Annotated in this window: 44 protein-coding genes, 2 tRNA genes, 1 other RNA gene and 2 pseudogenes; 17 read left to right on the top strand and 32 right to left on the bottom strand. The window is 41.0% G+C overall.

Annotated features, from left to right (window positions below; all coding sequences use genetic code 11):
* Positions 1-212 precede the first annotated feature (212 nt).
* Positions 213-683, top strand: a complete 471-nt coding sequence (locus V7K42_RS11400; RefSeq protein ID WP_334916207.1) for a GAF domain-containing protein — start codon at positions 213-215, stop codon at positions 681-683.
* A gap of 721 nt (positions 684-1,404) precedes the next feature.
* Here V7K42_RS11400 and V7K42_RS11405 read toward each other — a convergent pair.
* Complete coding sequence (locus V7K42_RS11405) at positions 1,405-1,653, bottom strand: hypothetical protein (protein WP_334916209.1); 249 nt, start codon at positions 1,651-1,653, stop codon at positions 1,405-1,407.
* A 13-nt stretch (positions 1,654-1,666) separates the two neighbouring features.
* On the opposite strand from V7K42_RS11405, the gene topA reads away from it, so the two are divergent.
* Positions 1,667-3,838, top strand: a complete 2,172-nt coding sequence (gene topA, locus V7K42_RS11410) for a type I DNA topoisomerase (protein WP_334916211.1) — start codon at positions 1,667-1,669, stop codon at positions 3,836-3,838.
* A 197-nt stretch (positions 3,839-4,035) separates the two neighbouring features.
* On the opposite strand, the gene V7K42_RS11415 is transcribed toward topA, so the two are convergent.
* Together V7K42_RS11415 and V7K42_RS11420 are read right to left on the bottom strand one after the other, a co-directional pair.
* The gene (locus tag V7K42_RS11415; RefSeq protein ID WP_334916213.1) at positions 4,036-5,157 is read right to left on the bottom strand and encodes a hypothetical protein; all 1,122 of its coding nucleotides are present in this window, start codon (positions 5,155-5,157) and stop codon (positions 4,036-4,038) included.
* Positions 5,158-5,291: 134 nt separating this feature from the next.
* Complete coding sequence (locus V7K42_RS11420) at positions 5,292-5,807, bottom strand: phosphoribosyltransferase (RefSeq protein WP_334916215.1); 516 nt, start codon at positions 5,805-5,807, stop codon at positions 5,292-5,294.
* 75 nt (positions 5,808-5,882) lie between these two features.
* Here V7K42_RS11420 and V7K42_RS11425 point away from each other — a divergent pair, with 75 nt between their 5' ends.
* A complete protein-coding gene (locus V7K42_RS11425) occupies positions 5,883-7,340 on the top strand; it encodes an MFS transporter (RefSeq protein WP_334916216.1) in 1,458 nt (485 codons plus the stop codon).
* 498 nt (positions 7,341-7,838) lie between these two features.
* Here the strand turns inward: V7K42_RS11425 and V7K42_RS11430 are convergent, their stop codons facing one another.
* Both V7K42_RS11430 and V7K42_RS11435 read right to left on the bottom strand, forming a co-directional pair.
* Positions 7,839-8,546: an actin-binding WH2 domain-containing protein gene (locus V7K42_RS11430; RefSeq protein ID WP_334916218.1), complete on the bottom strand. Its 708-nt coding sequence runs from the start codon at positions 8,544-8,546 to the stop codon at positions 7,839-7,841.
* Between the two features lie 22 nt (positions 8,547-8,568).
* Positions 8,569-10,116 carry an FAD-binding oxidoreductase gene (locus tag V7K42_RS11435; RefSeq protein ID WP_334916220.1) on the bottom strand — a complete coding sequence of 516 codons (1,548 nt, stop codon included), beginning with the start codon at positions 10,114-10,116 and terminating at the stop codon, positions 8,569-8,571.
* On the opposite strand from V7K42_RS11435, the gene V7K42_RS11440 reads away from it, so the two are divergent.
* Positions 10,080-10,487: a hypothetical protein gene (locus V7K42_RS11440; protein WP_334916222.1), complete on the top strand. Its 408-nt coding sequence runs from the start codon at positions 10,080-10,082 to the stop codon at positions 10,485-10,487. The two genes, V7K42_RS11435 and V7K42_RS11440, sit on opposite strands and share 37 nt — an antisense overlap.
* A 116-nt stretch (positions 10,488-10,603) precedes the next feature.
* Here V7K42_RS11440 and V7K42_RS11445 read toward each other — a convergent pair whose 3' ends face one another.
* Positions 10,604-12,115, bottom strand: a complete 1,512-nt coding sequence (locus V7K42_RS11445; protein ID WP_334916224.1) for a hypothetical protein — start codon at positions 12,113-12,115, stop codon at positions 10,604-10,606.
* A gap of 523 nt (positions 12,116-12,638) precedes the next feature.
* Between V7K42_RS11445 and V7K42_RS11450 the strand changes: the two genes are divergently transcribed.
* Positions 12,639-12,824 carry a hypothetical protein gene (locus tag V7K42_RS11450; protein ID WP_334916225.1) on the top strand — a complete coding sequence of 62 codons (186 nt, stop codon included), beginning with the start codon at positions 12,639-12,641 and terminating at the stop codon, positions 12,822-12,824.
* Positions 12,825-13,523: 699 nt separating this feature from the next.
* Here V7K42_RS11450 and cbiE read toward each other — a convergent pair.
* The 5 genes from cbiE to V7K42_RS11475 form a co-directional block, all read right to left on the bottom strand.
* Positions 13,524-14,732 carry a precorrin-6y C5,15-methyltransferase (decarboxylating) subunit CbiE gene (gene cbiE / locus V7K42_RS11455; protein WP_334916227.1) on the bottom strand — a complete coding sequence of 403 codons (1,209 nt, stop codon included), beginning with the start codon at positions 14,730-14,732 and terminating at the stop codon, positions 13,524-13,526.
* Positions 14,729-14,884: a hypothetical protein gene (locus V7K42_RS11460; protein ID WP_334916229.1), complete on the bottom strand. Its 156-nt coding sequence runs from the start codon at positions 14,882-14,884 to the stop codon at positions 14,729-14,731. The genes cbiE and V7K42_RS11460 overlap by 4 nt, the downstream gene beginning before the upstream one ends.
* Before the next feature lie 35 nt (positions 14,885-14,919).
* A complete protein-coding gene (locus V7K42_RS11465) occupies positions 14,920-15,519 on the bottom strand; it encodes a class I SAM-dependent methyltransferase (protein ID WP_334916231.1) in 600 nt (199 codons plus the stop codon).
* 113 nt (positions 15,520-15,632) lie between these two features.
* Positions 15,633-16,841 carry a 4-hydroxy-3-methylbut-2-enyl diphosphate reductase gene (locus V7K42_RS11470; RefSeq protein WP_334916233.1) on the bottom strand — a complete coding sequence of 403 codons (1,209 nt, stop codon included), beginning with the start codon at positions 16,839-16,841 and terminating at the stop codon, positions 15,633-15,635.
* A 95-nt stretch (positions 16,842-16,936) separates the two neighbouring features.
* Positions 16,937-17,794, bottom strand: coding sequence for an SGNH/GDSL hydrolase family protein (locus tag V7K42_RS11475; RefSeq protein WP_334916235.1), 858 nt, complete (start codon positions 17,792-17,794; stop codon positions 16,937-16,939).
* On the opposite strand from V7K42_RS11475, the gene V7K42_RS11480 reads away from it, so the two are divergent.
* Positions 17,715-17,909, top strand: coding sequence for a hypothetical protein (locus tag V7K42_RS11480; protein ID WP_334916283.1), 195 nt, complete (start codon positions 17,715-17,717; stop codon positions 17,907-17,909). The genes V7K42_RS11475 and V7K42_RS11480 overlap by 80 nt on opposite strands.
* A 239-nt stretch (positions 17,910-18,148) precedes the next feature.
* Here V7K42_RS11480 and V7K42_RS11485 read toward each other — a convergent pair whose 3' ends face one another.
* Entirely contained in the window at positions 18,149-19,591 is a 1,443-nt protein-coding gene (locus V7K42_RS11485) for an ammonium transporter (protein ID WP_334916237.1), read from the bottom strand.
* Positions 19,592-20,188: 597 nt separating this feature from the next.
* Positions 20,189-20,512, bottom strand: coding sequence for a YnfA family protein (locus tag V7K42_RS11490; RefSeq protein WP_334916239.1), 324 nt, complete (start codon positions 20,510-20,512; stop codon positions 20,189-20,191).
* Between the two features lie 261 nt (positions 20,513-20,773).
* Between V7K42_RS11490 and V7K42_RS11495 the strand changes: the two genes are divergently transcribed.
* The 4 genes from V7K42_RS11495 to V7K42_RS11510 all read left to right on the top strand — a co-directional run bounded on the left by V7K42_RS11495 (position 20,774) and on the right by V7K42_RS11510 (position 28,265).
* Positions 20,774-25,453 (top strand): GAF domain-containing protein, encoded by a 4,680-nt coding sequence (locus V7K42_RS11495; protein ID WP_334916241.1) that lies wholly within the window; start codon positions 20,774-20,776, stop codon positions 25,451-25,453.
* Positions 25,454-25,836: 383 nt separating this feature from the next.
* Positions 25,837-26,259, top strand: coding sequence for a DUF4363 domain-containing protein (locus V7K42_RS11500; protein ID WP_334916243.1), 423 nt, complete (start codon positions 25,837-25,839; stop codon positions 26,257-26,259).
* 175 nt (positions 26,260-26,434) lie between these two features.
* On the top strand, positions 26,435-26,716 hold the full coding sequence (locus V7K42_RS11505; protein ID WP_094332569.1) for a peptidase: 282 nt from the start codon (positions 26,435-26,437) through the stop codon (positions 26,714-26,716).
* Between the two features lie 568 nt (positions 26,717-27,284).
* Positions 27,285-28,265, top strand: coding sequence for an RpoD/SigA family RNA polymerase sigma factor (locus tag V7K42_RS11510; RefSeq protein WP_334916245.1), 981 nt, complete (start codon positions 27,285-27,287; stop codon positions 28,263-28,265).
* A gap of 402 nt (positions 28,266-28,667) precedes the next feature.
* Here the strand turns inward: V7K42_RS11510 and V7K42_RS11515 are convergent, their stop codons facing one another.
* From V7K42_RS11515 to V7K42_RS11565, 11 genes and pseudogenes are all read right to left on the bottom strand, one after another.
* Positions 28,668-29,306: a ThiF family adenylyltransferase gene (locus V7K42_RS11515; RefSeq protein WP_334916246.1), complete on the bottom strand. Its 639-nt coding sequence runs from the start codon at positions 29,304-29,306 to the stop codon at positions 28,668-28,670.
* A 23-nt stretch (positions 29,307-29,329) separates the two neighbouring features.
* Positions 29,330-29,962 (bottom strand): annotated as a pseudogene (locus V7K42_RS11520) (hypothetical protein); the annotation flags it as partial.
* An 889-nt stretch (positions 29,963-30,851) separates the two neighbouring features.
* Entirely contained in the window at positions 30,852-32,285 is a 1,434-nt protein-coding gene (locus tag V7K42_RS11525) for a vWA domain-containing protein (RefSeq protein WP_334916248.1), read from the bottom strand.
* A gap of 225 nt (positions 32,286-32,510) precedes the next feature.
* A complete protein-coding gene (locus V7K42_RS11530; RefSeq protein ID WP_334916250.1) occupies positions 32,511-32,690 on the bottom strand; it encodes a hypothetical protein in 180 nt (59 codons plus the stop codon).
* 146 nt (positions 32,691-32,836) lie between these two features.
* Positions 32,837-32,907 (bottom strand) — tRNA-OTHER (locus tag V7K42_RS11535).
* A 32-nt stretch (positions 32,908-32,939) separates the two neighbouring features.
* A complete protein-coding gene (locus V7K42_RS11540) occupies positions 32,940-33,665 on the bottom strand; it encodes a hypothetical protein (RefSeq protein ID WP_334916252.1) in 726 nt (241 codons plus the stop codon).
* A gap of 469 nt (positions 33,666-34,134) precedes the next feature.
* Positions 34,135-34,335, bottom strand: a complete 201-nt coding sequence (locus tag V7K42_RS11545; RefSeq protein WP_012407952.1) for a hypothetical protein — start codon at positions 34,333-34,335, stop codon at positions 34,135-34,137.
* Between the two features lie 112 nt (positions 34,336-34,447).
* Positions 34,448-34,517, bottom strand: a tRNA-OTHER gene (locus V7K42_RS11550).
* 133 nt (positions 34,518-34,650) lie between these two features.
* Positions 34,651-34,734, bottom strand: a transfer-messenger RNA (tmRNA) gene (ssrA, locus tag V7K42_RS11555).
* Positions 34,735-35,344: 610 nt separating this feature from the next.
* The gene (locus V7K42_RS11560; protein ID WP_334916254.1) at positions 35,345-36,013 is read right to left on the bottom strand and encodes a prolyl oligopeptidase family serine peptidase; all 669 of its coding nucleotides are present in this window, start codon (positions 36,011-36,013) and stop codon (positions 35,345-35,347) included.
* A gap of 417 nt (positions 36,014-36,430) precedes the next feature.
* Complete coding sequence (locus V7K42_RS11565) at positions 36,431-36,766, bottom strand: hypothetical protein (protein ID WP_334916255.1); 336 nt, start codon at positions 36,764-36,766, stop codon at positions 36,431-36,433.
* 650 nt (positions 36,767-37,416) lie between these two features.
* Between V7K42_RS11565 and V7K42_RS11570 the strand changes: the two genes are divergently transcribed.
* The 4 genes from V7K42_RS11570 (at position 37,417) to V7K42_RS11585 (ending at position 40,712) form a co-directional block, all read left to right on the top strand.
* On the top strand, positions 37,417-37,986 hold the full coding sequence (locus tag V7K42_RS11570; RefSeq protein ID WP_334916257.1) for a Rieske 2Fe-2S domain-containing protein: 570 nt from the start codon (positions 37,417-37,419) through the stop codon (positions 37,984-37,986).
* A gap of 610 nt (positions 37,987-38,596) precedes the next feature.
* Complete coding sequence (locus V7K42_RS11575) at positions 38,597-39,250, top strand: DUF2301 domain-containing membrane protein (protein WP_334916259.1); 654 nt, start codon at positions 38,597-38,599, stop codon at positions 39,248-39,250.
* Positions 39,250-39,939, top strand: a complete 690-nt coding sequence (locus V7K42_RS11580; RefSeq protein WP_334888967.1) for an ElyC/SanA/YdcF family protein — start codon at positions 39,250-39,252, stop codon at positions 39,937-39,939. Before V7K42_RS11575 ends, V7K42_RS11580 begins: the two co-directional genes overlap by 1 nt.
* Before the next feature lie 215 nt (positions 39,940-40,154).
* Positions 40,155-40,712: a metallophosphoesterase family protein gene (locus V7K42_RS11585; protein ID WP_334916261.1), complete on the top strand. Its 558-nt coding sequence runs from the start codon at positions 40,155-40,157 to the stop codon at positions 40,710-40,712.
* A gap of 197 nt (positions 40,713-40,909) precedes the next feature.
* On the opposite strand, the gene V7K42_RS11590 is transcribed toward V7K42_RS11585, so the two are convergent.
* The gene (locus V7K42_RS11590; RefSeq protein ID WP_334916263.1) at positions 40,910-42,019 is read right to left on the bottom strand and encodes an alpha/beta hydrolase; all 1,110 of its coding nucleotides are present in this window, start codon (positions 42,017-42,019) and stop codon (positions 40,910-40,912) included.
* Between the two features lie 178 nt (positions 42,020-42,197).
* On the opposite strand from V7K42_RS11590, the gene dprA reads away from it, so the two are divergent.
* A complete protein-coding gene (dprA, locus tag V7K42_RS11595; protein ID WP_334916281.1) occupies positions 42,198-43,340 on the top strand; it encodes a DNA-processing protein DprA in 1,143 nt (380 codons plus the stop codon).
* Between the two features lie 194 nt (positions 43,341-43,534).
* Here the strand turns inward: dprA and V7K42_RS11600 are convergent, their stop codons facing one another.
* A complete protein-coding gene (locus tag V7K42_RS11600; protein WP_334916265.1) occupies positions 43,535-45,097 on the bottom strand; it encodes a serine hydrolase in 1,563 nt (520 codons plus the stop codon).
* A 174-nt stretch (positions 45,098-45,271) separates the two neighbouring features.
* Positions 45,272-46,012, bottom strand: a complete 741-nt coding sequence (locus V7K42_RS11605; protein ID WP_334916267.1) for an RNA methyltransferase — start codon at positions 46,010-46,012, stop codon at positions 45,272-45,274.
* A gap of 341 nt (positions 46,013-46,353) precedes the next feature.
* On the opposite strand from V7K42_RS11605, the gene V7K42_RS11610 reads away from it, so the two are divergent.
* Both V7K42_RS11610 and V7K42_RS11615 read left to right on the top strand, forming a co-directional pair.
* Complete coding sequence (locus V7K42_RS11610) at positions 46,354-48,906, top strand: penicillin acylase family protein (protein ID WP_334916269.1); 2,553 nt, start codon at positions 46,354-46,356, stop codon at positions 48,904-48,906.
* Positions 48,907-49,098: 192 nt separating this feature from the next.
* Positions 49,099-49,542 (top strand): hypothetical protein, encoded by a 444-nt coding sequence (locus V7K42_RS11615; RefSeq protein WP_334916271.1) that lies wholly within the window; start codon positions 49,099-49,101, stop codon positions 49,540-49,542.
* A 37-nt stretch (positions 49,543-49,579) separates the two neighbouring features.
* Here V7K42_RS11615 and V7K42_RS11620 read toward each other — a convergent pair.
* From V7K42_RS11620 to V7K42_RS11640, 5 genes and pseudogenes are all read right to left on the bottom strand, one after another.
* Positions 49,580-50,041: pseudogene (locus V7K42_RS11620) on the bottom strand (class I SAM-dependent methyltransferase); the annotation flags it as partial.
* Between the two features lie 5 nt (positions 50,042-50,046).
* Positions 50,047-50,262 (bottom strand): hypothetical protein, encoded by a 216-nt coding sequence (locus tag V7K42_RS11625; protein ID WP_334916273.1) that lies wholly within the window; start codon positions 50,260-50,262, stop codon positions 50,047-50,049.
* Complete coding sequence (locus tag V7K42_RS11630) at positions 50,259-50,591, bottom strand: low molecular weight protein tyrosine phosphatase family protein (protein ID WP_334916275.1); 333 nt, start codon at positions 50,589-50,591, stop codon at positions 50,259-50,261. Before V7K42_RS11630 ends, V7K42_RS11625 begins: the two co-directional genes overlap by 4 nt.
* Before the next feature lie 62 nt (positions 50,592-50,653).
* Positions 50,654-50,965, bottom strand: coding sequence for a type II toxin-antitoxin system PemK/MazF family toxin (locus V7K42_RS11635; protein WP_334916277.1), 312 nt, complete (start codon positions 50,963-50,965; stop codon positions 50,654-50,656).
* 8 nt (positions 50,966-50,973) lie between these two features.
* Complete coding sequence (locus V7K42_RS11640) at positions 50,974-51,165, bottom strand: hypothetical protein (protein ID WP_114084779.1); 192 nt, start codon at positions 51,163-51,165, stop codon at positions 50,974-50,976.
* Between the last annotated feature and the right edge of the window lie 332 nt (positions 51,166-51,497).

A 51,497-nucleotide genomic window follows, 5' to 3' on the forward strand; every position in this document is an offset into this window, starting at 1 on the left:
GGGGAGGCAGGGGGCGCAGGGGAAGCAGGGGAGGAAGAATCTAATTGATCATCTTCGCTCCAAAATTGAATAATTTAATTTCTGGAAGTCCCTAATTTGAAGTAGGGTGTGTTATGCCGGAGGCTAACGCACCCTGAGTTGTCAAAAGGCAAAGTAAAGAAAAATGTTCTCAAGCCCCTAAATTTATTTATGGGGATTATTTTTTTACCACTATGACTTCAGATACCCAACCCATTTTTGATACCCTGGCTGACAAAGGATCTGCCATTGACTGGAATCGTTTACTGGTCGAAATCTTAACTGCTTTCGACTGCTCTACAGGTACTATTCATACCCTAGATCGAGAAAGTCAGTTATTGCACCTAAAGGCTTACCAAGGCATTCCAGAATTCCTGTTGCCTAAAATGACGGTAATTCCCATCGGCAAAGGGATGGCCGGTGTCGCCGCCGAACGTAAGCGACCCGTACAAATTTGCAACCTGCAAACTGATGAACAAGGAGTAGTCAGACCCTCAGCAAAAGAAACCGAGGTAAAAGGCTCTATCACAGTGCCGCTTATGTTGAATGACCAATTGCATGGAACCTTGGGTATTGCCAAGTTGCTTCCCTACGAATTTACTCCCAAAGAAGAAGAGACGCTGATGAAAATTGGAGAAGCAATTAGCCGGAAAATCATCAGCTAACAGGAGTAGCTATAGCGTTTGAAGCGCACTTTTCCATAATGTACTATTACCTACCACTATTCTTTCCTTCAAAGCTATACCTATAAATTCTTTCGGTCTAAGTTTAAATATTTTTTCTGTTTGTTAAGAAAGATCCGGGCAATGAATAGTCTTAGCAAAGGGAGGGGAGTGTTTGCCTTACCCAAATATGGGGTCAGGTTCAGACTGGATTGTATGGAAGTGAGAACCGCTATAGTTGCCAAAATTGAAGCGTTTGCAACAATTGCTCATTCATGTATAAGAAACGTTTAAGTATTTCCAAGAAATGTATAAACAGTTGCTGCAAATACTTCATGCTTTGCAACAATTACTTATTCATGTATAAGAAACGTTTAAGTATTTCCAAGAAATGTATAAGCAGTTGCTGCAAATACTTCATGCTTTGCAACAATTGCTCATTCATGTATAAGAAACGTTTAAGTATTTCCAAGAAATGTATAAGCAGTTGCTGCAAATGCTTCATGCTTTGCAACAATTACTTATTCATGTATAAGAAACGTTTAAATCATTGCAGCAATCGGACGCGATCGCAGCTTGTCTTCAAATTTGAGCAGAACTTGGTTTACCGCTCACTGTAAAGACTTATCAAGTAGAGGTTACAGCATAATCATGGCATCTGCCCTTCCCGTTCTTAGGGACTTCCAGAAATTAAATTATTCAATTTTGGAGCGAAGATGATCAATTAGATTCTTCCTCCCCTGCTTCCCCTGCGCCCCCTGCCTCCCCTGCTCGCCAAAGCGATGGGATATTTTTTTAGTTGGAAGTCCCTTAGTCGAGCGTTGGGATGATTTACCTCTAAACTGAGTTGAGCAATTTTCAAAGCTTTTTGGTACAGTATTCTAGAAAATCCAGATGACGAAGATAGGCGATCGCCTTTGGCGTTGGCTGTGCCATCGCTAATTGCAACTGCCAGTTTATTGCTCAGAACCAAGAATGCACTTGCTATGATCAAACGCCTGCTTGTGGTCGAGTCTCCCGGAAAAGTCAAAAAACTCAGTCAAATTCTGGGTTCAGATTGGAAAGTTCTCGCTAGTTGTGGTCACATCCGAGAACTCAGCAATGAAGGGGACGATTCCTTGGGCTTCGTCATGGATGGCAATAATGTCCGGTGCAACTACGTCCCGCGCGACCAACGCGCGAAAGAAACAATCCAGAAACTCAAGTCTGCGGTGAGGCAAGTTGATGAAGTTGTTTTAGCAACTGACCCAGATCGGGAAGGCGAAACAATCGCTTGGCATCTGAAAGAAACGCTGGGTTTAAGGGAACCGAAACGAGTAATTTATACTGAGATTACAGCATCGGCGGTACAGAGTGCGATCGCTAATCCCAGAAAGCTAGATCAAAATTTAATCGGTGCTGGGTTGTGCCGAGATTGTCTAGATAAGTTGGTGGGTTACAAAGGTAGTCCTTTAGTTTGGGCATTAAATAACGGCGCTAAAAGTGTTGGCAGAGTCCAAAGCGCGACATTGCACTTAATTTGTCAACGAGAAAACGAAATTCTGGCTTTTGTCCCCCAAGACTACTGGAGTGTCTGGGTAGATTATGCAGAAGGATTCCGAGCTTTTTACAAAGGGACAGTCGATTCTGCAAAAGATGCAGCAGACCAAGAAACTGAAACTCACGATGACGCAAAGGTAGGTAATAGTCCAGAAACACCGGAGTCTAAGCGTGTTCTTTCCGAAGCAGAGGCTACACGTTTAGTTGAAGAAGCAAAGCGACATCCTCATCAGGTGATTCATTTTGAAGGAAAAATCGTTAACCGCCAGCCACCGCCGCCATTTACAACTTCCAGCCTTCAGCAAGCAGCCGGTTCAAAGCTGAGGTTTGCTCCTGATAAAACTATGGTTGTTGCTCAAAAGCTCTATGAGGCTGGGCTGATTACATATATGCGAACAGACTCAGTAATGCTGAGTCCAGAATTTTGTGCTAGCGCCCGTAAATGGTTAGAGCAAAACGATCCGCAGAATGTACCGCAGCAAGTCGCCAAGCATCGCAGTAGCAAATCGGCTCAAGAAGCACATGAAGCGATTCGACCAACTGATGTATTTCGTCCCTCAACTCAGTTGCGCTTAGAACTTCCTGATGATGAGTTTAATTTATATGTGATGATTTGGAAACGGTCAATTGCTTCTCAGTGTCGGGCTGCCCAATTGCGTAAAACTCTGGTGATTACTCAATCTGGTTCGCTACTGTGGTCAGCTAGAGGGCAAGTAATTGAATTTTACGGTTATGCCCGTTACTGGAACAATCTCAGTAAGGATAGTATTTTACCTTCATTACAACAAGGCCAAGCATTGAAATTGGAGAATGCTGGACATGAACAGAAGCAGACTCAGCCACCACCGCGTTATAGTGAACCCAAATTAGTGCAACTGATGGAACGTAAAGGAATTGGTCGCCCAAGTACCTATGCTCCTACTGTTGCTACTTTAAAAAAACGCAATTATGTCGAGTTGAAAAAAGACCATCTTCAACCGACAGCGTTAGGGTTAGAAGTTGATGCCTTTTTGCTCAAAGCACTACCGGATTTACTAGAGGCAGAATTCACAGCGAAAATGGAAGATGCCCTTGATGCCATTTCCGAAGGAAAGAATTCTTGGCAGCATTATTTAACTAGTTGGAATCAGAATTATTTTGTACCAGCACTTTCTAAGGCTAAAACTGTAGTCGCGAGTTCCCCAACAGGTAAAGCTAATGTGATAACTGAGCGCAAATATGAAATTTCCAGGACGCGATGTCCTGAATGCAAAAATTTCCTCGCCAAAATTCCGAGTACTAAGGTTAAAAAGAAATATTTCCTCAAATGCACCAAAGGCTGTGAAAATATCGTGCTATTTTGGAGCGACTTTAACAAAACTTGGCAGCCACCACAAACTAAAACAGTCCAGGTTGAAAATAAACAAAAGCCTCCCGTGAAAATGACGGCATATTCCTGTCCAGTATGTAAGAAACCTCTAGAAGAGTATAGTTACATTAAAGAGGGTCAGAGTAAGACAATGTTACGATGCTGTGATCCACAAGCACGTAAGGATACTAAACATAAAGATGTGGCTTATTTCAGTACACAAAAAGGGTGGTGGAGTCCTAAGTTTGGGGAGATAGGGACTTCCAACTAAAAAAATATCCCATCGCTTTGGCGAGCAGGGGAGGCAGGGGGCGCAGGGGAAGCAGGGGAGGAAGAATCTAATTGATCATCTTCGCTCCAAAATTGAATAATTTAATTTCTGGAAGTCCCATATCAAAAACTTAACTAAAGCTATCTTGCTCATTTCACTCCTAGAGAAAGAAATTTTAGTTTTACCTCATAATGCCTTTAACTACCAAGTTTGATACCGTGTTGGTTGAGTAGATTTATCAAAAACTTTTTAAGTATACCACCCAAAATACCAATAAGAGGAGTAGGCACTGTTAAGAGATATCGGCGGAAAGTTTTGACATCGAATGGCCAAACGGGTAACTCATCGGTCATAGTGTATAAAGTGCGTAGCTGCTGGATTTTTTCAGATTTTTTCTTGAAAGCTTCTGTGTCTTCAGCCAGACTACTATAAATCCCCGAATACTCTGCTCGGAACTGTCGAGCAATTTTATGTAAAGACTCTTCTTTAGCTCTTTTCATACCGCTATGTGCTGCCAGTAATGGCCCAAAAAAACATCCGATTGATAAAAAAATATACAATGGAATTACCAGATGAACAAACCAGAATCCTTTTCCGACATCTTGTGTAATCACCTGATACTCAATCACGCCAATCCAGATACCCAAAACAGCAACTAGATAGGCCGTTTTAAGCGAATAATCACTCAGACATTGAAGACCACCACAGCGATCGGGATGCAGAGGATTGATATCGAGATCCTTGTTTCCTAAAATTCGATATAAAATCCAAATATTTGTAATCAGATTAAGGACAAGTATACTACCCATATATACGACTGCAAATGTGGCGATCGTGATGGTTAGTCCTGGCAGAAAACTAGAGCTAGTCCAACTCTCTTCTAATCTAGGTCTGATGATAAAAACAATAGTGCTGAAAAAGAGAGCGCTGGCAAGTGCAGAAACCTTACGCCATTTTTGAGAATAGAGGTTAATAACAAATTGATTGATCTGAAATTTGTCAATTTCTAATACATCAGATTTTTCCAGGTCTTGAATTACTCGATCGATTGCCTGAAAACTCCATAAATAATATCCCAATGTTACTGGATTAATGAAAAGTCCTACTAACCAAGGAATCCAGTCTTTAAGCAATCCCCTCTGTCCAACTTTAGACCACAGCGTTTCACTTACCCATGCAGTAAACAAATAAAGGACAGTAGCAGTAACTGCTGCCAACAGTCCAAAAGTTAGAGGAGAAAGACGAAATTTTTCAAGTACTAGATACGCAACAGGATCGAATCGGTGAAGGTTTCGTTTGTGCGAAATATCGTTTGTCATTCTTTTTTTAACAATGAGTCAGGTAAATAACACCATACATATTTAGGGGTAAATGTGCCAATTTTGGCAAAATATAGTAATAAATCTGGTGAGCCAAAAAAGCTCACCTCATAACCTTTTAGAATTCTTAATTATCAACACGAACTGACTTTAGCCGCAAGTTCTGCGATGTTCATCTGCTCATAGTGTTCAAAGGGTTGGTGAATCCAGGGGTTGTCAGACAGATAATCAACATAATAATCGGGTGCTATAACTGAACAGGCTTTATACCAAAGAACGGCGGTGCGAATTTCCTCAATTTGGGAATCAGTATTTTGCTTGAGCCAAGGTATAGTCTGTTGGAGTGTTACCCCAGAATCTACTAAGTCATCCACTAGGAGAATGCGCGAACCTAACGTTTCGGCAGTCATTGTCAAGTGGCGGGAGAAAATTAAATTACTTCTTTCTTGCTTACCAGCGCCACTGTAAGATGAGGTTGCTAAAATTGCCAGTGGTTGCTGGTATATTCGGGAAAGAATATCTCCTACTCGTAGTCCTCCTCTAGCAAGACAGATAATTTGGTTGAATTCCCAACCGGATTGATAAATCTGGATAGCCAGTTGTTCAATTTTTTGGTGATAATCTGACCAAGAAACATAAAGGTCTGGCATAAGTCTAACGGGAGTGGTAGATAGCTAGTATTGAAGGCGCGCAGATTTTTTATTTTAGTATGAGTGCAAAGTTTTATGAATGATTCTGCTGCTGATGGCGATGCCCAACGAGATATTCTCAGTGAAAAACTCGACTTGAAAACAAAGCTGGCTTACGGTGCAGGAGATTTAGGGCCAGCAATTACTGCAAATATCTCTGTCTTTTATCTGCTGATTTTCTTTACCAGTGTTGCTGGTATCCCTGCGGGTTTAGCTGGCACTATTTTGATGATTGGCAAAATATGGGATGGGGTTAACGATCCGCTTGTCGGGTTCCTGACTGATAAAACAAAATCTCGCCGTTGGGGCCGTCGTCTTCCCTGGATGTTTTATGGAGCAATCCCCTTTGGAATTTTCTTTTTCTTGCAGTGGATTGTACCGCGATTTAGTACAAATCAGAATAATAATATTTGGCCGCTATTCTGGTATTACGTAGCAATTGGGATTCTATCTCAGTCCTTTTACACGGTTGTGAATTTGCCTTATACGGCGATGACTCCAGAACTAACTCAAGATTACGACGAACGCACCAGCCTTAACAGCTATCGCTTTACATTTTCCATTGGTGGCAGCATTCTGTCATTGATTTTAACGGGAATTGTTTTTTCGCAGATTGTCGATCGCCAACAACGATATCTGGTTTTAGCGGCCATTTGTACTGTCATTTCGATTTTAGGATTATATTGGTGCGTTTTTGGAGTCCGCGATCGCATCCTGGCTTTTGAGGCCAAACGCATCCTAGCCGAAGAACCTGCATCTCTCCCCTTCGGCGAACAGCTAAAAATTGTCTTTAGTAACCGACCTTTTTTATTTGTTATTGGTATATATCTTTTTTCTTGGCTAGGTGTGCAGATAACAGCCAGCATTATTCCCTATTTTGTAGTCAATTATATGGGTCTTAAAGAAGAATCAGATGTGCCCATGATTCTGATTGCAGTGCAAGGAACTGCTCTGCTGATGCTATTTGTCTGGGGAACGTTGAGTAAAAAAATTGGAAAAAAAATTGTTTATTTTCTGGGAATGAGTTTGTGGATAATAGCAGCGATCGGACTATTTTTCTTACAACCTGGTCAAATCGGATTGCTATATGTGATGGCTGTTATGGCTGGTGTTGGTGTCTCCACAGCTTATCTAATTCCCTGGTCGATGATTCCAGATGTGATTGAATTAGATGAACTCCAAACCGGACAACGTAGAGAAGGCATTTTTTATGGCTTCATGGTTTTGCTACAAAAATTTGGTTTAGCTTTTGGGCTGTTTTTGGTGGGAAATGCTTTGCAAGTAGCCGGTTTCAAAGAATCTGTAGCCGGAAGTCTCCCACCCACTCAACCGGAATCAGCACTGTTTGCTATTCGCATTGCTGTTGGCCCCATACCTACAGTTTGTTTGCTTTGTGGCTTAGTTTTAACGTATTTTTACCCAATTACCCGCGAGATGCACGCAGAGATAGTGCTGAAACTCAAAGAACGGCAAGAGAAGAAGAATAATTCGTAATGGGGTAATGTCCATTACGAATTATATCATGTCCGGGTAATGACTTACGATTAAAAACCCGTTAAGCCAAGGGGAGTAGGGGAGTAGGGGAGCAGGGGAGAGTTCAAATACCAAGTTCTTTCCGGGAGCAATGCTCTAACAGTGAGATGGGTAAGCAGGGGAGGCAGGGGAGGCAGGGGAGGCAGGGGAAGAGAAAGAAATAAGTGTAGAAGCAGTCTGTTTCGGTAGTAAAAAATACTAAAAATGCCTCTTTACTCCCCCTGCTCCCCCTGCTCCCCCTGCCTCAAGAGCCTATTTCACGAGGATCTCACTTTTTCGCGTTGCTCCCGTTCTTTCCCCTCTGCCCCTCAAGCTTGTGAGAAATGCGGGATAAGTAATTTGCCGGACATGATATAACACATCAACGTGTTGAATGTGGGATATATTGTAAAAAAAATGAAACTAAATTGAGCAAAAAACTGATTTTATATATTCGATATTTTGTTAAATTAGTAATTACTAATTACGGATTCCTAAGAGATAGCTAATAGTGTGAATTACACTTAAATAGAAATTGCCTTCCCTTTCGCGGAATAGTTCAAAAGCCGAACCAGGTGTGCCAAAAAATGGTCTGAGAGTCCAGCCTAACTGACTGCCTACGAAAGCGTAAAGAAATAGCCAAAATTTTACAATTCTACCGCGCGTCTTAGTACCTTCATTCTCTTGTTCTAAAACTATATTTGTAGCTTGATATAAAGACGAAATTCCAATAAATCCGGTTAATGCAAAGATGAATACATTTAGCAGAATTAAAAATTGGTAATTATTGGTGGTAATTAAGAAAAACAGAGTTATTGGTGCAAAGCTAAATAAAAGTACACTCGTAACTGAAACAGCAGTCAATACTAATGCTAAGTGCTGGGCAAAAGTCCGCTTGGAACCAAAAATAATATTAGCAAAGAACAACGTCGGGATACAAATTAGGAGTGTAATTAAATAAAGGGCTGGGAGTTTAATGGCAGAAGACAAAGCTTGCATCCAGCTATGGTATGCACCAATGATTCCGCCATAAGCCGCGAGAAATAAGGAACTGCAAACCAGCAGAGAAATGATTTTATTTGGTAATCTTGTCCCTTGGCGAACTTCCTCTAGAAATCCTTGGCGATCGCGCAGGAATCCAATCAGCACTGCAAAGTATTTTATTCCTGAAGATTTCCGTTCAATCATATTCACCTCACATAGATATTATTCAAGTTTCATCTGAGTAATCACCGCCAGAACCATACTTCCAGGCATCGATCAAACGATGCCAATAATATTGTTGTTCATTTGGTTGATGCTTAATCCATGTTTCTAACATTGGACTCAACAAAAATAAGGCAGTATATACACCTAAATTATTGTAATGTATCATCCAATCTAATAAATTTCCCACACCTACTTGCGGAACGATCTTGGCAACTATTCCCGGATGAGATAAACCAGTTTTTAACAATGTTTGCGTTAGTGCCGAAAACTGTACTATATCCTGTAAAAATGGTTTTAGAACTGGTGTCCCCAACTGCTGCATTTCCTGAAATACTGCTGAGAGTAGTTGGTTAATCTGATCTGGGGCAATTTTTTGATTTACACTAACACTCATCGCCTTTTGAAACAACCAGGTGACAGTCAGACTTGGCTGATAGGGTTGCAGCAGTGTTAAGGCTTTTGCAGATAATTGTTCTGTTTCTAGCGCTTCGGAAATGCCATAAGTTAAACGCTTTAGGTGACGCACCATTGCCCCAAAACCACCAAAACTCAAGGGAGATTGACTACCACTGCTATCTCCTACTGGTAGAATGCGATTCCAAGGCGTTTTTAGCGGACTTTGGCGATGGGTGGGAAAGAAACCAAACAAGGCCCGTTGAAATTTCAGCTTGTTCAATTCCACTCCCTGATATTCTGGTAGGAGACGCAGGTATTCCTCAAATAAAGCTTCTAAACTCAAGCGTTGGGGATGTAGATCCATGTAAGTAAACAAGTAAGTTGTTCTACCATCCCTGGCTGGGAAGGCTTCCCAGAAGTACTGACATTGATTTTGCAAGGATGTAAATGATAATAACAAGTCGCCTGAGTTATTTTCCGCAAAACCTTGGGCGCAACTTCCCACAACTAAGCACAGTGCATCTGGTTTTTTGCCTTGGCGTGCTTGTTGGCTGATGGGTGAAAGATGTCCCATCGCGTCGATTAATAACCGAGTTTTGAATTGTTTATTTACCATCACCCCATCTTGATGAACCACTGCTTCGGTAAAGGGTGTGTTTTCTAGCAACTTTCCACCAACGGCGAGAAATCGGGTTTTCAATGTAGCTAGCAGATAAACTGGATCTACGCCGATATTCAAAACATCCTCTACCCAAACTTCTGTACCGCCATCAAAACTAACTCGCGCTGGGTTATATTGGGTGGCGATCGCACTTGATAATTCTTCCTCAGTCAGCAAGTTCAATTCCACAAATACATCTAGTTCTTTACGAGAGATATTCCACTCTTGTTCCCTCCCTCGCAAAATTCCCCGTTCCATCAACGCCACCCGCAGCCCCTTCACAGCTAAGGCGCAACCAATTAAAATGCCTAAAGTGCCACCGCAGATAAGCACATCGAAGTCTACAACGCCTAAAGGTTGTTGATTTTCTTTAACTAACTGTGGTGTGGGTGAGGTGTTTTCTCGCAGAGATGTGAGGATGCGATCGCTTTGACGCAATCCTTTTAAAACATCGTTTGGTAATTGGGAAAGAATTTCTTCGGTTAAAGACATCGGGTTTAATTCCAGCAGAGTTACTAGTATCGATCGTATCTTTGCTGGAACAGTGCTTTTATCCTAAACCGAATAATTTTGCGATCGCAGGTAAGCCTGTAAATATCCCTTTCAACACGGTGATGGCTATTTTTGCAGTCTTTTACCTAGTCTTTAATTCTTTTCAATTCAACTCCTCCCTCATCCTAGTGTATAGATATAAGCTTGTCTCAGCCGCCTTACCCTCTCTCGGCACACCTCATTTTGCACGCGATCGCCACGCCGCCAGTGTTCTAACTGAATATTATCAACGTAGAACCTCACAGAAAATTGCATACCAGAACCTTGGATATCGGTTAACTGAACTTGTGGCTCTTTCCAGGCAACATTAGATTCTTTAAAACTGTCATTTAGCCATTCGACAACTTTTAAAGAGTAGTCATCTAATCTTGTTTCATCTGATTTTTTGTCCTATATTTTATACCTACCTCACTTACGAATTGCTGTATCATTTGATAATATACCAAATACCGTCATTATTTTGACGTAAAACCTGGTATTTTTGCTCAACAAATTCCAGCATTTTGGGGAAATTTTCTTTGATAATAGCTTGTGGTTCATAATCAATAAAGATATAAGGAGGTTTTGATGAATCTAACTGCTCTATAAGTCTTGGCCATTGTTCAGGCAAAAAATATTCAAGTGCCCAACCACGTAGGGTTGTGGCTTGAATCCGACCAGATAAGTAGTAAATAGATGGATCTCCAGCTACATAAATATCACCAGCAAGACTTCCTGACTGGGAGATAAACTTAGCTTCTGAATGAAGAGATGGATATTTTTTTCTAAAAACAGTCTGATATTTTAATCGTGTATCTTCAGTTAAAGCAAAGTTATTGTCGATTAGGGTAACAGTCTTTTTAATCAGAGTCGATGATAAAGGTAATAACAATAAAAATATAAGCAACATTGTCGGGATTAAAGACCTTAATTCTTTTAAAGACTCCCATAATATATCTAATCCTTTAGTTGCTAAAATCCCTATGGGTACAAACAATAGTAAATAATGGTATTCCCACAATGCTGTTCGTTGTAGAATAATAACACCAAAACCAAAAATACACCAAACAACAAGTAACAAAGTCAATATATTCTTAGACTTGTGCAAGGATACATATACTGCAACAGCAGCCATTAAAACTAAAGGGTAAAAATTCTGCAAAAACCATTTTATTCCTGAAATCAACTCAAGTTCATGGAATTCGGCATTAGCAACAATAAGCGGTGGATAGATAAAAAATGTTTCATATACTATTGAAAAACTATTAACCCAGACAAAGTAGCTGCAAACAACTAAAAGAGGAAATATTATTCCTATAAAAACTGGTAAGCAAGTCTCTATAAAGATTTTTTTAATCCTCTGTCGTTGAATTAACAAAGAATACATAAATATAGTCAGCCAAAATGAAAGTAAGACAAGCAGAAGGAGGAGTTTAAATAGGAGGACAATTCCCCCAATCAATCCTGACATTAAAAGTAGAAAAAATCTTTGTTTACCTTCATTTTTAAAACACTTAAATGTTAGCCACAGACAAAGGAATAAAGGAAAGCCAACTAGTGCTTCTACTTGAGTAAGCTGCCAAGCACCTGAAACAGTATAGTAAACACCAACTGTTAACAAAGGTACTAGACTTGCAATTATTTGATGTCGAAAATAGCTTTTTAGAGTTAGCTGCAATATTATCGAAAAAAATAACATGTAAATAAGTTCAAAGGCATGGATGCCAATCTCATCAAAACCAAACAAAGTACCTGCTAAAAAATAAAAGTAGAAAATTCCCGGCTGCTTAATATCCCAAAAATCACGATACAGTACCTTTCCTTGTTGCATTTCCCAAGCACCTAGCCTAAAAAATGCTTGATCTCCGTCAAACGGAAAAGGTAAATGTACAAGACCAATTATGACAATAATAATCAAGATTATAAAGTCAATTTTATTTAATTTAGCAATATGAATCATGAAATTATTAATTTAAATCTAAGTGAATATATTGCAGTATTTAACATCCTAACAAGATAACAACAGCTATATAGCTTTTTCATCAATTATGATGTCGAAAAGCTCTAATAGCAAATAGCTATGAGTCTTTTGGTACTTAATTTTGTTCTTAACTTTGCTATGTTCTATCACACCTTTTAGACTTTGCAAAGGCTTGCGGTGTAATCGAAACTATATCTTTATATATTGCTTTAATAAATAGGTGGGTGCGAAAAAACTCAACTATGTAAAGATAGATAGAGCGGTGCAAAATCTAAACCGTTACTTTGATAAATGGTGAAAGGGTGCTTACTAACATCCAAACATCAAGCAAGTAGTTCAAAGATGATTTCGCAATCGAGTTGTTTATCAGGTGGATGAAGAACAGCTATTGATTACTATTTAACTGATAGTCCATCACAATAATGTATATCGGTAAGTGTGGGTCTCAAGTATTAATGTGGATATAGACACAGCACGATAACTTGTATTATAGGAAAGACTGATGGAACGTTCAAAATTAATTGCTATTCTTACAGGTGCGATTTCAGTGATTTTAGCGATCGCTTACCTGATCTTAGTCCAACTGCTGGACTACCGGGACATGAAACCCGCCCCCATCAGCGAATTTGAGCAAGCGCCTACAATTATTTCTGTTTTTTGGCAGATTGACAAAATTACTGAAGTGTAGATGATACTTCACTGACTTGTCGAGACGCAATCAGTTGCGTCTCTGATCATTTATGTCAAAAAATAAAAACTAAAAAAACTAATGATGACTATTGATAAACCAATAGTTAATTCATAGATAAAAAATAATAGCTATTATTCATTACTCAAATAGTCGATTATATAAGAATTAATTAGAGTAAATCTCTGAAATTTCTTTAGATAATTAATTAAATTTTGACAGACATAGGAATCATATTTGATTGTTGAAAAAATACAAGCATTTGTAGGGTGTGTTAGAGGATGCTTGAAAAGTCCTCTTGTCGGTATCAAAAGTTCTAGATCCCCCTAAATCCCCCTTAAAAAGGGGGACTTTGATTCCAGTTCCCCCCTTTTTAAGGGGGGTTAGGGGGGATCTAAAAGTGTCTAAAGTCACAGTGAAAAACTTGTTCATTCAACCTCTTAGACGGAACGTCGTAACGCACCATACGTAAGATTTCAAAAATCAAAACGGTAAAGTGTTTCTAACAAAATTGTTTCCAAAGTGCTTTAATCTATTTGTAAGCATCTTCTGGGGCAAGCTTTCCAGATGTTTCTATGCTGGGAATGTTAAGTAGAGATTAATGGGATTACTTTGGGCTTTATTGAGATTTAGGTCTTGTTATTGACAAAATGACTCAAAAATTTAGCTGGCACGTTTTTAGATCCCGCACAAATTTTGTTATTTTACAACTACCCATTGCGTCACAGTTACCATTGCTCGCCAGCCCAAAAATTTACCAATAGGTTCAGCCCGTTGAATAGCAATACGAGTTAAATCGCCACCGACTCGTTCATGCCATTGAAATAAAGTTTGCTCACCCTCTACCGTCACTACATTCGCTACCAAACGCCCACCAGGACGCAATGCTTCCCAGCAAACATCAAAAAGTCCTGTTGCTGTAACACCGCCACCAATAAAAATGGCATCTGGTGCTGGCAAATCCTTCAGGACATGGGGCGCTTTTCCTTCAACGATTTGCAGATTTGGAGTGCCGAGAGTAGCGGCATTATCAGCAATATATAGTAATCTAGACGAGTTTTGCTCGATCGCGATCGCTCGACACTGAGCATTACTCCGCATCCATTCAATAGAAATTGAGCCGCAACCCGCGCCAACATCCCACAACAGTGCGCCTGGTGTGGGTGCTAAAGCTGCTAGAGTGATTGCTCTAACTTCCCGCTTCGTTAACTGTCCATCGTGGTGGTAGGCGTTATCTGGTAGTCCTGGTAATCTCGGTAAAGGGATAACCCCAGCATCAGCAATACAATCAACTGCGATCGCATTCAAAGCAGCAATTTTAGTTTCACTCCAAGATGCAGCCGTACCTGACACAATTCTTTCATGAGTGCCACCCATGCGCTCCAGCACGGTAATTTTGCTACCACCATAGCCGCGATTGGTCAAAATCTCCGCAACAACGGCGGGTGTGTCTTTCCCTTCGCTCAAAATCAACAGTCGTGCTTTTGGGTAAATGTAAGATTGGAGTAAGGAGGATGGACGACCATTCAAACTCAAAGTTTCTACCTCAGTTAAAGACCATCCCATCCTGGCACAAGCGAGACTGAAGGCTGAAGGTGCGGGGATAATCGTCATTTCAGAAACCGGAATTCGCCGCATCAAAGTTACACCAATGCCGTAACACATAGGATCGCCGCTTGCAAGTACGCAAATTGACTCACCCCGACGCTGAATGATTTCGTTTACAGAGGCGCTAATTGGTGATGTCCAGACTATTTTTTCACGTCGATCGTCTGTAGGCAGCATTGCCAAATGGCGATCGCCTCCGACAATTACTTTAGCTTGAGTGATTAGGGAAAGAGCGATCGCGCTTAACCCTTGTAATCCATCTTCCCCAATGCCGACGATAGAAAGCCATTTATCTGTCATGCTAATTCATGATTAATTTTTTCGGCAATTACAAACAAGTAATCTGCGTGATTGTTTTCATATTTATTGACAATATCTGTGATGCGTCCTGTATTAATATCTGCTGCTAGTTTTTGACATCCTGCGGTGATTTCTTCTGGCGAAGCTAGCAAAGTAAATGTAGAAATTCCAGAGCGAATATTTTCATCTAAATATATTTTAGGATGATATTTACCACTATATAAAATAAGTCTTGTAAATTTTTTGAAATAGAATAATGTTCGATATTTACTGAATTAAAACCTGCCTCGTTTAGAGCATATATGACCTTTTCTAAACTTGGCATTTGTTCAGCAGATTTATGTATAGCCTCTGGAAAATATTCGATTAACCAATATTTACTCATTTGCTCTGGTGTGGAAGTAAATAATACAAAACGACCAGCCGCCAAGACACGATTAATCTCCCTAAAAGCAGGAGTTAATGCAACAAAATGATGTATCGCTAATGTGCATAATACACCTGAAAAAGTATTATCGGCATAAGGTAAAGCTTCTACTTCCGCAACTTGCCAAGCTATAATATTACTCTTCTTTGTAGCAGCATCAATCATCTTTTTTGACTGGTCTACTCCATACCAAACACCAGTTTTTGCTAAAGCTAGTGTGTAATTTCCAGTGCCACATCCCACATCAAGATATGAAGAATCTGATTTTACCTGAAGGTGAACAGCTAATCGAGCAGCAATTTCAGGATCGGCACGACGAGTCAAATCATAGCTTTTGCCAATTTGCTCATAAATAGCCATTTATTAAATTTCTCACAATTTTTTTAAATACAGTAACTAGTAAATACTAGTTACTGATAGCTAATATTGATATAGTATTCTTGTCAAGAGATGAAATTAATCTACGATCGCTATTAAACCAGCGCTGCTGTTGCTTTCACCCCAAAAATCTCCTCAATCACATCTTCCACCACTTTATCTGGGGTAGAAGCACCAGAAGTAATTCCCACGACAATTTCACCATCTGGCAACCAGTTTTCTGTTGTTATTAACTGTCCATTTAATTGTCGATGTTCTATAGAATCTCCTGATTTCATTCGTTCAACAGTATCAATGTGATAAGAAGGAATTCCTCGCTCAAAAGCAATTTGTTGCAATTGAGTAGTATTGGATGAATTAAACCCACCAATTACTACCATTAAATTTAAATTATGTTCCACTAATTCCAACATAGCATCTTGCCGTTCTTGGGTGGCATCACAGATGGTATTGAAGCTTTGGAAATGCTGAGTTAACTCGGTGGGGCCATATTTCTGCAACATAGTCCGCTCAAAAAGTTTCCCTATTTGCTCAGTTTCGCCTTTAAGCATTGTAGTTTGGTTAGCGATGCCAACTCTTTCTAAATCGCGATCGGGGTCAAATCCTGCTGAACAGGCTTTGGCAAATTTTGTCAGAAATTCTTCACGGCTGCCACCATTAAGAATATAGTCAGCAACATAATTTGCTTCTTGCAAATTCAACACAATTAAATACTTGCCAGCAAAGGAACTAGTAGCAACTGTTTCTTCGTGCTTATATTTACCGTGAATTATTGATGTATAATCGATTTTTTTGTGCTTTTCTACTGTATTCCAAACTTTAGATACCCAAGGACAAGTTGTATCAACAATTTTGCAGCCTTTATCGTGAAGGATCTGCATTTCTTGAACGCTAGCCCCAAAAGCAGGTAATATTACTACATCCCCGGTGCCAACAACAGAAAAGTCTTTATTCTTTCCTTCAATGGGGATGAATTCAACTTCCATCTCCTGCATTCGCCGATTCACAGAAGGGTTGTGGATAATCTCGTTAGTAATCCAGATGTGTTCTGTGGGGAAGTGCTGACGAGTTTCGTAGGCCATAGCCACAGCCCGTTCTACACCCCAGCAAAAGCCAAAGGCTTGTGCTAATCGGATTGTTACATCACCCCGTTGCAAGATGTAATTGCGATCGCGAATTTCCTGAATCAAGTTACTCTGATATTCAGATTGCAACTGGGTAGCAACTTCCGCTTGATGACCAAAGCCCTTGCGATTGTAATTTTCTGAATGTTGCAGGCTGCGCTTAAAAGCTTTTGTATCCATTAGATTTGTCTACTTCAACCACTATTTTTTATTTTCTCGCGCCAAGCCGCGATTTATACAGAGTTGTATTCAAAGATATTACTTCTTTTTGTCCTTTAACCTTTTTCCCTTGAAGGAGGCTGAGACTGGGATTTTAATTCGATTTCGCCATAAATCTGCAATGCAGAACGCCAAACTATATAACCTTCAGGGCTTAAATGTAAGCCATCAGTAGTAAATTCACGGCGGAGATTTCCTTGTTTGTTGGTAAACAGGGGATATAAATCGAGATATTTGACACCTTTTTTAGTAGAAATACTTTGCAGTTGCTGATTCAACCCCTGAATACGGCTATTGGCAACAGCTAACAGTTTATCTCGTCCTTTCCAGGTTGCTTCCTCTGCTGCATGTGGCAAAATCGATTGCACAACAATTTGCGCTGTGGGATGTGTCTTTCGGAGGTAATTGATAATTTGCCGTTGATTATCTAAAATTTCCCCATCGCTTATCCCCCGAATTAGGTCATTAATGCCAATCATCACAAAAATGACCTCTGGCTGGGTGCGGTCAAATATTTTCAATCTTTTCAAGAGTCCATTGCTGGTTTCGCCAGAAATCCCTTGATTGAGCCAATTTTTACCTTCGGGTAATAACTCAGAGGGAAACCATAAACTCAGAGAATCTCCCGCCAGGATAGTTAAATGCGGAGTCTGTTGGTCAGCTGCTACCTTGGCTTCTTGCTGGAGGATATCTACCCACTCTTGGTAAGTGAGTTGGTGACGGCGGCCCAAATCAGGTGTAGCAATTTGGGTTGAGTTGTTCAAGCTGATTGGTTCTGGGGATGTTACTATCCCAAAAAGAGCGGCCAATCTCTGCTGTTGCCAGATTAGCAGAATGACCGCCAACATTAGGATGCCGTTGGTTAACAGCGAGAAAAATGCCCAGATAGGAAAGGTTTTAAAAGAAGTAGACACGACTAGCGAAATTTACCAATTATTTGAATCAAATTTTAACGCTAGCGATCGCAAATCAGCCCAATTTTGGATTTTGGATTTTGGATTTTTCTTTCAATCCAAAATCCAAAATTAAATAACTCAGCACTCCTAACCCGCATTTCTCACAAGCTTCAGGGGGCGGAGGGGCGGAGGGGCAGAGGGGCAGAGGGGCGGAGGGGCGGAGGGGCAGAGGGGCGGAGGGGCAGAGGGGAAAGAACTTGGTATTTGAACTCTCCTCTGCTCCCCTGCCTCCCCTGCCTCCCCCGCTCCCCTACTCCCCTACTCCCCTACTCCCCTGCACAAGGTTTTGAGAAATGTGGTGAGAAATCCGGGCTAAATGGGACGATCGCCAAATTCGGAGTTGTAACCTTCTTCGCCGTGTTCGTTGATATCCAAACCTTGCAATTCAGCTTCCTCTTTGACACGCAGTCCGACTGTAGCATCGATAACCTTGAGAATAATCCACGTCCCAACACCTGCGATTAGATAGGCAACGGCAATTGCTATTAGTTCAACTCCCAATTCACCCAAATTACCACGCAGTACTCCGTCTTTACCTCCACCATTAACTTGAGTCGTGGCAAAGATGGCTGTTAAAATTGCCCCCACTGTACCACCTACACCATGCACGGGATAGGTATCTAAAGCATCATCAATTTGCAGCTTATGCTTGAAACTCACAGCATAGAAGCAAACAAAAGCGGTGATGAAACCAACTAAAATCGCTGATAGCGGTGTGACAAATCCAGCGGCGGGGGTGATGCCGACTAAACCAGCAACGGCTCCTGTAGCCGCTCCCACAGCTGTTGGTTTACCCCGTAAAACTGCTTCCAAAATTAGCCACATTAAAGCTGCCGCCGCCGCCGCCGTATTGGTGGCAACAAAGGCTGTTGTTGCTAAATTTGTTGTTATGTTCCCAGAAGTTCCACTGGCAACAGATAAGGCACTCCCAGCGTTGAAACCGAACCAACCAAACCAGAGTAAGCCAGCACCCAGCAAAATGAAAGGAACGTTGTGCGGGGGGCTAAGGCGATCGGGATGGGTTTTCCGAGGGCCAAGGACGATCGCTGCTACCAAGGCTGAAACGCCAGAACTAATATGAACTACTGTGCCACCTGCAAAGTCGAGGGCACCTAATCCACCGTACAAACCCAAGAATCCACCTTTCGCCCATACCATGTGGGCTAGGGGGGCGTAAACAAAGGTTGACCACAGCAACACAAACAGCGAATAGGCGCGGAAACTCATCCGCTCAACGAGCGCCCCAGAAATTAAGGCTGGGGTGATAATGGCAAACATCGCTTGATAAATCGTGAATGCCTGGTGGGGAATCGTTCCGGCATAAGAGACGACATCAGCATATTTGGGGTCTGTGGCTTTGAGCGCATCTTCATAAGGCAGATGCGGTAAGTAGCCTTGAGTCTCTAAACCGACACCGTTCAACCCAAACCATTGCAATCCACCGATAAACGGCAACCCTGGCGCAAAAGAAAGACTATAACCCCAGAGAATCCAGGTAACTCCCACGATCGCCATCAACACAAAGCTCATCATCAATGTGTTTAGAATATTGCGCGATCGCACAAATCCACCATAGAAAAACGCTAATCCTGGTGTCATTAACAGCACAAGCGCTGCTGAAATCAGCATAAATGCCGTATCTCCAGTATCAGCAGCAGGCACAGCAGCTGGTGTTTGGGCAAAAGCATTGCCCATCAGCGGCCCTCCCAAAAAGAGTAGGGTGATAATCCCAATCATCACAACTTTTTTCAACACTTCTTTTTCTTCCTAAACACCAATAATTTGTATACTTAACTACATTTGATTACTTTTGTCTGCACATTTTTGTCTTTAAAGTTACTTAAGTGGATTTTTCTGGAAATGTTAACAAAAATATAATCCTGATTATTAAGTAGGTCGGCGCAATTAAAGCTAACTGGCAAAGTCTCTCATTTGTCATTGGTCATTAGTAAGGGCTTTAAGCCTGTTTATGTTTCGTAACATTCTTGGGGCTTTTCGCGCTAACTTACTTAGTTGCCAAGATTGAAATCAGGGTATGGTGATGCAAGTTACATCTTTTTTTTTGAAGAATAGCATTTTCTTGAACCGCCACAAAATTACCAATTTTTAGTTACCTACTGTTACAAACTAAGATACTTGTGAGATTTTACAATATTTATGAATTCTCTGAGAATTTGCGTAAATATGTTGTGAATTATCTTTATATCCTCTGTAGAAGCGCATCCATACGGGTATAACTGTTTACTAGCAATTAGATGCTTAAAAAAACTTTGTGATTTGGCGTGAGGTTATTGTCTGTTTAAAAGGGAATAATATAAAAGTTATTGGTCGAAAATAATCTAGTATTTTTACTCAATTTCTGGGTGCAAACATGATAATGAAAACACCTACCAAAGCTAAACAAGCTCCTATTAGCTCGTAGCGGTCTGGAGTTATCCCGTCTACCTTCCAACCCCAAAGCATTGCCATTACAATAAACACACCGCCGTAAGCCGCATACACTCTGCCAAAATTTGCCAATTGGAAAGTTGCAATCACCCCATAGAAAGCTAAAGCCATTCCCCCCAATATGCCCCACCAAAATGGCTTGTCTTCGCGTAACCACAACCAGATTAGGTAGCCACCCCCAATTTCAAATAAACCAGCCCAGAAAAAATACAGCAGAGACTTAATCATTACGATCGATTTTTTAATAAGGTCGAACTCAGTAAAATTACGCTAACGCTTTTAACTAAACTATTGTCATTAATTAAAGTAAGTTTGTTGAACAAATTGGTTACTGGGGACTGGGGACTGGGGATTAGGGACTGGGGACTAGGTACTAAGGAATGGGGAGTAACAAGATAAGGACTTCTTTTTTAATAATTTCCCCTAACCCCCAATCTCAGTCCCTAATCGCCATTCCCTAATCCCCCAGAATGTAGATAAGGCTTAAGGATGAAAGCACCATTACCTGATAACGAAGCACAGAGAATCGAGACGCTGTTGGAGTATAAGATTCTCGATACACCGCCTGAAGCCGCTTTTGACGACCTCACCCGTTTAGCATCGTATATTTGTCAGACTCCTATTGCCTTAATTAGCTTAATTGATACAAATCGCCAGTGGTTCAAGTCAAAAGTCGGCTTGGATGCTCTAGAAACAGATCGAGATTTGGCATTCTGTGCCCATGCTATTCTACAGCCTGATGTTTTTGTTGTGCCTGATGCAACAGATGACAAACGGTTCGCCACCAACCCACTAGTAACATCTGACCCAAAAATTCGCTTTTATGCTGGCGTACCTCTGATTAATCCAGAGGGATATACGTTCGGAACCCTGTGTGTAATTGACTACGTACCACGCGAACTTACCCCAGATCAGATAGAGGCATTACGAACATTAGGTCGTCAAGTCATCAAGCAAATGGAATTACGCCGAAATTTGGCAAGTTTGGTATTTGTGACTAAAAAAAGCAAGCAGGCACAGAAGGTAAGTAAACAATTTTTTAAAAAGATTGCGGCAGGTTTTGGTCTAGCATCAGTAATTTTAGTTTTGATTGGTGTAGTTTCCTATCAAAATACAAGAGTATCTATTAATAATCGCAATATAGTAAAAAATACTTATAAAAAAATCAATACCCTAGAAGAACTACTGTCTCAGATCAAGAATGCGGAGACTGAGCAACATAGTTATATTCTCACTGGCAAAGAAAATTATCTAAAACCTCATCAAGAAGCAGTTGCCAACATCGATCGAGAAATTGCCAAACTAAAAAATTTATCTAAAGATCAACCAAACCAAGAAAAGCAGATTGCAACCCTTGAATCCCTGATTACAGCTAAACTTACTGAACTAAAACAGACTATTTACTTACGCCAAAACAAGGGATTAGAGGCAGCGTTGCAGGTACTACTGACAAATAAAAGTCAAAATCTCATGGATGATATCCGCAAGGTGAGCAATGAGATAGAGAATGAGGAAAGGGGGCGGCATCAGCAACTGTCACAAGCAGCAAAAGCTTGGACTCGCAAAACAACTGTGACAATTGCGATCGCTATTTGCCTAAGTTTTATCATTCTTGCTGTAGTCTACTACTTTATCTATCGTGAGGTAACAGAGCGCAAAAGGACAGAAGAAACCTTAAATCAGGAACGCAATTTTATCTCAGCAGTCCTTGATACAGCTAGCGCGTTGGTAATAGTTCTCGATTCTCAAGGGCAAATAGTTCGTTTTAATCAAGCTTGCGAGCAAATAACAGGTTACTCCTTCGATGAGGTGAGGGGTAGGTGTTTCTGGAACTTGTTCTTACTTCCTGAAGAAGTAGAGTCAGTTAAAGCAGTTTTTGAAGAATTGCTAACCGATAGAGGCTTGTTGGAGAACGAAAACTATTGGGTCATGAAGGATGGTAGTCGCCGACTAATTGCCTGGTCGAATACCTTCTTAAAAGACTATGAAGGGTCAGTGGAATACATCGTTGGTACTGGCACTGACATCACCGATCGCAAACGATCGCAACAGCATCTAATTGCACAATATGCTGCAACCCGCGTTTTGGCGGAGTCCACGACCATCGGCGAGGCTACCCCCCAAATCTTACAAGGGATCTGTGAGAGTTTGGGATGGGATTTAGGGGAAATTTGGATGGTGGATGGGCAAGCAAATGTGCTGCGTCTTTTGGACATTTGGCATAAAGCCTCTCTTGATGTGCAAGAATTTACAGCACTGAAGCGTCAAACCAACTTTATAAAAGGAGTTGGACTACCTGGGCGTGTCTGGGCTAATTCTGAACCTGTTTGGCTTACTGATATCGTCAAGGATCTGAATTTCCCTCACTTCCAAATCGCCAATCAAATAGGATTACACGCCGCTTTCGGTTTTCCGATCCGCAGTGGTAACAAAGTCCTCGGTGTGATTACCTGCTTCAATCGTGAAATCCAACCACCCGATCTAGATTTGGCCAAAACGATGAATTCCATCGGTGAGCAAGTAGGGCAGTTTATTCAAAGGAAACAGGCTGAAGAGGAATTGCAACGCCAAAACTTGCGATCGCAACTATTCACCGAAATCACCCTCAAGATTCGCAAATCTTTGCAAATCGAAGAAATTCTCCAAATCACTGTCGAGGAGGTACAAAAGATTCTCCAGACTGACCGAGTTTTGATCTATCAGCTTTTACCAGATGAATCGGCAACCACGGTCACGGAAGCAGTAGTTTCTGGCTTACCGACAATCAAAGAGCAAAACATCTCTGGCCCATACTTTAGAGCAGAATATCTCCAGCAGTACTATCTACAGCAGTACCGTCAAGGACGGGTTTTCGGGCTGGCTGAATTGGATCTACTGGAACTCCAACAAAGCAATCTGGAATTATTACAACAGTTTGGAGTCAAAGTCAATTTGGTTGTACCCATACTTGTTAAAGACGAACTTCGCGGTTTGCTCATAGTCCATCAGTGTGATGATTCCCACCAATGGTCTAGTTTTGAAACCGATCTTTTGCGGCAAATAGCCGACCAAGTAGGTATTGCCTTAGCTCAAGCCCAACTATTAGCAGCAGAAACTCGTCAGCGACAAGAACTTGAAATTGCCCGTCGCCAAGCTGAATTAGCTTCTCAGACGAAAAGTGCCTTTTTAGCAAATATAAGTCATGAAATTCGCACTCCGATGAATGCTGTTTTGGGAATGACCAGTTTGGTCTTAGATACTCCCTTAGACCCAGAACAGCGAGAATTTATTGAAATAATTCGGATTAGTGGAGACGCTCTTTTAAGTTTAATCAACGAGATTTTGGATCTTTCCAAACTTGAAGTTGGAGAGATGGCTCTGGAAACTCTAGATTTTGACCTATCCACTTGTGTTGAAGAACTGTTAGATTTATTGGCTCCTTCAGCCCATAATAAAGGATTGGAAATTGCCGCACTGATCGATCGCAATGTCCCCATCCACCTCAAAGGGGATGCTGGTAGACTGCGGCAAATTCTGATGAACTTGATGAGCAACGCTATTAAGTTCACCAGCACTGGTGAAGTTTTTGTGGAAGCAAAATTATCTTCCCTTTCCTCGACTACAGCCACGATTCATTTTGCCATCACAGATACAGGTCTTGGTATTAACCCTGAAGACCAACGCAAACTATTTACGCCATTTACTCAAGTGGATGCTTCTACCACTCGCAAGTATGGTGGTACTGGTTTAGGATTAGCCATCTGTAAACAACTGGTGACTTTAATGGGAGGAGTAATTGGGGTAGAAAGTCAGATGGGGAAAGGATCTAAGTTTTGGTTTGAAGTTCCTTTTGCCAAGCAACTTGACCCTGTTTTACCAAAATACGAAGGCGGACTTTTGAACAATCGTCGCTTGTTAGTGGTAGATAGCAATGCTACTAATTGCAAAATTGTTTACCATCAAGCTACTAGGTGGGGAATGCAGGTAGATCGAGCTGACAGTATTCCTGCTGCCCTGAAAGCTATTCAGGAAGCTTGTGAGCAGAGGAATTCCTATGATGTAGTCTTGGTTGATATGGAGGTGCCTCAAACAAATGGCATGACTTTAGAAGAACAAATTAAAGCCAATTCTGCAATTGCTGACATACCTTTGATTGTTCTCACCTCTATTAATCAACGCGCTCAAGTGCAACGGGCGCTGAAAGTAGGATTTGCTGCTTATTTAGTCAAACCCCTTAAGCCATCTCGACTTCTCGATACTATTATGACTATTCTAAAAACTCAGCCGGAAGCAGAACAAGGGGCTAGAGACTTAAGGTTAGAGGCTACTAAAGAAATTCCAAGTACAGAAACTTCTAGCATTCTTAATTCTTCCGTTAATGCCTCTGCTAAATCTAAGTTAAGAATTCTCTTAGCTGAAGATAATTTGGTGAATCAAAAAGTAGCCTTAAAGCAACTCCAGAGTTTAGGCTACAAAGCCGATGTCGTTGCCAATGGCAAGGAAGTCTTGGAGTTATTAGAAAAAATTCCTTACGATTTGATTCTAATGGATTGCCAAATGCCAATTCTTGATGGTTTAGAAACTACAAAAGAAATTCATCGTTGGCAAGAGGATATTTTTGCTTTGCGTCGTCGTCCTGTGGTAATCGCAATGACGGCTAATGCAATGAAAGAAGATGAAGAAATGTGTCTCAATGCAGGAATGGATGACTATCTGAGTAAGCCAGTATTTAAAGAAAAATTAGCTGCGACTCTAGAGCATTGGACAGGCGTGATCAGCTCGCAACAAGAGCCAGTTGTGTATGAACAGAAAGTTACCAGCACAAATAACAGCACAGTTGACCTAGAAATTGATTGGGAACACTTGCATCGAATATCGGGAAATGACGCAGAATTTGAATTAAGCCTATTGCAAGTATGCGTTAAAGATATTAAACCCCGTTTAGAGATGATTAAAGCAGCGATCGCGGCTAATGACTTTGGACAAATTGTGCGAGAAACTCATCATCTCAAAGGTGCAAGTATCAACATTGGAGCCACAGCTATGTATCTAGCAGCTGACAAACTAGAAAAATTAGCTTATCATCAACAGCTTAGAGATGCTACTAAGTTAATTTTAGAGTTAAAAGAATTTGTCAACTCCATTGAAGATTTTTTAACAAGAAGTAATTCAGGAGCTAGGGGTCAATAGTTTTGTTTTGCATGAAGCAGGAGATAAGCTGTTGTGTTTTTAATTTGCACATTGAGACAGCAGGGGGGCAGAGGGGCAGGGGAGCAGAGGAGAGGGTTTACAGGTTTTACCTAAAAGATTATGAGGCAACTTGTAGGTGCGACAGCTTATAAACTTTTTATGTATATATTTTATACTTAGCTTATTTAGGAACTACTGTTAAGATGCAAAAATTGCCTTGATGTATACGTACCAGAATAATATTATACAAAAATTTACAAGATTTTCGTAAAAAAATCTGCATATAATCTTCCAATATCTCCAGCAACATTAGACGACAGGTTTGCTGATATAGTAACTGATACCGTCGGTACTTGACGATTTATCATTATTCAAGAGGTCTTATGAAACGCTTAATCTACATCATTCCTGTTGCTGCAATTAGTTTACTGACATTGGTTGGATGCAACAGCGATCAAAAATCTACTACCCAGACTCCTGCAACCACTGAAACAACTGCGGCGACAACAGTATCAAAAACTCCTGTTGCTACACAGGGAGGTTTTGATACTTTGGTCGGTGTAGTTTCAAATACAAAAACTGCGGTTCAAGCCGGAAAATTTGACACAGCTCAACAGGAATTTAATAAGTTTGAAAACGCTTGGTCTAAGGTTGAGGATGGTGTCAAAACTAAATCTTCAAAAACCTATAATGTAATCGAAGATACTGCGACCCAGGTGAAGGGTTCGCTGAAAGCTAAAGATAAAGCGAAATCTCTTAAAGGGTTACAAACGCTTAACACAAATATCGCCACTGTTTCTAAGTAAGAAGTGAGAACCACAAATTAGCAGATTTTTCCCCGAAAATAGGCGATAATCCGACTCTTTTAATGGATGTCTGAGATAGCCACCCACCGATTTAGTCATTAGTCAAAAGTCATTGGTACTAATGACTTTTGACTAACAATACAATGACTTTGATTTCTCCAGGAGATTTTGGATAATGCGTTCATTTCGCAAATACCACCGGACTCTAGCGATTATTTTGGCTTTACCGCTTGCTGTAACATTGTTAACTGGTATTGCAGTTACGCTAGTAGGTGAATGGTCAGCTAACCTTGGAGTTCCTCGTAGTCTACTGCTTTCGATTCATCGTGGTGAAATCTTCGGTTTAGAGGGAATCTACCCGATTTTGAACGGACTAGGGCTATTGGGGTTGTTGGTTACTGGATTAAGTATGACTAGTTTGTTTGGTAGGAAAAAGCCAAAATCTGGAAATAATTAGTCAAGAGCGATCGCAATCTTTTAAAGTATAAAAACAAGTAAGTTACCCTGCGATCGCAAAGAATCCCAAAGGAAAAATCAATAAACTTCTTACAGAAATTGGGAAAAGGAGTAAGAAAAAACCCTTTCCCTTTAACATCCATCTCTTTCCCCCTCTTGCAAAAGCTACTTTTGCAAGAGACTCCATAAGTTGCACCCACAAGGAGCAATGAAATATTTTTTCTCCCTGCGCCCTATTCCCTCACTAAATCGACATTCCATAGAATTTGGACAGACATAACTTTTTCAATTCTTTGACAAGCTCCTGTCACATCAAGCTCTTAACTTTAAAATATTAGTCTTGGCGAAATAATTAGACATGACAAGAATCAGAAAATATTTCCCAATTCTTTACTTTTACCTTTGAAAGTCAAGTTGCAAACCAATTGCACTCATAAGTAAAGTTAGTGCCTTAATTATCAAAAATCAGAATTTCACTCTAATTTCATTTCTGAATGTCATACTAATTATGTCAGATTGAAATTTCTTTCCCTCTAAAGCAACAAGTATTTATCAAGGTTCAAATAACTATGAATAACCTATCTTACCAGTCTCTAGAAAATGAAAAACCTTTATCTACTGTTGATGCAGTGCGTACTTATCTTCACGAGATTGGACGTATACCTTTATTGACTAATGAGCAAGAGATTAATTTTGCCAAGCAAGTTCAAAAAATGATGGCTTTACTGGCTGCAAAAGAAAAATTAGCTATTCAATTAAAACGTCAACCAACACAACAAGAGTGGATTGAAAATACAAATATCGGTGAAAATTCACTGCTGCAACAGCTAGCTCAGGGACATCAAGCCAAGCAGAAAATGATTAAAGCTAACCTGCGGCTTGTAGTATCTATTGCTAAAAAGTATCAAAGACATAACCTAGATTTTCTCGACTTAATTCAAGAAGGAAGTTTAGGTTTAGAGCGAGGAGTTGAAAAATTTGACCCTACTAAAGGATATAAATTTTCAACCTATGGCTATTGGTGGATTCGTCAGGCAATTACACGAGCGATCGCCGAACAAGGACGTACTATCCGCTTGCCTATTCATATTACAGAAAAACTTAACAAAATCAAGCGTATTCAACGCGAACTAACTCAAAAATTAGGTCGTACTCCTACAGCAGTTGATATCGCTGAAGAACTATCTTTAGAGCCAAAACAAATTCGAGATTATTTACTCTTAGCACGTCAACCTGTCTCGCTAGAATTACGAGTTGGCTCAGAAAAAGATATAGAATTACAAGATATGTTGGAGGATAATGGATTGTCTCCAGAATTATACGCTGACCAAACATTTCTTCAGCAAAATCTTCAAACTTTATTGTCAAAATTAAATCCCCAACAACGAGAAATATTAACTTTACGTTTTGGTTTAACAGATGAAAATGAACTTTCTTTAGCTGAGATTGGTCAACGTATGGGTATTAGTCGAGAACGAGTGCGACAGATAGAGCAACAAGCTTTGGGTAGTCTAAGAAGACATAAGGATAAGATACACAGCTATCTATAGTAATCCGATTGGATTCCTGTTCGCGTAGCGTGGCGTAGCCATAATTATCTGTGTAGATAGGGAACAAGAACTAGGGAACTCTTAACATAAAAGAAGGATATAGATGTGTATTGAATCTTGTTCAAAAATCAAATAGGAGTTCTATAGGTATAGCAAGGGACTGAGGACTGGAGACTGGGGACTGGGGGAAAAGTCTTCTTGTGTCTAAGTTTCATCATCTGTTGATGTCCTAACCACCTTGACTTGTGCTTTAGTAATGACGCTCGTTAGCGCTAGCGTGACGTAGGCAAGACTCGCTAACGTAATTCGTAATGGGGATTTATACTCTGCGATAAAACTTACTGCTTGTTAGTTGCTCTTTAATTAAACTCGCAGAATTTGATAAATTCTGATAATCACAATCTATAAAAATAGAGATTGAACAGTCAAATCCTTCTGGGTGATGCTGAAGTTACGCTGTTCTGCTGTGGCAATGAATGAAACGATCGCTTCACACGCCACAGCAACGGCTAATATCACTAGGTTTCGCGCCAAGGGATAATCGCAAACATCATCATTAACCTCGGAAGGAACGCGATAAACGTCATTCCAAATGACTTCTGCATAATCAGGCGATAGTCCTGCATGAAGACAAGGTATGCTTAATTGGTCAGCATAATCTTTCACTGCTTGACGCGCCACGCTATTGTCAAAGACATCGACAATTAGCTGGCTGTCTTTGAGTAATTGGGTTGTATTTGCTGGTGTCAATTCTTTTGTTTTGGCATCAACTTTAGTACCAATTGCTCGATATAAATTGTTCGCCAAGATTTTCGCCTTGAACGCTCCCACATCAGAACGGTAGTAAGGCTGAGTCGAAAGGTTACGCTCCTCAATGCGATCGCGATCTATCACGGTAAGTTTATCAAAACCAGACCGAGCTAAGTTTTCTGCAATATTAGCTCCTAATGCTCCAGCGCCACAAATGGTTACAGGATAGTTTTTTAGCTTTGTCATCACAGCATTGGTGCGGTAAAGCTGTTCGTGAAAGAAAATACTCATAATAAACCGTAATTCGTAATTAATTACTCTTGTTGTTCTATGACAGCCACTAAGGATTGCAAGTCAAAATCGCGATCGCGTCCACTTAGGCAAATACCAGAACTAACAACAGTCAAATCAGTTTTAGCGATCGCACTACTATGGCGAACACCATCAGAGGTTGTCCAATCAACTGTCCAGTAGTCGCTGCGATCGTGAAATTGGTTTAATTCGCCGCCGCCCATTTGCAACGCCTTTCTCAGTCGCTTTTCATCCTGTTGGGGTTGAGTAAAGGGAGCAATGCGCCGAGTTGCTAATTCATACACTGTGCGGATTTCTGGAGTCATGCCCTTAAACTGTAATTCTTCAACAGGAATGAGTTGCTTAACGGCAGATTGCAGAGTTTCAACAATTACCGGATCGGTACGGCGATCTACTTCCTCGAACCAGCAAGACTGTCCATTCCATCGGGCAATGATTTGCTCAAAGGCGCTACCCTCGGTAACTAAGTGGACTGCGATCGGCTTAACTACCTTCAACCGTTGACGCATATCTGCTTCATTCACGGGGTATGCTAACCAAGTTTGTTTTTGCAGTTGGTGTGCTAACCGCAGCCGCATTTGGGGAAAGTGTTGCAGGTATTCTGCAATTTGGGGTAAGTCTGCCTCTTCTACAACCTACTTTTAAGTACTGGAAATACAGTACAGTTACATGACGATGTAGCTTTTCAGAATTTATTTAATCTAGTGAATTACGATGCTTCTAAAAATGAGTTTTTGAGGTTTATATCTATAGAGTTAGCATGGCTAGTGAGGTGTCTACCTTACTTTTTTATCGCAATGACTTTAAGATATTTACTTGTTAAAACAAACTTTTCACTGTTGCGTGTGAAATTTGTATACGCTTACTTGCTATTAGGTTTATTTCTCGTTGCTAACATTTATAGTAACCCAATACTTGCTGGTTTTCGGGAAGTTTTTTTGGGATATTCTCTTTTATTATACAGTATTGTTTTATCGAATTACTTGAAACCAAATAGCGTCATAAAAAATTTAGGATTATGTTCTTTTGGAATTTACTTGATACACCTATTTGCAATTAATATTATGCAAGTTTATCTGAAGAAAACTCAACCTCATTTATTAGAGGAAGTAACTGTTTTCTCTCAATTAGCATTTTCTATACCCAGTTTTCTCATGAGTTGGTTAGCTGTATTCATTCTGATGAAAAATAAAAGGATTGCTAAGTACTTATTTGGTGTTTAGCAACAAATTGAATTAGTTAATAACAAGTTCAATTTACAGATTTTCCCAAACCAGAATACATGCGTCAGCCGTCAGAATTCAGCATGAATTCTGTACGAGTGGTGGATGAATAAACGGGTTTAAAACCCCCACCAAATTTTAAATTTGGTGGTCAACAAGAAAGTGGGGGTCTGAATCCCCAAATGAATTGATTCTGACTCCTGAATTCTTCTTCAACTTTGTAAATCAATAAAAGTGAGAATAGTATGATGGAATAAGATCGGAATGCGTCATGAGTAACCATAACGCACCCTGATGTACTCTACTTATCTTCTCTCACCGGCAACGGCATATCCAGAATCTCCATCAGCAAATCCAGGCGAGAGGGGCGCGTTAGAAGTGGGACGAGATTCGGCAAGCTGTAGTAATCACCCGCAAAAGTAAACGTATCTACAGGTGCTTGCTGCTGCTTCAATTGACTCTCCACCCAATCGTAATGACCACCCACACGAACAATCACCACATTGGGCATTATCGCCAACTCCCGACAGTAATTCTTGTAGACTTCACCGAAGTAAGGAGCCGCATTTTCGCCCTCGTCTGTGACTATGATAATCTGGTCAACTACCTGCTTCTTTTTCCGCATTGCTTCCAATGCACAGCCGATGCTAGTACCACCACCAGCATTGATATGCTGAAAGGAACGCTCCCAGTCGGTCAACTCCTTGCCCTTTGCTGTAATAGCGTCAGGAATGGTGTCGAAGGCGTAGACAAACAATTCTGCCTTAGTGATACCAGAGATTAGGGCGGCGAGTTGTTTACCGATCGCGATCGCATTTTCCATTGAACCAGACTTATCCACCAATAAGGCGGTTGGACGAGCGATCGCACCACGCCGCTTTACCTGTTCGTTTGTCACCTTTTCCAGTTGAGCAACCGTGTCTGCGTCAAAATCTCCTGCGTCTGCCGCAACCTGTGCTTTGAATGCTGAGACACGTGTACTCTTAGACGCTGCTTCCAGCTTGGAATCAATCAGCTTCTTGACTTCTGGGTGATCCATTGCGCCTCTAGTTTGGAGAGACTTGAGATTGTTGATCGCTTCTTGAGGAGTCATGCTGTTGATTAACGCCACCAAGACAACAGGTGTAAGTTGCTTGATTGCACCAACTGCGATCGTATAGGGAATTTTGAACTCCACAATCAGCCGTGCCTGTTCTGCGGCATTTTCTGCCTTAGCAAGCTGCTTCAGCACATTTGCTAAGGAACCCTCTGGAGGAGTATCGCCAAACAAAATCGCATTTGCCCGTTCATTTGGCTTGATGTGCAGTGAAGCATATAAGTGCTTCATTGCTTTACGACCTCGCAAAGCAGCGCGATCGAACAGAGCCGGATTGCTCTCCCGTACCTTCAAGTAACGCCGTACCGCAGTGCGAGCGGAACGAGGCAGTTTATTCTGCTGCTGCTTCATGAAGTCTATTACACGAGCCACCTGATAGGGTGGAAACTCTTGCAACATCATAAATCCAGCATCCCGGTGTTCAATCAAATTGCTGGTTAGTAAGTGAGCTAGGAATACTTCTTTATGGTCGCGGACATCACCATGACGCTGATACCAGACTGCTAAATGTCCGTAGAAAAGGGGATCTAGTTCAACAATTAACTGGTGAATTTCTGCGACTTGCTCAAGTTTGCGGTGAGGATTTGTCAGCAAACTATTGAGCATTTCCAGACGCAGATCGCGTTCTGCGATATTCATGAGAACCTCCTTTAGGAATTTTAGATTTTGGATTTTAGATTTTGGATTGCAATCTAAAATCCAAAATTGAAGGAGGCAGATGTTGCACGCGGGGCGATAAAGTCACCGCGCAAGTTGTAGAAGCATTGAGTATAACTTTTGCAAAATTATGTAAGCTTCTGCGATCGGGGCGCGGCAACAACTGCCAGTTTTGATGTAACGTATCGAAATCGTTAATACTACTCCCTAAAAGTAGTAGCTGCGTAAGCTGCCATCATATCTGCCGCTATTGCGACAGCACTTCTTGAAAGCAGCGACCAGAACCACAAAGACAAAGGTCATTGTTACCAAGCTTTTCCTGTAGTTCTTTGTCGCCATGAACAAGGCGATCGCCACGTTTAACAGCTTTTTCAGATGGAAAGCCACGACGATGTTTGCTTAAGGGTTCAAAAGCAGAAATCGTCGAAATCTTCAGGCTCGATGTTGAAAGAATTAATCTTTTTCATCGTTCTCACCTCCATATTTAAAATTTAAATGAAATAAAATCACCTCGTGCAAGTCGAAAAAGCTGTTGGTTCACACACGGGATTTGAACCCGTAGTTGCTTGATTTCTCAAGTGCCTTACCATTCGGCTAGTATGTAAGCTTTTTCAGTTAGGGCACGAAGTGAAAATTTTAGTTTTTAGAAAGTTGATTTAAAATAAATCGAATTTCTTTCTTATTACACTGCTTTTTACTAACAGCGTAAATCGTTTGACCTCTATAAGTTGCAGCAGAATAATAAATTTTACCTTTGACAGCATCCATCACATAATGAGTTTGTACAGGCGGAATATCTTCAAAGGTAATTAAATACCAAATCTCGTTTAGCTTTTGGTATTCATGATAATTATCAATGATGAGAATATCGGTTTTTTCCTGCTTTTGCTTCTGTTTTCGAGGTACTTTTTCGACTGCACAAAGAATTCCGGTTTCAGGATGGATATAGAACTGATCGCGGTGGTTTGTATTTAGCTGCATTCCATACCCTTGGTAAGGCTTGCTATAAAAACCACCATCAATTATTTCCACATACCGTTCAACATAGTCCCATACATGATCGATAACATGCTGTCCTGCCATTGTGTTGGGATCTAATCGTTGACACAGTTGGCTGTAAACCTCATTCCAAGGCTGTCCGACTTGCGATCGCAAAAACCGACGCAAGGGGCCGAGATGGTCTGAAAGATACTTGGATTTATTTATTGGTTTAATCAGGTAAGAATTAAACAATCCATCCTGAATTGCATCCTCGGTGATTTTGTATAATCGCTTCTTAAAGCCAGTCACCTTTTTGAGGCTAATTCTCCTCCCACCGCGAGGACGTTCAATCACAATCTCGCTCAAACGATGTTCGCTCATATCTCACGTTGTTTAAATTCAGTTGTTCTAATTGAGTTGTTATTAAACATGAGTTAGCTAACATCATTGAACTCACCTCCGTATTAAGTAAAGGTTATAGACAAATACGATTTAAATAATTGGAATTCCGCGCAAGTTAGCAAAGCAGTTTTCATAGTTGCCTATACCAGTTTGGCTACGCTCCCATCAAAGGGAGCGACAGGAGTTGAACCTGCATTCCGTTGCCGGAGTGTGTGTAGACTTCACAAGTTAGGGCGCAGAATTGAGTCTTAAATCACTCCGTGCAAGTTTGAGAAGCTTTTTACAGCTTATGGCCGCTCTTACCAAATTATTGGCAGTGGGCACGGATCTTAAATCTGCAAGAGACTTAGAATACTTGACTTGCTCGATCGCTCGAATTTCGCTACCTTAGGGCCATTTTGAATGTGTATGTATGCTTCTTCTGTTAGGGCACGGATAACTAGGTACTTCAACCATAGACAGCTTCAGGGCGGACAATCAAATCGCCACTAGGACGGCGATCGATTACGTAAGCAGAAAGGCGATCGCTATTCACATCTAAATGTCGAGCAACCCGCTCCTTCACCGCCACATCATTCATCCCTGCTGCAATTCCCAACTGGGTTTTTGGCACATCAACAGAACGTCCTTCAAATCGAATATGAACCATTGCAATCACCTCTTTTTTAATTACGAATTCGTATTAGTGGATCTGATCGGGATTGAACCGATACCCTCCCTGTGAGAGTTACACTCACACCTCATGCAAGTTGAAAAAGCTGTGGTAACACCGCAGGAATTGAACCTGCACTTATCGTTAAGATACGATCGCTCTACCATTGAGCAAGTATGTAAGCTTTTTCTGTCAGGGCACAAGTGACATCTAGGAACTCTACCGTTAGGGCTACAGACCCAAGGAAAGCATAATTGCGATGCTCTCAATCTGCGAAGGAAGCGTCTACACAACTTCAACCGCAGTCAAGTTTGGTGGAGCCGTCGGGAATTGAACCCGAATCCTGCAACCGTCCGTTTGTTGGCTTCGGAGCAGTCGAACACCAATCGCGGCCCCAAAAGTGGCATCTATGCAATTGTCAAGCTTCTGAGAGATTTTAGTTTTGCCTTTTGAGGAGGCTCTTATTTTGTATACTACATTTGTAGTATACAATCGACATTATGTCAAGAGGGTACTACAAATTTCGCAGTTCAATGCGTGTCAATTAGATTAGATCCCAATACAGTCTAGTTAAAAATAATTATTAGGTTAGGTTTAACGAACGCGCACAGCATTCCGTAGGGAAGTAAAATCCAATAAATGCCTGAAAATGTTGGGTTTCGTTCCTCAAAGACCACTTGCTTCTCCCTTGGCGCTAGCCTCTCGCTTTGGGAGAAAGAGAAAAGCTGTGCGTAGCTTGCTTTTTTGTCAGGAAGTCGGGAAACTGCTTCAAAACTAAGGTTTAATCGGCACAAATTCATATTTACCAGTGCCAGGTATTTGTTGAACTTTAACTAAGAGCTACGTGAGTTTACCAAAAAATTTTTAATATTTTTACAGAATTTTATAAAGTTTAAGTAAAAATATGTATATTTAACGCTCTGCTCAGAAAGCGCACTATTAATCCTAATACAACTCAAGATTCTAATTTAATTTAGAGAGTATTCCAATGCAGAGAAAACTATTTCTAACCCACAGTCTGCTGCCGCCAATGTTGTAAAAACCACTCATACAATTCTGGGTTATTATATGTCTGCGTCCATGAATCGTGATTGGCTTCTGGATAAACTGTAAATTTTACATTCCCGTCGTGGACTTTGAGTGCAGAAACCATAATTTCTGACTCACTTAAGGGAACGACATTATCTTTGGCTCCGTGAAATGCCCACACAGGAAGATTTTTCAGCTTACCTGCTGCTTGTGGATTACCACCGCCACAAATAGGCGCGATCGCAGCAAATCGTTCTGGCTGTGCTGCTGCTAAATGCCATGTTCCATAGCCACCCATGCTTAAGCCGGTCAGGTAAACCCGATCTGGATCGACAGCACAGGATGCAATAACCTCATCTAGAAGGTTACTCAATCGCTCTATATTCCAATATTCACGGCGCGGACATTGGGGAGAAATGACAATGAAGGGAAAATCCGGCTGTTGTTCTACAACCTTGGCGATACCGTGCTTTTTGACATCATCTAAGTCAGAACCTCGCTGACCCGCACCGTGTAAAAATAGGATTGTTGGTAAAAGTGGCTGTTGTATTTGGTTGCGATCGCCATCTGGGTGCAGTCCATCTGGTAAAAATAGCAGGTAGTTATAGCTGTCAGTAGAAGTAACGTGTCGTTGTAGTGGCGGCATAACATTAAAAAACTTTGTTAGTTCAACGTATATGAACAGCTATTTTATAACTTGGTCGCTATGTTGCTTATTGTTCAGTATAAGTTTCTGCTTAAGCGTTCGTGCAACTACTCCGCAGGAGTATCGCGTTGCTAAAAAATGGATAAAGTCGAGCTTAGTATTTCTGACATCTATCATTACGTTTATATTTTCATTGTCTCATGAATAGACTAACTCGATCCAAAAAATACGGGGACGCAAACCCGGATTTCTCACCACATCTCGATTAAGCCTACGCTTGAGCATGGGAGCATGGGAGCAGGGGAGAGTTCAAATACCAAGTTCTTTCCCCTCTGCCCCTCTGCCCCTCCAGAAATGCGGGGCAAAGAAATAACTCTCCGTGTCCCCGTGTCTTTGTGTCTCTTCAATGAGTGACTACTACCAAATCCGATTTCCATTTTCGTCAACTCGTGCTTGCCGAATTACGTCGGAAATTTCTTCAGCATCTTTAACGTGGTGGAGTGCCTTCTTTTCTCCGTTAGGTTCATCCACAACGAAGTAAGTCGGGACTGTGATTCTATCACCTGTAATATCTGGTACATCATCAATAGCTTTCTGTTTAGCTTTTTCTTCAACAGATTGAGACTCATCAGCAATCTTATCTCCAGGATTTGCAGTTAAGTTTCTTTCCTTCACATTGGGTTCTTCGCTAGAATGCCAATCTTTACTCACTGGTTGATTAATTTGATTTTCTTGATTATTTTCAGTCGTCATAGCTTTTTCAGGTATTAAACAATGTATCTTTACCAATTACACTGTAGAAAATCCCAGATACAAGGTGTTCTTTCTCTAGAGAGACTTTGAGAATAGATTTGACAAGAACACTTCTTAAGTTAGATATTTTTTGTTGGCATTACTATTTAGTCCTAAATACGGTATTCTTATCACTCAACAACTTAAAAACGAAGAATGATTCTAAGAGGATGTCTAAAAAGTTTTTTTGTATACACCTAACAGTTTGAGATCCACCTAAATCCACGCCACATGCTCCACTTGGGGAAACCCCAAGACCGCAGTGGCTCCCCTTAAAAAGGGGGACTTTAAGACGGGAGCAACGCGAAAAAGTGAGATCATCGTCTAATGAGCAGGGGGAGCAGGGGGAGCAGGGGGAGTAAAGAAAATATTTAGTATAGTTTACTACTAAAAAACTAAAAAATATACTTAAATTATTTCTCTCCCCCTGCCTCCCCTGCCTCCCCTGCTTACTCACCTCACAAAATCGCATTGCTCCCCTTTAAGACTCTTATTCCCCCCTTTTTAAGGGGAGTTAGGGGTGATCAACAAATATTTGATACTTTTCAGACATCCTCTAAGCGATCGCGCCGTAAAATTATGTTAGTAGACCTTTATTGGTAAATCGGGTCATGAAAGAAAATTTTTCTACAAATGCCAAAATTCCAGCTAGTATAAAAACGCGCCGCGATTTTTTAACTTATACGCTAGGTGGTACAGCAGCATCATTAGCGATCGGATATCTATTTCCCAAAGTTAGCCAAGGTCATGAGATCAGCCTAGAAACCCTTTGCTCTCTGTATCCAAAGAATTCGCGCTGTCAAAATTATCTTCCCGGATCTCTAGCACGAGACAAAGACGGTAAAGAAATTCAGGCTAATGCATTATTGACAACCGCAAAACCTGGAATTCCGATTCTTGTAAAAGGCTTACCAGACAATAGCGTTGATTATCTGATCGTTCAAGATGGGCCAAAGATTGCTGAGTATGGTATCAATCCAACTTGTACCCATTTAGGATGTACAGTTGAGTGGGATCTTGAGAAGAATCACTTTATTTGTCCTTGTCATGGATCTCAATACGATTCTCAGGGTCGAGTCGTTCATGGCCCAGCCAAACGTTCTTTACCACTTATCACTGTAGTAGTAAAGCAAAATCAAGTTAGTCTAGTCGCTCAAAAACCTGCTGTAGATCCTCGTTAACTTACTACTATCAAATTAGATTAGACGATGCCACCATACTTTTTGAGCAGGTGTGAGCAAGTTCTAAATTATAGTTGTCGCTAAATTAACACCTAAAAGGGTCTTCACTCTTGCAATTCTTTAGACCAATGCGATCGCTCATCTGACTTTTAGCTATGGTGTTATCTGATTGCCAAATTGTTTTATGCACTAAATTTCAAATTTGTCAATTTCTAATGTCTACGACTAAAGTCAAATTTTAGAATCAAGTCCTCAGCTAAACTAGAGACTATACAAACCGTTGTTAATTACTAGTACATGCTAGCGGAGGTTTTCCTACCTTTAACGAGAATATTTTACCCCTTGTTAGTCTGGTTAATTGAGATGGTAGCTAGGATTTCCGCCGTGATGAGACTAGTTGCTATGTCTTTCGCTCTCCAAGGAAATCCAGTCAAACGGTAGAGATAACTCGTCAGCTAACATGTATGTCAAGTCAACTGATACTACAAAAGTGACCTAAAAATTCTGGCATTGTGACACTTAAGTTAGTTTCCTTGCCCATAATAATAAAAGTAAGCTTTCAGGAATTTCCCGTTGTACTCTATTAGTAAATCGTAACATATTTTTAACTATGACTACGCAAACACTATCTTCACCAGAAGTTTATCAAGGTCAGTTTGGGGAATTTACAATTACTCAGAGCGATCGCACTGGCGTAATTATCTACCGTGCTGGCTTAATGGTAGCAGCACTGAGCTTCGCCATCGGTAGCGGTTTGGTTTTGTTCAACAATAACCCGATTGTAACTGCACTTACACCTTTATATGCTTGTTTTAGTCTCGCTCTTGGTGTAAGTTTATTTACCATTCATATCTACATGGCATTACTGCATCGAATGTTGCAAATTTTTTGGGCGATCGGTACTATAACATCAGTAATTTTGGCAATCTCTAATACTGAACCTTTAGCTCTGACTGTTTACAATCAGCCTCTCACCTTATTTGGAGTTGGTTTTATTTTCGTTGCTTTGACAGGGATTTATTTTAAAGAGGCTTTTTGCTTCAATCGTTTGGAAACCAAAGTATTAACCTTAATAGTACCGCTACTGTTGTTAGGACATTTGGTGGGAATTTTACCAGTTCAGGGTGAAAGTGTTTTATTAGGAATTTGGGCAACGTTGTTTTTGGTATTTGCCTTGAGAAAGACAGTCCAAGCAATTCCTGATGATATTGGAGATAAGTCTGTATTTACTTACTTAAAAGAACAACGTTTAGCTAAGGTTTAATGCAGGCAAAAAATCGTCGGCGTCAAAAATTTCCAAAAATCAAACTAATAAAACGCCAAGAAATGTGGACACTTACGGCTCAGGGGTGGGCGATTGCGATCGCTTTGATTGCTTATTTAATATTTTTCACTATCACTCATGTACACTCATTTCTCGCCGTGACTTCCCCGATCAAATCAGCAGAAATATTAGTTGTTGAAGGATGGCTACCAGATTATGCCATCCAACAAGCTTTGACTGAATTTAAAAACGGTTCTTATCGTCTAGTAATTACCACGGGAGGCTCAATAGAAAAAGGAAATTATCTTAGCGAATACAAAAACTTTGCAGAAGTATCAGCCGCCACCTTTGAGAAACTCGGTTTAGAATCGGAGAAGGTGGTAGCTGTTCCTACACCTATGGTAATTAAGGATCGTAGTTATGCATCAGCTGCTGAGTTCGATCGCTGGCTATCTAATTCAAATTTAAAGCTACAATCAATTAATCTTTTTTCTTTGGACGTTCACACTCGTAGAAGTTGGTTGCTGTTCAGAAAACTACTTAGCCCTAAAGTCAAAGTTGGTGCGATCGCTGCTGAAACACAAGATTACGATCCAAGCAAATGGTGGGATTCTAGCCAAGGCGTGCGGACAATTATTGATGAAGGTGTCGCTTATATTTATGCGCGGTTTTTGAATTGGAAAGCCTAAAAGTAATAATTCATAGTTCATAATTTGGCTGCGTTATTAGCGAAAAATGGAAAAAGTGGAGCTATCCTCCCAGGAGTTATAGCAAGGGACTGGGGACTGGGGACTGGGTGAAAAGTCTTCTTGTGTGTAAGTTTCATCATCTGTTGATGTCCTAACCACCAAGGCTTGTGCTATACCTTTACAATTTTTCAAAATACCCTAACAAAACAGGTTCAATGATGATTTGGTTTACTGCTGATACTCATTTCGGGCATAAAAAAATCTTAGAGTACACAGAAAGACCGTTTTCTTCTGTTGAGGAGATGGATGAAGCATTAATTGAGAACTGGAACAGCAAAGTCTCTACTGATGATGAGGTGTATCATGTAGGAGATGTTGCACTATGTTCTCCTCAGAAATTACAGAAAATTCTTCAACGGCTTAACGGTAAAATATATCTGATTCGTGGCAATCACGATAAAGCAGCCGAAGCTTGTAAAGACCGTTTTGAGTGGATCAAAGATTATTACGAGTTGACAATGCCAGATTCGGAGGCATATCAAGGCAAACAATTAATTGTTCTGTTGCACTATGCTATGAGAGTTTGGCAAGCTTCTCACTATGGTACTTGTCATCTTTACGGACACTCACATGGTCAATTACCTGACGATTCCACATCTTTATCTTTTGATGTGGGGGTAGATTGCCATAATTATGCACCCATAAATTACAATGATGTTAAACGTATTTTAAAGACAAAAAACTGGACAGCTCCCCAATTGAGGGGAGATTAATTAAAGGGATTGGTTGCAAAATTTTAAACAACTTTTTCCTAGTATCCAGAAGGACATTTTTAGCTAACGCCACGACCATTTAAATAAATTAAGATGGATTGGGGCGAATGGATTATACCTCCTATTAATTCGTCAACAGTTAATTCTATTCACCCAATCATCTCTAAAATTTTTACCAATTATTTAGGATAGCTATATCACTTTTGCAGAATTTGTAATAATGCTTGTCGATAAATTTTTAGCCCCTCTGCATTCAGATGGTCGCCATCACTTGTCAAATTTTCTTTAAGAACATTATTTTCATACAAGGATGCTAGTCCTGCTGCTTCAACCGGCACTTTTTCTGTTTCAGCAACTTGATTAATCAGAACATTAATTTGTTCAACTTTAGGAAGTGGGGCTGCTAAAGTTGGATCTAAGCTGGCTGCAACTGTTGAATAAAAAGCTGGAATCAGAAAAATCTCTTTATTTCCCATTGTTCTTACAAGTGCGATCGCCTCTTGCAGATTTTTGCTAAACAACTCATCACTAATTCCATACCAAGCATCGTTTCCACCGATGGCAATAATGGCTTTTTCACATTTCACCTTGGTAGGAATTAAACTTTTAAGTTGCTCCACTAAAGAGATTGTACTCAGACCATTTAACCCAAAATTAAAAGTACCATTCCCAAGAGTATTGCCAAGTTCAGCCGAAATAGAATCGCCAAATAAGCAACCTGAGAACTGTTTATATTGGGCAGCAAATATCTGATATTGCAGTGCAATTTGCCCTAAAGGTGAAGAACTTACGTCGTCTTTCGGCGGTGCATTAGCAGAACCAGAAGATAAATTAGCCATACTGACTAACTTGGAAATTTTCGACACATCAAAGACTAGTTGATTACTAGGATAGGCTTCTAGAAAGCTGGTTATTCCTAAACCTTCTGGTGATTTGGCTCCTAAGATAATAGCAGATCGTAGCGCTTGGATACTACCTCCATCGCTACGAGCGATCGCAGAACGTGTCGGAAAGACAGTCGCTTGGGAAACAAAAGATAAAATTTGCTTGCCCCTTCCTGTGTTGATCAGCTTATCTAAAGCCGCAATATCAAGCGACATTTTCACCTGAAGAGCATTTTGAAACTTCTGTTTATCTTTAGCGCTGAAGTAACCTAAAAAAGATTTTAGATCGCCAGAAACCTTTTGTGTCTCGCCATAGTTGCGTATATCTGCTACTGGGATCGATTGCTCAAACAATCCGTACCTGACAGTAACTTTTTCGGCTGCCAAACTAGGCAACAAATCAAAACAACTATGTAGCAGCAAAAATATTAAGCACCCAGATAGGCTTATTAGAAGACGATAGAAATATTTCATCACAGAAGATCAAAAAATAATACTCAATAGTTAATAGTCAAGAGTCAAGAGTCAAAAGTCAAGGGGAATTGCGGATTAAGGATTGGGGATTGGGAATACTCAATCCAGTAGGTGTGAGGATGGAATGGTGGTAGAAGAAGGCGCATATTGGCTAGCTTGGACGCAAATTTCGGGAATTGGCCCGGTATTGCTGCGACGGATGCAACAGCATTTTGGCACACTGGCAACAGCTTGGAACGCTACCAAGGTACAGTTAGGAGAGGTGGAAGGTTTGGGTTTTCAGACACTAGAAAAAGTAGTACAACAGCGATCGCGTTTGCAGCCAGAACAACTTTTCACCAAGCACCAGCAGGAAAACCCCCATTTCTGGACACCAGCAGATGCAGATTATCCTCGTTTACTGCTGGAAACTCCCAGTCCTCCGCCGATTTTATACTATCGTGGTGAAGTCGAACTCCAAGAAAATCTCGGACAAAAACCGATGGTTGGAATTGTTGGAACACGCCAACCTTCAGAATATGGCATCCGTTGGACTCGCCAAATTAGTACAGCTTTGGCTAAAAATGGCTTTACAGTTGTTTCTGGGATGGCAGAGGGAATTGACACAGAAAGCCACATCGCCGCCATGAATGCAGGTGGACGGACGATCGCAGTTTTAGGAACTGGTGTAGATGTCATCTATCCACATAAAAATCGAGATTTGTACAAGCAAATTTTGACGGCTGGGTTAGTCGTGAGTGAGTACCCCACCAAAACCCCACCCAATCGCACGCACTTCCCCCGTCGTAACCGAATTATCGCAGGTTTAAGCCGCGCCATCCTAGTAATGGAAGCACCGATAAAATCTGGTGCTTTAATTACTGCAACCTACGCCAATGAATTTGGCAGAGATGTCTATGCATTACCTGGGAGACTGGACGATTATCCATCCCAAGGGTGCTTAAAGTTACTTAGTCAGGGAGCAACTTTCATTCTTAAGGAACTAGATGAACTGTTAACAATGCTGGGAGCAATACCACAAATTGATGGAATTGAGGCTTCCCTTGTGCGAGAACAGTTAAGTTTGCCAACTTTGTCACCAGAATTGCAAACGGTAATGGATGCGTTCGCCGCAGGCGTACCGGAGGTACTTACAAGTGAAGCTTTACCTTTCGATTTTATTGTTCAACAAACCGGCATGGCTGCTGGTTCAGTTTCCAGTGCTTTGTTACAATTGGAACTTATGGGTTTAGTTTCGCAACTGCCAGGAATGCGATATCAAAAAGTTTAGCTTTGTTAGCGATCAGATTTATGGCAATACAAAATAGAATTTGATGCGCCCTCTGTGCCTCTGTGGTTAAAAAGTCTTTTATTTAACTACAGAGACACAGAGGGCACAGAGAGAAAAAAGGAGATTTTGTAGCACAAGCCTTGGTGGTTAGGACATCAACACATGATGAAACTCTAGACATTTTTAATTATGAATTATCTTGGTGGATAATACTGGGGATTCATAACTGGAGATTGATAACCGTTTGTAGGTACAGTACTTCCCATACCGTTGGGTGCAGGACTGACAACAGGAGGCTGATAAATGTTCATGGGCACTGTGCCTGTTGTACCGTTGGGTAAAGCAGGATTCGCAACCTGGGGCTGATAACCATTTGCGGGTATAATGCTTGTCGGACTATTGGATGCGGCAGCATTCTGGCTAAATTCTTCGTAGGCAGCACGAGAAATTGAGCTAATCAATTTTTCGGCGCGAGGGTCGTTTTCGGGGCGTTGTACCATGACGGAGGCTATATAACGCTTGCCAGTTGGAACAACAATTAAACCTGTGTCTGCCAACATTGTGCCAATATCACCCGTTTTGTGGTATGCTCTTGCGCCTGTTCCCAAACCTGATGGTAGCAGAGTATTTTTCTCGGTGCGACGCAAGATATCGAGCATGAGATCGCGTGATGGCACACTGACTAAATTCCCCTGACTCACAATCGCCATCAAATTCCCTAATTCCTTGGGACTGGTGGTGTTTGTCCCTTGTAAATCTGGGAGTTGATTGCGAATTGTTGTGGTTGTCAATCCCCAACTGCGGAAACGCTGGTTTAACGCCTCTATCCCACCCAGTTTGGCAATCAGCATATTTGTCGCCGTGTTGTCGCTGATTGTAATCATTTTAGTGACGACTTCCAGAGCGGCGTACTGGGTTCCAGCCGGTTTGTATTGCAGAGTTCCTGAACCGCCAGCTATTGCATCCTGTTGCATGGTCAGCATTTCATCCAGGCGAATTTTCCCTGCGTCCACATCCTGGAAAAAGGCAATCAGAATCGGCACTTTAATTGTGCTAGCTGCCGGAAAACTGGTAGAACTATTGACATCTACATAATTACCTGTATCCAAATCTACCAAGAAAACGCCGGGTGTAAGATTTGGGTTGGTGGTAGCCAAATTTTGCACGGCATTTTTCAAAGAAGTAATTTCCTGGGATAGGTATAGGCTGGAAACTGCGCTTGGAGGAGTTTGGGCTGGTTGCGGCTGCGATCGCACATTACTATTAGATTGGGGCGCAGAAGTGGTGCTGATGCGATTCGCTGGGTCTAATACTGATAACACAGTGCCCACAATTGCACCCATCCCAACACCCACAATCAATAACCGCACAATATACAATATAGTTTTCGCCATTGGCTTTAACCGCGTCTTCCGCGATGAGCGCCTACCTGTTTTTGGCTTTTCCATCCGCACAGCTTTAACCATCACAGCACCTGGTCGGAAAGGAGGAATTTTCCCTTTCACGGTAGGTATTGGCTTGACTGCTGTTGGCATGACTAACCCCGATTTTACCCTCCGGGTAGCACCAGGCGTTGGGGGAGGACTGATGCGATTTTTTGGGCGTGCTAGCGCCGCTTCTCGTCCATTAGTCGCTTGTTGCTGGCTGTTAGCTTTAACTTTCTTTTGTGCCACTTTTTGAACTTTTTGTGGACGTTGGCGGCGATTTAAGGGTTGTCGCCGCGAGAAAGCTGTTAGTTCGTCACTTGACTCTGACACAGTTACTCCTTGTGACCGACTTGACTGTTTTCTTGCAGACTCCTGACCCAAAACTTAATCTTTAAGCAATATTAATACTCAAATTCCACTTTGCCACTAAGTAGCATTTTTGTGTTTAGTTTAAGCCATATTAAATATTTTGGGGGGATGATTGCGTATATATTAAACGAATAATTACAAGTTTTCACCATCCCTTTGGTTTTTCAAGGCCCATTCTACCTGCTGTAAAATTCCTCTTAGCATGGCTACTTCCCCACTTTTCAGGTGAGCGCGATTATATAGTTGGCGAAATTTTCCCATGCGACTAGCTGCCGTATGGGGATATACATAACCAATTTTCAGTAATAGTGATTCTAATTGCTGGTAGTATCCTTCCACAACATCTAAGGGAGCGAGTTCAGGTTGGGGTAAGGTCTGAATGTCAGGTTGCTGGACGCATTGTGACAATTCATAACAACAGATTGCTACGGCGGTGGCCAAATTTAGGGCTACATAATCTTGACTTGTGGGAATACCAACAAACCTCTGGGCATAATTTAATTCTTCATTGCTTAATCCCCGGTCTTCCCTGCCAAAAATCAGGGCTGCGGGTTTTTCTGGTTCCTCAAGTAACCAGGGTAGTGCAGTGCGGGGATTTTCTAAGGGTGTTTCTAAACTGCGAACGCGGCCAGTGGTAGCGATCGCCCGTACACATCCATGCAATGCTTCTGGTAAGGTCGCCACTAATTCCGCAGATTCGATAATTTCTTGAGCATGAACAGCCATCATCAAAGCTTCCGTCGATAGCGGATCGCATTGGGGGTTCACTAATACTAAATTATATAGCCCGAAATTTTTCATTACCCTGGCGATCGCGCCGATATTTATCGGCCCAGCTGGTTCTACCAACACAATTCTTAATCCAGCCAAGCCCATTTTTTGCCTCCTGCGATCGTACCAAATGATATTTTTAGATTAGTTTTCAGCGTTGTGGTTCTGCTGAAGAGCTTCCTTTAAATCATTTTAGCTGTGTAAGCGATCGCCTGTGTCAGGTTCGAACAGTTCCGTAGACACAAAGTGCTTGCCGCAAGGCATCGCCTACTTGTGCTAGTTGTTGAGATAGCTCCTCTGATATTTCCAGGGTGATTCTCGGCATATTTCGCTTTCCTGAAATGTGTCCTTTTCTTCATTGTAAAGGTGGTAGAACAGGCATCAAATCAATATTGCTCGCTCTGCTGTAATATCAACTTTGTAACATCACGTGATTTTACTAAACAATGCCACAGCCAGCCAAAATAAAAAGCTTCAGAAAACGTTGGTTTCCTCGGATTATCATAAGAACTTTGATTGTGCTGTTAGTGCTGGGGCTATTGTTAATGGGATTCGCCACATACACTGTACGTCAATCCTTTGCTCAAGAGAGTGGCACAATTCAACTATCTGAACTCAAAGCTGAAGTAACCGTCCAGCGCGATAAATGGGGAATTCCCCATATTTATGCTGCTAACTCTCACGATTTATTTATGGCGCAAGGTTATATCCACGCTCAAGACCGTTTTTGGCAAATGGATTTTTGGCGACATATCGGTTCTGGGCGACTCTCAGAAATGTTTGGTTCCTCTCAGGTTGACACTGATAGATATCTGCGAACAATGGGTTGGGCAAGGGTAGCACAGCAAGAAATTCAGGAACTTAATGCAGAGATGAAGGCTTACCTAGAAGCTTATGCAGATGGTGTCAATGCTTATCTGGTAGAGCATCAAGGCAGCGCTCTCAGTCTAGAATACGCTGTGCTAAAATTCCTCAATCCTAAATATAAGCCAGAACCTTGGCAAATATTGCATTCCCTGACTTGGGGAAAGGTGATGGCTTACGATTTGGGTACAAATTTCCAGAGCGAAGTAGAACGTGCTATTCTGCTCAAAACTCTTACTCCCGCGCAAGTCGAAGAACTTTATCCACCGTATCCTCAAGATTTGCCAGCGATTTTACCTGAGTTCCAGAAAGGGAAAACAGGAGAGGATGAAAATTCTGATGATACGCCATTCACTGCCTTTGATATTGAGGAGGTAATGGAGGCAATTAACAAGCCGATGATGGCTTTGGAACAACTTATCGGCCCCACAGGGATAGGCATTGGTTCCAATAACTGGGTAATATCTGGTGAACGTACAGATACAGGTAAGCCAATTTTGGCAAATGACCCCCATCTAGGTGTACAAATACCCTCTATATGGTATGAGGTTGGTTTGCACTGTATATCTAAGAGTGCAGAATGCCCCTACAACGTTACTGGTTTTTCCTTTGCCGGAATGATTGGGGTCATTATCGGTCATAGCGATCGCATTGCTTGGGGTGTAACTAATGTATTATCTGATGTAATGGATTTATACATTGAGAAAATCAATCCCAATAATCCCAATCAGTATGAGGTAAATGGCAAATGGGTTGACATGAAACTCCTGCAAGAGACAATTCAAGTAGCCGGAAGTCAGCCGATTGTCCAAACGGTGCGCTATACCCGACACGGGCCGATTCTCTCTGATGTTTCGCCCAATCTGAAGGAATTCAAGCCAAGTCAGCCGTTAGAAATACCCCAAAACTACGCCGTAGCCCTGCGCTGGACAGCCCTAGAACCTTCTAAACTAGCGGATGCCATTCTCCAAATCAATCGCGCCCAAAACTGGCAAGAATTCCGCACTGCTGCGAGTAATTATGATGTCCCGGCTCAAAATTTAGTCTACGCTGATGTTGATGGCAATATTGGCTACCAAATGCCTGGTAAATTCCCCATCCGTGCCCAGGGAAATGGGCGTTATCCCGTTCTTGGTTGGACGGATGCTTATGAGTGGCAAGGCTATATTGACTTTGAGAAGTTACCCAAAAGTTTCAATCCATCTCAAGGCTATATTGCTACTGCAAATAATTTAGTTATGCGTAAATATCCTTATTTAATTACCGCAGACTGGGTTTATGGCTATCGGGCAAAGCGCATTGTTGAGATGATTTCACAACAAACTGAACCGATTTCTGTGGAAGATGTGCAGCAAATACAAGGTGACGATCGCAATCTCAATGCCCAAATATTAGTACCGCTACTGCAATCGATTGCTGTTGAGACTCCCCACTTGCAAGCAGCCCAAAAACTTCTCCGAGATTGGAATTTGCAATTGGGAATGACATTACCTGCTGCTGCTTTGTTTGAAGTATTCTGGAAACACTTGCTAGCAGATACTTTTCACGATCAGTTGCCTGAGAGATATTTTCCCAATGGGGGCGATCGCTGGTATGCTGTGGTAGCAAATTTGGTAAAACAGCCTAATAGTTCTTGGTGGGATAATCACAACACCCCAAAAGTTGAGAACCGCGACGAAATTTTGCAGCAATCCTTTACCGAAGCCGTGGATGAACTAGAACGGATTCAAAGCAAAGATCCGAAAAACTGGAATTGGGGCAAACTACATACTGTTACTTTTCGGAATGCCACCTTGGGTAAATCTGGAGTTGCACCGATTGAAGCTTTATTTAATCGTGGTGCATTTGCCACGGCTGGTAACGGTGAAACAGTGAATGCTAACCGATGGAGAGCAAATAAATCCTTTGAGGTGACAGATATTCCTTCTCTGCGGATGATTGTAGATTTGGGAAATTTGGATAACTCAGTCGCGATTCATACACCCGGACAATCAGGACATGCTTTCCATAACCACTACTACGATATGGTGGACTCTTGGCGCAAGATTGAATATCACCCTATGTTGTGGGAGCAAAAGAAGGTTACTGCTAGTACTGCTACGACATTAAAGTTAGTTCCAAAATTGGGAGTGTAAAGTGCAACCCGACTAGAGAATATTAAATTTTACTACTTAAGTGTAATTACATACACATTATAGTCAAAATGAAGTATAAAGTAACAGGGCAACAGAAATCAAGATTCTTTTTATTTAGAAAAAAGCATTTTCGCTGGCCATTTATTTCTGCTGTCCAACTTTCCTGAAACATAGTTGGAGATAATAGAACAAATGCAACGTGTATTTAAACAAAGTTTTATGCTTTCAGTCACTACTGCGATCGCATTATTATTTGCAGGTTGTGGAGAAAGTAAGGTTGCCCAATGTAACAAAGTTATAAAAGTTGCGAATCAGGCATCTAGTCTAGGTCAGGAATTCGGTAAAAATCCCAATCCGGCCAAAGGTTCTAAAGCTTTAACTGAACTTGCTGGTAAGATAGATCCACTTGCCCAAGAGATGAAAACCCTCAAAATTAAGGATGAGAAGTTGCAAGGTTTTCAAGGACGCTTTATCACACTCTATCAGAACATTAGCAAGCAATTGAATAATGCAGCAGGCGCTATAGATAAAAAAAATATACCAGCAGCACAGGGCTTTTTGGTATCTCTGAAACAAAGTAGTACCGAAGAAAGTTCAATAGTCAAGGAAATTAATAGCTACTGTTCTGGTAAATAATCAATTCTGCATGGAATCTCGATCAAAAATATACGGGTTAAATAGTTGGTCGATAACCACCGAAAACAGCAAAGCTAAAATTTTTATACCAGCAATCCACATTTTGAAACCCAGCCGCTTCTAGCCAGCGAAGTTGAATATCAAGAGTTGCCATGCGATCGTATTTCATGCGTTTTTGTGCAGCTTTGAGATCCTCTTCTAATATACCGTTAGCACGGATAGAGTCTAACCAGTGTTGGCGATAAAGTTCTTCTAAATCAGCAGTTTTGCCGAGAATTTGGTCGGCATTGACAAATATTCCACCAGGTTTGAGGACATTATAAATCCGTTGATAAAGAAGTTCTTTATCGAAATCAGAAAGATGGTGAATCGATAAGGCAGAGATTATAAGGTCGTAAGAATCACCCAAATCAGTCTCAATGTAGTCACCAATTAAGATTTTGGGAGATTTACCCATTTTGCTAAATCTAAACTTAGCTTTCTCTAGCATCTCAGGGGCTAAGTCTAGTAAGGTGAACTCTGCATTGGGAAGACTGACTGAACCATACCTGAGTAAAGTCCAGTACCAGCACCCAAATCTAGAACTTTAAGGGGTGCGGTCCAATCGCCTGGGATGATTTCAACGGCTGTTTTATAAAAGTCATCAAAACAGGGAATTAAAATCCGACGTAAGTTATCGTAATCTCCGGCGGCAGAATTAAAAGCTTCTTGAATATTCATAGTTTAATTTTTAATATTGGTAGAACTTTCTGTTTTAACAACTCAATTAAGGCTGGTTCCATATACTCATAGTCATCAGGTATATCTAAACAAATAATTTTTTTATCTTTAAGAAATGGCTGAAAATTTTTTGATAGCTTGCTTTTATGGGATTTTTCCATCACAAAGATTGTATCAGCCCATTGAATAGCCTCTGTTGATAATGGTACTTCGGCATAGCGATCTAAACCTGCCGAATCCGTTTCAAGTTCTTCATATTCTGAAAACACAGCCTCGGCAGTTGGGCTTCGTAGTTTGTTCTGGCTACAGATAAATAAGAGCTTTTTCATTAATATGAAGCGATAGTATTTTGTAAACCTTTGAATCCAGGATTTTTATCTATATTAAGTTGCTACTCATCACTCTCAAAATCTCTCTCTTCTAATCCCAGCCAAAAGAGTAATACTTTTTCAACTTCAACTAGTTGTTCTAGTGTTAAGTCTCCCAAATTTCGGAGTAACTTTACATGTGGAATTGTAATAATATTTTGTACGTCAAACACTCCTGTTCGGAGAAAGTTTACCTTTAACGCCACCTCAAATCTTGAACCGCGTGAGCTAGTCGTATGAGGAATTAGGGTTACTAGCGCTCGATCTTGCTCTAGTGCAGAAATACTGATAATTAAGCATGGTCTGACTTTTGCTGTGTAGCCAAACTTCTCCACGATTAGGGCTACTCATCAGAAGCTTCTTGCCGATCTAACTCCAAAAAAATTTCTTCTGCATTCCAAACCAAATCTTCATTAGACAAACATGGAAAGTCCAAATGTCTTACCCTTTTTAAAATCTCCAGAGCTATTTCCAGTCTCTCTGACTCTGGCAGACGATCAAAGGTGCTTAATAATTCTTCAACTGGAGCAGTCATGACTCTCTTCATTAGACACTCCAGTAGCATAGCACGACCCTATATAAACGTTCTGTGAGATGAGATTGCTCTATAGACGGTGCGTTGTGCCAGACTCATCTGCATACAGCAAATACATGGCTATTTCAGCAAACTCCTGAAAACAAAATATTTTTGAGAGATGCCTTAAAATACAAAGACGCAAAAGCACACTCTGCGCCTCTGCGTCTCTGCATAAGATATTAGTTCTTACACCATCTCAGACGAAGCCTGCATCATCTGCTGCGGCTGGGGCTGGAACATAAACAACGAATAAACCACATCTCGGCGAATGTTGACCATCATATCCAAGA

Source organism: Nostoc sp., assembly GCF_036917455.1.
Taxonomy (GTDB): Bacteria; Cyanobacteriota; Cyanobacteriia; order Cyanobacteriales; family Nostocaceae; genus Nostoc.

What these genes read in the sequence shown, in the direction of transcription:
- V7K42_RS11400 (WP_334916207.1), top strand. Translation starts at nt 213, where the DNA reads ATGACTTCAGATACCCAACCCATTTTTGATACCCTGGCTGACAAAGGA.
- topA (WP_334916211.1), top strand. Translation starts at nt 1,667, where the DNA reads ATGATCAAACGCCTGCTTGTGGTCGAGTCTCCCGGAAAAGTCAAAAAA.
- V7K42_RS11415 (WP_334916213.1), bottom strand. Translation starts at nt 5,157, where the DNA reads ATGACAAACGATATTTCGCACAAACGAAACCTTCACCGATTCGATCCT.
- V7K42_RS11420 (WP_334916215.1), bottom strand. Translation starts at nt 5,807, where the DNA reads ATGCCAGACCTTTATGTTTCTTGGTCAGATTATCACCAAAAAATTGAA.
- V7K42_RS11425 (WP_334916216.1), top strand. Translation starts at nt 5,883, where the DNA reads ATGAATGATTCTGCTGCTGATGGCGATGCCCAACGAGATATTCTCAGT.
- V7K42_RS11430 (WP_334916218.1), bottom strand. Translation starts at nt 8,546, where the DNA reads ATGATTGAACGGAAATCTTCAGGAATAAAATACTTTGCAGTGCTGATT.
- V7K42_RS11435 (WP_334916220.1), bottom strand. Translation starts at nt 10,116, where the DNA reads ATGTCTTTAACCGAAGAAATTCTTTCCCAATTACCAAACGATGTTTTA.
- V7K42_RS11445 (WP_334916224.1), bottom strand. Translation starts at nt 12,115, where the DNA reads ATGATTCATATTGCTAAATTAAATAAAATTGACTTTATAATCTTGATT.
- V7K42_RS11450 (WP_334916225.1), top strand. Translation starts at nt 12,639, where the DNA reads ATGGAACGTTCAAAATTAATTGCTATTCTTACAGGTGCGATTTCAGTG.
- cbiE (WP_334916227.1), bottom strand. Translation starts at nt 14,732, where the DNA reads ATGACAGATAAATGGCTTTCTATCGTCGGCATTGGGGAAGATGGATTA.
- V7K42_RS11465 (WP_334916231.1), bottom strand. Translation starts at nt 15,519, where the DNA reads ATGGCTATTTATGAGCAAATTGGCAAAAGCTATGATTTGACTCGTCGT.
- V7K42_RS11470 (WP_334916233.1), bottom strand. Translation starts at nt 16,841, where the DNA reads ATGGATACAAAAGCTTTTAAGCGCAGCCTGCAACATTCAGAAAATTAC.
- V7K42_RS11480 (WP_334916283.1), top strand. Translation starts at nt 17,715, where the DNA reads ATGACCGCCAACATTAGGATGCCGTTGGTTAACAGCGAGAAAAATGCC.
- V7K42_RS11490 (WP_334916239.1), bottom strand. Translation starts at nt 20,512, where the DNA reads ATGATTAAGTCTCTGCTGTATTTTTTCTGGGCTGGTTTATTTGAAATT.
- V7K42_RS11495 (WP_334916241.1), top strand. Translation starts at nt 20,774, where the DNA reads ATGAAAGCACCATTACCTGATAACGAAGCACAGAGAATCGAGACGCTG.
- V7K42_RS11500 (WP_334916243.1), top strand. Translation starts at nt 25,837, where the DNA reads ATGAAACGCTTAATCTACATCATTCCTGTTGCTGCAATTAGTTTACTG.
- V7K42_RS11505 (WP_094332569.1), top strand. Translation starts at nt 26,435, where the DNA reads ATGCGTTCATTTCGCAAATACCACCGGACTCTAGCGATTATTTTGGCT.
- V7K42_RS11510 (WP_334916245.1), top strand. Translation starts at nt 27,285, where the DNA reads ATGAATAACCTATCTTACCAGTCTCTAGAAAATGAAAAACCTTTATCT.
- V7K42_RS11515 (WP_334916246.1), bottom strand. Translation starts at nt 29,306, where the DNA reads ATGAGTATTTTCTTTCACGAACAGCTTTACCGCACCAATGCTGTGATG.
- V7K42_RS11525 (WP_334916248.1), bottom strand. Translation starts at nt 32,285, where the DNA reads ATGAATATCGCAGAACGCGATCTGCGTCTGGAAATGCTCAATAGTTTG.
- V7K42_RS11540 (WP_334916252.1), bottom strand. Translation starts at nt 33,665, where the DNA reads ATGAGCGAACATCGTTTGAGCGAGATTGTGATTGAACGTCCTCGCGGT.
- V7K42_RS11545 (WP_012407952.1), bottom strand. Translation starts at nt 34,335, where the DNA reads ATGGTTCATATTCGATTTGAAGGACGTTCTGTTGATGTGCCAAAAACC.
- V7K42_RS11560 (WP_334916254.1), bottom strand. Translation starts at nt 36,013, where the DNA reads ATGCCGCCACTACAACGACACGTTACTTCTACTGACAGCTATAACTAC.
- V7K42_RS11565 (WP_334916255.1), bottom strand. Translation starts at nt 36,766, where the DNA reads ATGACGACTGAAAATAATCAAGAAAATCAAATTAATCAACCAGTGAGT.
- V7K42_RS11570 (WP_334916257.1), top strand. Translation starts at nt 37,417, where the DNA reads ATGAAAGAAAATTTTTCTACAAATGCCAAAATTCCAGCTAGTATAAAA.
- V7K42_RS11575 (WP_334916259.1), top strand. Translation starts at nt 38,597, where the DNA reads ATGACTACGCAAACACTATCTTCACCAGAAGTTTATCAAGGTCAGTTT.
- V7K42_RS11580 (WP_334888967.1), top strand. Translation starts at nt 39,250, where the DNA reads ATGCAGGCAAAAAATCGTCGGCGTCAAAAATTTCCAAAAATCAAACTA.
- V7K42_RS11585 (WP_334916261.1), top strand. Translation starts at nt 40,155, where the DNA reads ATGATGATTTGGTTTACTGCTGATACTCATTTCGGGCATAAAAAAATC.
- V7K42_RS11605 (WP_334916267.1), bottom strand. Translation starts at nt 46,012, where the DNA reads ATGGGCTTGGCTGGATTAAGAATTGTGTTGGTAGAACCAGCTGGGCCG.
- V7K42_RS11610 (WP_334916269.1), top strand. Translation starts at nt 46,354, where the DNA reads ATGCCACAGCCAGCCAAAATAAAAAGCTTCAGAAAACGTTGGTTTCCT.
- V7K42_RS11615 (WP_334916271.1), top strand. Translation starts at nt 49,099, where the DNA reads ATGCAACGTGTATTTAAACAAAGTTTTATGCTTTCAGTCACTACTGCG.
- V7K42_RS11625 (WP_334916273.1), bottom strand. Translation starts at nt 50,262, where the DNA reads ATGAATATTCAAGAAGCTTTTAATTCTGCCGCCGGAGATTACGATAAC.
- V7K42_RS11630 (WP_334916275.1), bottom strand. Translation starts at nt 50,591, where the DNA reads ATGAAAAAGCTCTTATTTATCTGTAGCCAGAACAAACTACGAAGCCCA.
- V7K42_RS11640 (WP_114084779.1), bottom strand. Translation starts at nt 51,165, where the DNA reads ATGACTGCTCCAGTTGAAGAATTATTAAGCACCTTTGATCGTCTGCCA.